44 protein-coding genes (1 of these 44 running past the window's edge) are annotated in these 57,671 nt (G+C 45.2%); 15 read left to right on the top strand and 29 right to left on the bottom strand.

What is annotated here, in order from left to right:
* Positions 1–1,008: the 3' portion of a hypothetical protein gene (locus ABDV94_RS10150; RefSeq protein ID WP_343747063.1), read on the top strand. It extends 756 nt beyond the left edge of the window; only the last 1,008 of its 1,764 coding nucleotides appear in the window; the start codon falls outside the window, past its left edge; it ends in the stop codon at positions 1,006–1,008.
* Between the two features lie 266 nt (positions 1,009–1,274).
* Here the strand turns inward: ABDV94_RS10150 and ABDV94_RS10145 are convergent, their stop codons facing one another.
* The 3 genes from ABDV94_RS10145 to ABDV94_RS10135 all read right to left on the bottom strand — a co-directional run bounded on the left by ABDV94_RS10145 (position 1,275) and on the right by ABDV94_RS10135 (position 4,055).
* Positions 1,275–2,000, bottom strand: coding sequence for a glycosyltransferase family 2 protein (locus ABDV94_RS10145; RefSeq protein ID WP_343747062.1), 726 nt, complete (start codon positions 1,998–2,000; stop codon positions 1,275–1,277).
* Positions 2,001–2,109: 109 nt separating this feature from the next.
* On the bottom strand, positions 2,110–2,988 hold the full coding sequence (locus ABDV94_RS10140) for a hypothetical protein (RefSeq protein WP_343747061.1): 879 nt from the start codon (positions 2,986–2,988) through the stop codon (positions 2,110–2,112).
* Positions 2,989–3,122: 134 nt separating this feature from the next.
* Positions 3,123–4,055, bottom strand: a complete 933-nt coding sequence (locus tag ABDV94_RS10135) for an NAD-dependent epimerase/dehydratase family protein (RefSeq protein ID WP_343747060.1) — start codon at positions 4,053–4,055, stop codon at positions 3,123–3,125.
* Between the two features lie 235 nt (positions 4,056–4,290).
* Here ABDV94_RS10135 and ABDV94_RS10130 point away from each other — a divergent pair, with 235 nt between their 5' ends.
* Together ABDV94_RS10130 and hppD are read left to right on the top strand one after the other, a co-directional pair.
* On the top strand, positions 4,291–5,445 hold the full coding sequence (locus ABDV94_RS10130; RefSeq protein WP_343747059.1) for a homogentisate 1,2-dioxygenase: 1,155 nt from the start codon (positions 4,291–4,293) through the stop codon (positions 5,443–5,445).
* A gap of 102 nt (positions 5,446–5,547) precedes the next feature.
* Entirely contained in the window at positions 5,548–6,711 is a 1,164-nt protein-coding gene (hppD, locus tag ABDV94_RS10125; protein ID WP_343747058.1) for a 4-hydroxyphenylpyruvate dioxygenase, read from the top strand.
* A 59-nt stretch (positions 6,712–6,770) separates the two neighbouring features.
* Here hppD and ABDV94_RS10120 read toward each other — a convergent pair whose 3' ends face one another.
* The 7 genes from ABDV94_RS10120 to ABDV94_RS10090 all read right to left on the bottom strand — a co-directional run bounded on the left by ABDV94_RS10120 (position 6,771) and on the right by ABDV94_RS10090 (position 15,546).
* Positions 6,771–8,207: a glycosyltransferase family 39 protein gene (locus ABDV94_RS10120; protein WP_343607059.1), complete on the bottom strand. Its 1,437-nt coding sequence runs from the start codon at positions 8,205–8,207 to the stop codon at positions 6,771–6,773.
* Between the two features lie 2 nt (positions 8,208–8,209).
* Positions 8,210–8,620 (bottom strand): hypothetical protein, encoded by a 411-nt coding sequence (locus ABDV94_RS10115; RefSeq protein WP_343607057.1) that lies wholly within the window; start codon positions 8,618–8,620, stop codon positions 8,210–8,212.
* A 402-nt stretch (positions 8,621–9,022) separates the two neighbouring features.
* Positions 9,023–10,249, bottom strand: a complete 1,227-nt coding sequence (locus ABDV94_RS10110) for a serine hydrolase (protein WP_343607055.1) — start codon at positions 10,247–10,249, stop codon at positions 9,023–9,025.
* A 2-nt stretch (positions 10,250–10,251) separates the two neighbouring features.
* Entirely contained in the window at positions 10,252–10,950 is a 699-nt protein-coding gene (gene lipB, locus ABDV94_RS10105) for a lipoyl(octanoyl) transferase LipB (protein ID WP_343607053.1), read from the bottom strand.
* Positions 10,951–11,028: 78 nt separating this feature from the next.
* Positions 11,029–12,660, bottom strand: a complete 1,632-nt coding sequence (locus ABDV94_RS10100; RefSeq protein WP_343607051.1) for an MBOAT family O-acyltransferase — start codon at positions 12,658–12,660, stop codon at positions 11,029–11,031.
* 54 nt (positions 12,661–12,714) lie between these two features.
* Positions 12,715–14,034 (bottom strand): GDSL-type esterase/lipase family protein, encoded by a 1,320-nt coding sequence (locus ABDV94_RS10095; RefSeq protein WP_343607049.1) that lies wholly within the window; start codon positions 14,032–14,034, stop codon positions 12,715–12,717.
* Between the two features lie 36 nt (positions 14,035–14,070).
* Entirely contained in the window at positions 14,071–15,546 is a 1,476-nt protein-coding gene (locus ABDV94_RS10090) for a hypothetical protein (protein WP_343607047.1), read from the bottom strand.
* A gap of 280 nt (positions 15,547–15,826) precedes the next feature.
* Here ABDV94_RS10090 and ABDV94_RS10085 point away from each other — a divergent pair, with 280 nt between their 5' ends.
* A complete protein-coding gene (locus ABDV94_RS10085; protein ID WP_343607046.1) occupies positions 15,827–17,782 on the top strand; it encodes a thioredoxin domain-containing protein in 1,956 nt (651 codons plus the stop codon).
* Between the two features lie 68 nt (positions 17,783–17,850).
* On the opposite strand, the gene msrA is transcribed toward ABDV94_RS10085, so the two are convergent.
* Positions 17,851–18,504, bottom strand: coding sequence for a peptide-methionine (S)-S-oxide reductase MsrA (gene msrA / locus ABDV94_RS10080; protein ID WP_343607045.1), 654 nt, complete (start codon positions 18,502–18,504; stop codon positions 17,851–17,853).
* A 297-nt stretch (positions 18,505–18,801) separates the two neighbouring features.
* Between msrA and ABDV94_RS10075 the strand changes: the two genes are divergently transcribed.
* The 4 genes from ABDV94_RS10075 to ABDV94_RS10060 all read left to right on the top strand — a co-directional run bounded on the left by ABDV94_RS10075 (position 18,802) and on the right by ABDV94_RS10060 (position 23,758).
* Positions 18,802–21,012, top strand: a complete 2,211-nt coding sequence (locus tag ABDV94_RS10075) for a peptidylprolyl isomerase (protein ID WP_343607043.1) — start codon at positions 18,802–18,804, stop codon at positions 21,010–21,012.
* Positions 21,013–21,235: 223 nt separating this feature from the next.
* Entirely contained in the window at positions 21,236–22,306 is a 1,071-nt protein-coding gene (locus ABDV94_RS10070; protein ID WP_343607042.1) for a glycoside hydrolase family 16 protein, read from the top strand.
* Between the two features lie 63 nt (positions 22,307–22,369).
* Positions 22,370–22,975, top strand: coding sequence for a hypothetical protein (locus ABDV94_RS10065; protein ID WP_343607040.1), 606 nt, complete (start codon positions 22,370–22,372; stop codon positions 22,973–22,975).
* Between the two features lie 117 nt (positions 22,976–23,092).
* On the top strand, positions 23,093–23,758 hold the full coding sequence (locus ABDV94_RS10060; RefSeq protein WP_343607039.1) for a hypothetical protein: 666 nt from the start codon (positions 23,093–23,095) through the stop codon (positions 23,756–23,758).
* 73 nt (positions 23,759–23,831) lie between these two features.
* On the opposite strand, the gene ABDV94_RS10055 is transcribed toward ABDV94_RS10060, so the two are convergent.
* The 3 genes from ABDV94_RS10055 to ABDV94_RS10045 form a co-directional block, all read right to left on the bottom strand.
* Positions 23,832–24,482 carry an NAD(P)H-binding protein gene (locus ABDV94_RS10055; protein WP_343607038.1) on the bottom strand — a complete coding sequence of 217 codons (651 nt, stop codon included), beginning with the start codon at positions 24,480–24,482 and terminating at the stop codon, positions 23,832–23,834.
* Positions 24,483–24,540: 58 nt separating this feature from the next.
* Positions 24,541–24,951, bottom strand: coding sequence for an Rrf2 family transcriptional regulator (locus tag ABDV94_RS10050; protein ID WP_343607036.1), 411 nt, complete (start codon positions 24,949–24,951; stop codon positions 24,541–24,543).
* 195 nt (positions 24,952–25,146) lie between these two features.
* On the bottom strand, positions 25,147–26,289 hold the full coding sequence (locus ABDV94_RS10045; RefSeq protein WP_343607034.1) for a peptidylprolyl isomerase: 1,143 nt from the start codon (positions 26,287–26,289) through the stop codon (positions 25,147–25,149).
* Between the two features lie 307 nt (positions 26,290–26,596).
* On the opposite strand from ABDV94_RS10045, the gene ABDV94_RS10040 reads away from it, so the two are divergent.
* Positions 26,597–27,997 carry a rhodanese-like domain-containing protein gene (locus ABDV94_RS10040; RefSeq protein ID WP_343607032.1) on the top strand — a complete coding sequence of 467 codons (1,401 nt, stop codon included), beginning with the start codon at positions 26,597–26,599 and terminating at the stop codon, positions 27,995–27,997.
* A gap of 196 nt (positions 27,998–28,193) precedes the next feature.
* Here the strand turns inward: ABDV94_RS10040 and ABDV94_RS10035 are convergent, their stop codons facing one another.
* Both ABDV94_RS10035 and ABDV94_RS10030 read right to left on the bottom strand, forming a co-directional pair.
* A complete protein-coding gene (locus ABDV94_RS10035; RefSeq protein WP_343607031.1) occupies positions 28,194–31,511 on the bottom strand; it encodes a WG repeat-containing protein in 3,318 nt (1,105 codons plus the stop codon).
* A gap of 16 nt (positions 31,512–31,527) precedes the next feature.
* The gene (locus ABDV94_RS10030) at positions 31,528–32,823 is read right to left on the bottom strand and encodes a hypothetical protein (RefSeq protein WP_343607029.1); all 1,296 of its coding nucleotides are present in this window, start codon (positions 32,821–32,823) and stop codon (positions 31,528–31,530) included.
* A 110-nt stretch (positions 32,824–32,933) separates the two neighbouring features.
* Between ABDV94_RS10030 and ABDV94_RS10025 the strand changes: the two genes are divergently transcribed.
* Complete coding sequence (locus ABDV94_RS10025; protein WP_343607027.1) at positions 32,934–34,469, top strand: glycine--tRNA ligase; 1,536 nt, start codon at positions 32,934–32,936, stop codon at positions 34,467–34,469.
* Positions 34,470–34,721: 252 nt separating this feature from the next.
* On the opposite strand, the gene ABDV94_RS10020 is transcribed toward ABDV94_RS10025, so the two are convergent.
* Positions 34,722–35,216, bottom strand: coding sequence for an LEA type 2 family protein (locus ABDV94_RS10020; protein WP_343607025.1), 495 nt, complete (start codon positions 35,214–35,216; stop codon positions 34,722–34,724).
* Positions 35,217–35,219: 3 nt separating this feature from the next.
* The gene (locus ABDV94_RS10015) at positions 35,220–36,608 is read right to left on the bottom strand and encodes a dipeptidase (protein ID WP_343607023.1); all 1,389 of its coding nucleotides are present in this window, start codon (positions 36,606–36,608) and stop codon (positions 35,220–35,222) included.
* A 159-nt stretch (positions 36,609–36,767) separates the two neighbouring features.
* Here ABDV94_RS10015 and ABDV94_RS10010 point away from each other — a divergent pair, with 159 nt between their 5' ends.
* Complete coding sequence (locus ABDV94_RS10010; protein ID WP_343607022.1) at positions 36,768–38,978, top strand: choice-of-anchor L domain-containing protein; 2,211 nt, start codon at positions 36,768–36,770, stop codon at positions 38,976–38,978.
* A 171-nt stretch (positions 38,979–39,149) separates the two neighbouring features.
* On the opposite strand, the gene gpmI is transcribed toward ABDV94_RS10010, so the two are convergent.
* The 3 genes from gpmI to ABDV94_RS09995 are packed head-to-tail and all read right to left on the bottom strand — an operon-like array spanning position 39,150 to position 43,475.
* Positions 39,150–40,676, bottom strand: coding sequence for a 2,3-bisphosphoglycerate-independent phosphoglycerate mutase (gene gpmI / locus ABDV94_RS10005; protein ID WP_343607021.1), 1,527 nt, complete (start codon positions 40,674–40,676; stop codon positions 39,150–39,152).
* A complete protein-coding gene (locus ABDV94_RS10000) occupies positions 40,666–41,568 on the bottom strand; it encodes a HAMP domain-containing sensor histidine kinase (RefSeq protein ID WP_343607020.1) in 903 nt (300 codons plus the stop codon). Before ABDV94_RS10000 ends, gpmI begins: the two co-directional genes overlap by 11 nt.
* Positions 41,569–41,573: 5 nt before the next feature.
* A complete protein-coding gene (locus ABDV94_RS09995; RefSeq protein WP_343607019.1) occupies positions 41,574–43,475 on the bottom strand; it encodes an amidophosphoribosyltransferase in 1,902 nt (633 codons plus the stop codon).
* Positions 43,476–43,647: 172 nt separating this feature from the next.
* Between ABDV94_RS09995 and ABDV94_RS09990 the strand changes: the two genes are divergently transcribed.
* Complete coding sequence (locus ABDV94_RS09990) at positions 43,648–47,550, top strand: PKD domain-containing protein (protein WP_343607018.1); 3,903 nt, start codon at positions 43,648–43,650, stop codon at positions 47,548–47,550.
* Here ABDV94_RS09990 and ABDV94_RS09985 read toward each other — a convergent pair.
* Both ABDV94_RS09985 and mtaB read right to left on the bottom strand, forming a co-directional pair.
* Positions 47,534–48,934 (bottom strand): hypothetical protein, encoded by a 1,401-nt coding sequence (locus ABDV94_RS09985; protein ID WP_343607016.1) that lies wholly within the window; start codon positions 48,932–48,934, stop codon positions 47,534–47,536. The two genes, ABDV94_RS09990 and ABDV94_RS09985, sit on opposite strands and share 17 nt — an antisense overlap.
* Before the next feature lie 3 nt (positions 48,935–48,937).
* On the bottom strand, positions 48,938–50,260 hold the full coding sequence (mtaB, locus tag ABDV94_RS09980) for a tRNA (N(6)-L-threonylcarbamoyladenosine(37)-C(2))-methylthiotransferase MtaB (protein WP_343607014.1): 1,323 nt from the start codon (positions 50,258–50,260) through the stop codon (positions 48,938–48,940).
* 244 nt (positions 50,261–50,504) lie between these two features.
* Between mtaB and cdd the strand changes: the two genes are divergently transcribed.
* Both cdd and meaB read left to right on the top strand, forming a co-directional pair.
* Positions 50,505–50,978 carry a cytidine deaminase gene (gene cdd, locus ABDV94_RS09975; protein WP_343607012.1) on the top strand — a complete coding sequence of 158 codons (474 nt, stop codon included), beginning with the start codon at positions 50,505–50,507 and terminating at the stop codon, positions 50,976–50,978.
* Between the two features lie 184 nt (positions 50,979–51,162).
* The gene (gene meaB, locus ABDV94_RS09970; RefSeq protein ID WP_343607010.1) at positions 51,163–52,200 is read left to right on the top strand and encodes a methylmalonyl Co-A mutase-associated GTPase MeaB; all 1,038 of its coding nucleotides are present in this window, start codon (positions 51,163–51,165) and stop codon (positions 52,198–52,200) included.
* 6 nt (positions 52,201–52,206) lie between these two features.
* On the opposite strand, the gene ABDV94_RS09965 is transcribed toward meaB, so the two are convergent.
* From ABDV94_RS09965 to ABDV94_RS09950, 4 genes are all read right to left on the bottom strand, one after another.
* On the bottom strand, positions 52,207–53,217 hold the full coding sequence (locus tag ABDV94_RS09965) for a T9SS type A sorting domain-containing protein (RefSeq protein WP_343607008.1): 1,011 nt from the start codon (positions 53,215–53,217) through the stop codon (positions 52,207–52,209).
* Positions 53,218–53,311: 94 nt separating this feature from the next.
* Entirely contained in the window at positions 53,312–53,962 is a 651-nt protein-coding gene (locus ABDV94_RS09960; protein WP_343607005.1) for a hypothetical protein, read from the bottom strand.
* 3 nt (positions 53,963–53,965) lie between these two features.
* Positions 53,966–54,667 (bottom strand): LytTR family DNA-binding domain-containing protein, encoded by a 702-nt coding sequence (locus ABDV94_RS09955; RefSeq protein ID WP_343607003.1) that lies wholly within the window; start codon positions 54,665–54,667, stop codon positions 53,966–53,968.
* Positions 54,651–55,706 (bottom strand): histidine kinase, encoded by a 1,056-nt coding sequence (locus ABDV94_RS09950; protein ID WP_343607001.1) that lies wholly within the window; start codon positions 55,704–55,706, stop codon positions 54,651–54,653. Before ABDV94_RS09950 ends, ABDV94_RS09955 begins: the two co-directional genes overlap by 17 nt.
* 96 nt (positions 55,707–55,802) lie before the next feature.
* Between ABDV94_RS09950 and ABDV94_RS09945 the strand changes: the two genes are divergently transcribed.
* Positions 55,803–56,018 (top strand): RNA-binding S4 domain-containing protein, encoded by a 216-nt coding sequence (locus ABDV94_RS09945; RefSeq protein WP_343606999.1) that lies wholly within the window; start codon positions 55,803–55,805, stop codon positions 56,016–56,018.
* 223 nt (positions 56,019–56,241) lie between these two features.
* Here the strand turns inward: ABDV94_RS09945 and ABDV94_RS09940 are convergent, their stop codons facing one another.
* Both ABDV94_RS09940 and ABDV94_RS09935 read right to left on the bottom strand, forming a co-directional pair.
* Entirely contained in the window at positions 56,242–56,775 is a 534-nt protein-coding gene (locus ABDV94_RS09940) for a hypothetical protein (RefSeq protein ID WP_343606998.1), read from the bottom strand.
* Positions 56,776–56,861: 86 nt separating this feature from the next.
* The gene (locus ABDV94_RS09935) at positions 56,862–57,386 is read right to left on the bottom strand and encodes a 3-hydroxyanthranilate 3,4-dioxygenase (RefSeq protein WP_343606996.1); all 525 of its coding nucleotides are present in this window, start codon (positions 57,384–57,386) and stop codon (positions 56,862–56,864) included.
* Positions 57,387–57,671: the final 285 nt, after the last annotated feature.

The following is a 57,671-nucleotide window of genomic DNA, read 5'->3' as shown; positions in this document are numbered from 1 at the left end:
AACGGGAAACTGGTTAAAGCATGTGTTGCGTTCCTGATTCCGGTCTCAGTGCTTCCGCTATTAACTTACTGGCAAACAGGGCATTTTCTCTATTGGTCATACCAGGGAGAAGGATTCATCTTCAATGGCTCACACTGGCTGGCAACGTGGATCAGCTACCGCTGTGGAATTTTGCTGCACACACCTTTGGTTCTTTTCGGAATGGTCGGGATATTCGCTTTCTGGCGAAGAGAAACCTTTCCAATTTCGATGCTGCTGATTGCTCTGGGATGCATCACCTTTGTTTTATCTTCCTGGTGGTGCTGGGATTACCAGTTGTTCTTCGGGCATCGTGGATTTACGGAGTACCAGGTGATCACTGCTTTTCTACTGATGTACTTTGTGCGTTTATTCCGGCGTTCGTGGGTGGTGTATGGCTTACTGGTGCTTCCTGTCGGCTACATGGCTATCCGTACGTATCAGAAGATTGCGAATAGTTACCCGGTTCAGAAATTTACGGCAGTGACCTATTGGAAAAGCCTGTTTGATTTTGATACGCAGACGAAGGAGAAATACGTAGTGTTGACGAATTGCCAGCCTTACGGGAAAATCCTCGCAACGTACGATTTGATGAAAGGAAAAGAGCGATACCGCAAAGTAGGAGTGGGGTCTGATCCGTGGACGGAGTTGGTGTTCGAAATTCCAACAGCCTACCAGCACTGCCGTTTTTACCTGGAGATTCACGCCAACAAAAAATTAATGCAGGCAACTACCGACTGGAAAGGTGTTTCGCTAATCTTCCAGGGAACCTCCCGATCCGGGGAAATCGTGCATTACGCAGGTTGTCCGTTCTACAATTATTACCGCGAAGGAACCGGAAAATGGGCAGGATTTGACATCGCAGAAGAATACAACCCGGCAGAAGACGGAACGGAGAAAATCACGGTTTTCATCTGGAACCCGGAAAATAAAGCCTTTGAAATAGATGATTTCCGCGCAACGATCAAAGCGATTACAAGTAAAAAGTAGGTTTGACCATGATTTTTGAAACACCTTGGAGTCCTTTTTTTCTTGGCGTTTCATAAAATTGGTTTTTCAACCACGGTACTTTGTACCAGAACAGAAGTGCTATTCTTCCCGCAAATGCGCAAATGTCTGGTGGCGCTTACCAGTCGCCACGATGTGTCATTGGCGAGTCGGGTAGAACATCATCTATTGTGAATTCGAGTGAAAACTTTTCAGAATTCTTATGGAAAAAATGCGGATTGTGATGTTTTCAGAAGGTCGGAATTGAATTAATTCCCAATTTTATACCGTACGATGCAGTAAATCACCTTCACACCGTCTTTCCAGGAAATTTTCTTCCCTTCTTCTTTGTTCCGGGCAATATAGGTGATCGGAACTTCGTGAATATTCAATGATTTGACTTTCGAGAGTTTCATCGTCACTTCCGGTTCGAAGCCAAAGCGTTTTTCCTTCAGGTTCAATGATTTCAACACGTCTGCGGGAACCATTTTATAGCAGGTCATCATATCCGTCAGCCGGTAGCCCGAAAACAGGTTGGAAAGGCGTGTAAGGAAGCCATTTCCCATAATGTGCCACAGAAAGTTTGTTTTCGAATGTTTGTCTTCCAGGAAACGTGAACCGTAAACAATCTGGTTCGGAGCTTCCAGGTAACGCGCTAAAAGCAGGTTGATTTCTTCCGGAACAAGTTCCAGATCCGCGTCCTGGATTACGATGATATTCCCGGAAGCCAGCTCGATTCCTTTGTGGATTGCAGCGCCTTTTCCCTGGTTTACAGGCTGTGAAAAGAACACCAGCGGTGAATCCGGGTTTTGTTGGATGTAATCACTTACGAGTTGAGAAGTCGTGTCCTTTGAATGATCATCAATGAGGATGATTTCCTTTTGTGTTCCACCCGTAAGGTTTATTTTTTCCAATAATCCGATGACACTCAAAATGGTCTTTTCCTCATTATAGGCCGGAACGATAATAGAAAGTTTATTGATTTCATTGGACATGAGGCGAAAGTAGCGAAATTCCGGAATATAGGAATGCCCTGTAAACAAAAATCCCCTGTCATTGAGCGGAGCCGAAATGCAGGGGATTTTTAATTTCTTTTATGTTGTTTCAGAGCTGTCCGTCTGAGTGGTACACTCCGTTTTTGTAAACTCGTACTTTCAGAAGAATTCCGTCGGTATCGTATACGTATACTTTTCCATCCCAGAGAGCACCGTTTTTGAATTCACCGTCCTGCCAGATTTCACCGCCGTTGTTATACACTTTGTTATAACCGTTCGGAGCCCATTTGACACCCTGTGTTTTCGGCGTTCCGGAAATAGCAGGCGCTTTTTCGTTAGACTGCCCCGGCTCTTTTACTTTGACCATCGGGTTCACCGGATCTTTCTGCTCGGATCGGGTTTGATTTCCGCTTCCGTCATAATAAGCGATTTCCTTGATGTCTCCGTTTTCGTAATAACGCACGGCTTTTCCGGTAATGACTCCGTTATTAGCGTCATACTCGTATTCCAGCTGTCCGTTCGGGTAATAGTAGCGGATTTTTCCGTTCTCTTTCCCGATTTCGTTATAGAATCCCTGGTAAGAAACCTGTCCGTTTTCGTATTTACGGATCAGTGAATCTTTATAAATATTTTTCTCGAAAATTCCTTTTTCTTTGATTTCTCCGTTCGGCCAGTAACGTGTAAACTGTCCTTTCGGGCGGTTGTTTTCATAAGTTCCTTTCAGTGAAGGGGTCACACCATCATTGTGATATTTTACCCAGACACCTTCTTTGCGGTCATCAATATATTTTCCCTCTTCCACTTTCCCGTTTGAAGGAATACCGGATTCGGGACGGTCTTTACCATAGTAAATCCACTTACCCTGTTTTCTTCCCTTCTCGTCAGTAACATTAATCTTGCCATCTTGATCCGTGAATGTGGATGCTTTAACAGCAGTTAGTAGAGACAGGAATAAAACAATGAGTCCGACTTGTTTATATTTCCACATGATTTGAATTAGTTTTGTAGCGCAATCTAAAGATAGAATTATTTTGTTACAGTTACCTAAATAGATCAAAAATTTCGCTGAAGTGCTCCTTTTTGTCGATTAACAATCAGGAGTTTACAGAAAATTGACCCAAATTAAAGGTTATTTAACATTTCCTTAGTCGTTTTGTCTAAATCGTAACGCTCTTCCCATCCCCAATCTACCCTCGCGCGGGTATCATCGATGGATGCCGGCCATGAATCCGCAATCGCCTGGCGGAAGTCTGGCTGGTAATCAATGGTGAATGAAGGAACTTCTTTTTGAATGCTTTCAAAGATCTGTTTCGGAGTAAAACTCAGTGCCGAAAGGTTGTAGCTGGAACGCACTTTGACCTGTTCTTTCGGAGCTTCCATCAGTTCAATGGTGGCGCGGATAGCATCATCCATAAACATCATCGGAAGGGCCGTGTCTTCTTTCAGGAAACAAGTGAAATGTTCACCTGCCTTTGCCTTGTAGTAGATATCGACCGCGTAGTCTGTGGTTCCTCCTCCCGGAAGGCTTTTGTAGGAGATCAATCCCGGGTAACGGATACTTCTGACGTCTACTCCGAACTTATTGAAGTAGTATTCGCACCAACGTTCTCCTGCCTGTTTCGAAATTCCGTAAACGGTGCTCGGTTCCATTACGGTATATTGAGGTGTGTCCTGGCGTGGGGTTGTAGGGCCGAAAACGGCAATAGACGAAGGCCAGAAGATTTTTGAAATATGACCTTCTTTTGCCAAATCCAGGATCGTGAATAGGCTTTCCATGTTCAGTTTCCAGGCAAAATCCGGGTTTTTCTCCGCAGTAGCCGAAAGCAGTGCCGCAAGCAGGTACACATCGGAGAATTGTTGTTCGATAACATAGTTTCGAACGGTTTCTTTATCAAGGGCATCCAGTCGAACGTAAGGTCCGTTGGCAAGCGTTTCAGGGCATTCTTCCTTCAAATCGGCTGCAACAACCTGCTGGGTGCCGAATTTCTCGCGAAGCGTCAATACCAGCTCGGTACCGATCTGTCCGCAGGAACCTAAAACAAGAATTTTTTTCATGGGGCGCAATTTGCGAGCAAAGATAATTTTTTTTCCTGCGAATAAAAGTTTCATTGGCTGTCCAAAAACTGACAAATCTCATTTTTTATAACATCTTTTGTCGGTATTTTTGCGTAACTTTCAGATACTATGTGGTTGGAATTGACACTAAAACTAACGTGGTTACTCATCCGCAAGCCGGAATGAGGTGCCTGTATTTTGTTTGTTGAATGTTAATAAAATAATTGAATAAAACATGCCCTTTTACTATAGCCTGGGGAAGTTTCCCCCTAAAAGACATACACAGTTCCGAAAAGAGTCGGGCGAATTGTACTACGAACAACTCTTCGGAACGGAAGGCTTTCACGGTTTTTCGTCCCTATTGTACCACGTGCACCGTCCAACGATGGTTAAATCGGTGAAGACTTTCAAGGATTTGACTCCTGTGCCGGCAGTGAATAAAAACATCACTTCCCGCATGTTGAAAGGATTCAACGTGGCTCCGAAAGATGATTTCCTGGAATCGCGTGAGATCGTGCTATTCAACAATGATTTGAACATTGCTCTTGCCGCTCCGAAGAAGTCTATGACGACGTATTTCTACAAGAATGCCGACGCGGATGAAGTGATCTTTATTCACGAAGGAAGCGGGAAACTGCGCACCATGATGGGAAATATTCCGTTTAGCTACGGAGATTACCTGGTGGTTCCGCGCGGAATGATTTACCAGATCGAGTTCGACACAGAGCAAAACCGTTTGTTCATCGTGGAATCATTCTCCCCGATTTACACTCCGAGAAACTACCGCAACAATTTCGGTCAGCTCTTGGAGCATTCTCCATACTGTGAACGCGATTTAAGAGGACCTTCCGAGCTTGAAACACACGATGAGCTGGGAGATTTCACCATTCTGATCAAAAAGGAAAACGTGCTGCACGAATTGCAATACGCTTCACATCCTTTTGATGTAGTGGGCTGGGACGGTTACAACTTCCCGTATGCCTTTTCGATTCACGAGTTCGAACCGATTACCGGGCGTGTACACCAACCGCCTCCCGTACACCAGACGTTTGAAGGACACAACTTCGTGATTTGCTCCTTCGTTCCGCGTTTGTATGATTACCACCCGCTGTCGATTCCAGCTCCGTACAACCACAGTAATATTGACTCGGATGAGTTGCTGTATTACGTGGATGGAGATTTTATGAGCAGAAACCACGTGGAGAAGGGATACATTTCCCTGCACCCGGGAGGAATTCCGCACGGACCTCATCCGGGAGCTTACGAGCGAAGCATCGGACAAAAAGAAACCAAAGAGTTAGCTGTGATGGTCGACACGTTCAAGCCTTTAAAATTAACGCAGGCAGCGATCGACATGGAAGATGAATCTTACGCAACGAGCTGGCTTTAGAATACACTTCCCCCTTTGAAGGGGGACAAAGGGGGATGGGAATGGACCACCTCTCTCAATCTCCCCTCAAGGGGAGAGGCAAAAACATTTAAATAAAAAGATATGAGTACCGAAATTAAAAACGTTGAATACGGATTAGAGAAAATTTTTGAAGGAGCACAAGACTTCCTTCCTTTGCTTGGAACAGACTACGTGGAGTTTTACGTGGGAAATGCGAAACAAGCAGCGCATTACTATAAAACGGCATTTGGTTTCCAGGATTTGGCATACGCCGGATTGGAGACAGGTGTGAAAGACCGCGCGTCTTACGTATTGAAGCAAGACAAAATTCGAATTGTATTGACAACGGCTCTGACCAGCGATTCACCGATCGGAGAACACGTGAAGAAACACGGCGACGGAGTGAAAGTGATTGCATTGTGGGTAGAAGATGCCAGAAAATCCTATGAAGAAACGACCAAAAGAGGAGCGAAATCGTTCTTCGAACCGATGGTTGAATCTGATGAGCATGGTGAAGTGGTTCGTTCCGGAATTTACGGAGCTTACGGTGAGACGGTTTTTGTATTCGTTGAGCGTAAAAACTACACCGGTATTTTCATGCCGGGTTATGTCGCACACAAGACTGATTACAATCCTGCTCCGGTTGGATTGAAGTTCATTGACCACATGGTTGGAAATACCGGTTGGAACAGAATGAATGAAGCGGTGAAATGGTTTGAAGACATCATGGGATTTGTGAATTTCCTGTCATTTGATGATAAGCAAATCACAACGGAATATTCCGCGTTGATGTCGAAGGTAATGTCGAACGGAAACGGAAGAATCAAATTCCCGATCAACGAGCCGGCAGAAGGTAAAAAACGTTCTCAAATTGAAGAATACATTGATTTTTACGAAGGTGAAGGAGTACAACACTTAGCGGTTGCTACAGACGATATCATCCAAACGGTAGCAGATATGCGTTCCCGTGGAGTGGAGTTCTTGTCAACGCCTCCGCAAGCGTATTACGATGCGATTCCGGAGCGTTTGAAAGACCACATGTCTAAATTCAAGGAAGATATCAACGAATTGCAGAAACTGGGAATTATGATCGATGCGGATGATGAAGGATATTTGTTACAGATTTTCACCAAGCCGGTGGAAGATCGTCCAACTGTATTCTTTGAGATTATCCAGCGAATGGGAGCACGTGGTTTTGGGGCAGGAAACTTCAAAGCACTGTTCGAATCCATCGAAAGAGAGCAAGAGAAGAGAGGAACTCTTTAAGAGACGAATAAATCTTGATATAAAAGAAGGCGCGCCATGCATGGCGCGCCTTCTTTGGTTTATTTTTTTTGTTCGAATTCGTAAATGTCAAAAATTTCCTCGATGTGCTGTTTGTTCGTTTCCCGGAATTCGGTTTGAAGCGTATTCAGAATGTTGTTGTCTGGCGCAGAAAAATTACTTGCGGCATCTACCAACACAATGCGTTTCCGGTTTTTGTAATCTACATTTTCCAGGCTGTTGATGCAATAAAGTGATCGTTTATTCAATTCCCTTTGTACCAATTCATTGTCCGGGTTCTGAAAAAGTGTCCGGTCGTAATAATAGATGAAGTTCAGGGAGAAATGAACCGGAGCTACCAATACCAGTGTGCTGTCGTTTTCAAGGCTTTTGACTAATTTAACTGTTTCCCGCACTTCGCGCTTATTCGATTTGTTTGGTTTTACAGAAACGATAAACAGCAAACAAATGAAGCCCGGAATCAGGAACCGGAGTTTTGGTTTTTGGAGGATGAAATCGGCAGAAAGTGCCACAACCAGGCAAAACCCGATCGCCGCGAACATCAGGTAACGATCCAGGAACATGGGAATCCGGAACGAAATCACGAACATGAAAATGAACGGAAGGTAGAACCAGCAAAGCACCAGGCGTGTCGCTATGCGGTGGGGATTTTGTTTCCGTTTTACCAGCAGTACAATCAGGCCGGCAACCAGAGCTGCGATCGTGAAGACGGCAGTTACCGGAGCGTTGCTGAGTGCCCGGAGCATTTCATAAAAAGCATCGATCCCGGTTGGGGGAGCAACCCAGGTTCCGCCCGCCGAACTCGAAAAACGTGACAGGATGATTGTCAGGTACGGTGAATAGGCCAACAGCATGATCCCCACAAAAAGCAGGAGGAAACGATTGTATTCTTTGAGTAGATTTCGCTGGAAAAGCACGAAGAAGCATTGAACAAACAGGACGAAGAATCCGAAGAAATGGGTATAGATCAACAAGGCATTTGCCAGGAAAAACCAGCAGAAGTTCCACTTGTTTTGGTCTTTCAAAAGGATAATCCGCAGATAGTAAAACATGGAAACGGCCGTCAGTAAACCCATCAGTGCATAGGCCCTTGCTTCGTGGGCGAACATCACCTGGTACGTGGAAAAAGTGAAGATGATACTGGCATAAACGGCGATCCGGAGGTTGAAAAACTGCTTCCCGATCCGGTAGATGAATAAAACCGTCAATGAGCTGAAGATCAATGAAGGGATGCGAACGGCAATCTCTGAGATTCCAAAGCATTTGATCCAGTAGTGCAGCACCAGGAAGTGCAGGGGCGGATTGTTCTCGTTACTGAAAATCTCGAACAGGTTGTCCAGTGATTGCTGGGAATGGTATACACTGAACGGTTCGTCTCCACCCAGGGAATTAGATCCAAGGAAAAAACCTTTCACAACCACATTCAGCAGGATGAAAAAGAGTGGAAGGTAGTAAGCAGCGTAGTTTTTTCGGTTCATGTTTAGCCGACCATAATTCCTTTTCCTCCCAGTTTCGGAATCTCAATGAAGTTCTTCTTATCAATGGTTTCCGGCAGGAAGATGAATTTTTTATCATACAGGACATCTTCAATCCAGAAAGAAACCCAGTATTCGTTTGTGAGTCCGAAAACTTCCTCCATGATCGGTTCAATTTTGGCAGCTTCATTCGGGAGGAGGACTTCCAGCGAGTGACGGAGCGTAGATGTTTTGACCTTCTCGCCGGTATTCACATCTTCTCCGTATCCTTTACTGGCAATGATGATTCCTTCCATGATATCGTCCCGCAGGTTCAATAAATAAACGTAGTGTTGGATTCCTCCTTCTTCGTTTGTTTCGGGTACGACCACCATTTTTACATTTTCAGCCAGGGGACTTTTGAGTTCTTCACGCATGATAATCCGGATTTTGGAACTGCAAAGGTAATCATTTGTGCTTCAACTCCGGCCAGACATCTATGAGATTCTATCGTACTAATCCCTGAAGATGATTACTGGCTTGTTTTGTTACGACTTACTGCGTGGTGTAAACCACATGGAGCAGATAGATAGCATGTGTACCGCGTTTCGACGGACTTAATTTGTTGTTTCGTTCTGCTCTCAGGGTATTTGAACCGCATGGAACACATAGATTTTGAAGTAGAAAGCCAAAACGGGTGTTTTACCACGAAGAGCACAAGGAACACGAAGATTTATGATTGATTAGTAAGCCACAACTTGTCACGAGACTTTGGGATAGACACACATAGAAGGGCTAACCCAAAACTATCAGATCATTTTCGTTTACAGAGAGGAGATTTATTTCCCTGCTGCGATTGATCTTCCCATGCGGATGTATTCAAACAAGTCTGCCGGGTGACCAATCTTTTCGCGGTTTTCTTCCGTGTTTCCCTGTTGGAGAATTTCCCGTTCCACGTCTGGGGTCCGCTTGTGCCCGGTTCTCACGATGATGAGTTGTTCATCCGGGATGGCGATGATGTATTGACCTTTGATGCCGCGGCAATAATAAACCGGGTGACCGTTGCTGGCATACGTCCAGATGTGGAGTCCGTAGCGGGTATTCGGAACGCCTTCCTCCGTTTTCATTTGGGGATTTCGAACCATTTCATCGAAATAATTACCTGGAATGACTTGTTTTTCGTTCCATTTTCCGTGATTGGCAAGAATTTTTCCGATTCGGGCAAAATCTCTCGTTGTGCTGTATAAACAGCAGAATGCTTTTTCGTCTCCGTTTTTCTTGTCGAGACTCCAGAATGCATCGGATTCGGCTCCCATCGGTTTCCAGAGTTTTTCGGAAGCATAGGTTGCCAGGTCTTTCCCGGTTGCTTTTTCCACGATGAAGCCGAGAAGCTGGGAGTTTCCGCTTTGGTAAATGAATTCCTTTCCCGGTTCCTGGATTGCGTGCTGGCGGGTCACCAAACCTCTCAAATCCCATCCGTAGTAGGATTCTGCATTTTCGGATAAGGGATTTTTACCACTCTCCGTCCAGTCCAAACCGGAAGCCATCATGAGCAAATGCCGGATGGTAATTTTTTCCTTGCCTTTTCCTGAAAATTCAGGAATGTACTTGCGTACCGGTTCGTCGAGGCTTTTGATGTGCCCTTCTTCCAGCGCAATCCCGATGAGAATACTCACGACTGTTTTTGCCGCAGAAAAGGAGTTGGAAACCGTTTCCGGATGGTGTTCGTCCCAGTAGTGCTCATAAACGACCTGGTTGTTTTTCACAACCAGAAACGAAGAGGTGCGCCAGGTGTCCATGTATTTCAAATCATCGCTGCTCAGCACTTCTCCTTTGACCAGGTTGAATTTCCACGGTTCTTTTTTCTCCGGTGCTTTTACCGTTGCGTTATAGAACTTATCCAGATCGTAGATTGTAGGAGATGTTTCTCCCTGGAGATAGGTATAGTAAATTCCTTTGTAGAGGTAGAAACGCCCACTGAGAACGACAAAGATGTTGAGGGATAGGAAAAGAATCAAAACAAACCAACCGATTCGCTTCAACCATTTGAGTAGGGTGCGTTTCATGACTATTGTGCGTAAGTAAATCCGAATTGAGAAGCCAGTTTTTCCTGCAGCAGGTCTTTCACTTCCTGCATGTCAACGGGTCTTCCGAGTTCCTGTTGCAAGGAAGTTACTGCTTTATCTTCAATTCCGCAAGGCACAATATGAGAAAAATAAGAAAGATTTGAATTGACGTTGAACCCGATTCCGTGCATGGTCACCCAGCGGGATGATTTCACGCCCATGGCACAGATTTTCCGTGCGGTCGGTTTATCCGTATCGATCCACACGCCGGTAAATCCTTCCGAACGCTCTCCTTTTACTCCGTAATGAGCCAAAACGCCGATCACGGCTTCTTCCAGGTAGCGCATGTATTTGTGGATATCGGTAAAAAAGTAATCGAGATCAAAGATCGGGTAGGCAACGAGCTGTCCCGGTCCGTGATAGGTAATATCGCCTCCCCGGTTGATCTTATAGAATTTCGCGTCGAATTCATCCAGTCCTTCCTGGTTCAGGAGCAGGTGTTCTTCCGTTCCGCTTTTTCCGAGGGTGTACACGTGTGGATGCTCGCAAAACAAGAGGTAATTTTTGGTTTCCTCTTCGCTGGTTCCATTCCGGCGCTCAATTTTCAGCGCAATGCTTTGAGCAAAGAGTTTTTCCTGGTAATCCCAGGCTTCCTGGTAATCAATCAGTCCCAGGTCTTGAAAATGTACTATAGGTAACATATCCATATTGCTTAATTGAAAATAGATGTCAGTTCGAGTTCGCGGAGCGAGTATCGAGAACCATCTATTTTCAATTTTTTAGAACTCCAAATATACGAAAGGCTGGAACGAATCGGAAGCGGCCTGGTACAGAATCACGATAAAAACAGCAATGATTAACATTTGAAGAACCATCGGTGTTTTCACGAAGCCGGAGACCATGAAATCTTTCCATTTTTGCGGCATCCAGTGGATGAAAAAGCCCAGGAGCATGATCAGCAATGCCGGGTAATACGTATTCGCGAGTGTTTGAAAGGTTTCCCACTGGAAATCGAAGTGATTGAATATGCGGTCGAGCATGTTGTTCGGTGCGCCTTCTGTCTTCAAGCGGAACCAGATGCGGGTAAAGGTGATGAAGTTGAATGTGAGCAGGATTTTCCAGAAATGCACAATCCACCAGGAGCTTTTCTCATACGGAGAGATCTTTTTCCAGTGATTGTAGATGACCAGTGCCAATCCGTTCATGGCTCCCCAAATCACGAAATTCTGGGAAGCACCGTGCCACAATCCCCCGAGAATCATGGTGATCAGCAGGTTCAAATCACGGTGCATAAAGGTTTTGACTTTCGGACTGATCAGGATCGCAATTCCGTATAAACTCATCAACCCGATGTATACGAAGATCAGTTCATACCAACCGGTAATGAAAATCAGGAAGATGAAAATAACGATGATGGCAATGTATGTTCCTGCCGTCCCTTTTTTATTTCCCCCGAGCGGAATGTAGAGGTAATCTCTCAGCCAGGACCCCAGGGATTTGTGCCATCTGCGCCAGAAATCGGCTACGCTGTTGGCTTTATATGGCGAGTTGAAGTTCGGCAAAAGTTCGAAGCCCATGAGTTTGGAAATCCCGATCGCAATGTCGGTATACCCGGAGAAATCGCCGTAAATCTGCAGGGAATAACCCCACATGGCAATCACGCTCCAGTAGCCCGGATAATCTCCCGGGTTGTCGACCACCGAATTGATGAAATGCGTTGCCACGAAATCGGCCAGGACGATTTTCTTGAACAATCCTTTCATGATCAGGAACACGGATTCCCCGAATTCTTTTTTAGTGAGCTGGTATTTCTGGTAAATCTGCGGAATGAAATCGCGTGCCCGTACGATCGGCCCCATGAGTACGTGCGGGAAGTAGGTTACATAGAACGCATAATCCCAGTAGTTTTTCACCGGCTGAATTTCCTTGCGGTAAATGTCAACCACGTAGCTGATCGACTGGAAGGTGAAGAAGCTTACCCCGGCAGGAAGCATGATGTGTGTTTCGAAAGTGTATTCCCCGAACAGGTCGTTTCCTAACAAAGCAAAGTAGTTCCAAACTTCATAGTCCGTATGGAACATCGTATTGAACGATTCGGTAAAAAAGATGGCGTATTTAAAGAATCCCAGGAAAAATAAGTTGAATATTGCGGAAAAAGCAATGATCCATTTTCGTCCGCTGGAACTCTCTACCCGGAAAATCCATTTCCCCAGTAAGAAGTTGACCGTTACAGAGAGCGCCAAAAGGGTAACAAAGAACCCGGATGTTTTGAAAAACAGGAACAAACTGGCCAATGTGATGAACATACTGCGCACCAGCTGGTTTTTGTGCAGAAAGCTAAAAAGCACCATGAATGCCAGGAAGAAAATCCAGAAGTCGAGGCGGTTGAAGGCCAGGTCATCTGCTGACATGTGTGTGAAGCTAAAAATTCGGTGCAACGATTCCATAAGGGGTATTAAAACAGTTTAATTGATGTATTTTCTTTTAGACATTTGTTCGAGCCATTTTTCAAACGCATCGATGAACAAGTCCGCTTTTAAATGATAGCCGGGAGCCGTAAAGTGAACCAGGTCGGCACGCATGAGTCCGTGCGCTTTCCAAATCCGGGAAGAACCGAGTTCGCCCATGATTCCGTATAAATCCCACACCGGACACTGGTATTTTTTGGCCAGTTCGATAATGACTTCCCGCTGACGGGCAATGTTTTTATTGAGGTATTTTTTCTTGTATCCGGCATCATTCGGAACCGTCAGCAAAATGGCACAATCCGGGTTTGCTGCCAGCACTTTTCCGATCATCGTTTCGAGGTTCCGCTTGTAAACTTCGGGATCGAAAGACGCGTATGGAACGTTGGCATCGTTTGTTCCGACGGAAAAAGCAAAGAAATCAGGTGGTGATTCCCGCAGTTGTTCCTCGAAGTTCTTGTTGGCGATATAAGTATACAAACCAGCGCCGTTAATCCCGATGGTCGTATAGGAAATTCCCGGAGCGGCATTGCTGAGCTGAACTCCGTAGAGTTGTAATTTGTACGGAACATCGATCAGTTTGGTGAACTGCAGGTTGAAAGTGTCGACCGGATCGGTGAAAACGGTTTCCGTGTATCCCAGCGTCTCGTTTCTGAATTTATTGACGATCAGAATCTCATCCTGTCCGAAATTCAGTTCGTATGGAAATACGCCTTTGTTGTGATACACGCGAAGCCGGGTGAAGCCAGGTTTTACGTCTGTTTTGTCGTAATTGAACGAAATTTCAACGATGGAATCAGCTGTTTCAACAACAGCACCCATTAGCCCGAATTCGATTCCTTCCGGTCGGTGAAAATTAACGCTCCGGTGGGCTGTCCAATGATTCCGGGAGTGAAATTCATAGTTCCACGGGTTGTTGGTGTGTGCCAGGTCGAATGGAAAAACAAGCCCGCGTTCACCCGGAATTCCCAGCCAGTGCGTTTGCAGGTAGGTACGGATATCGTGTGTGTATACGTCTGCCTGCAGGTGAGATCCCCCGATGTGGTAGAAGTTTAGCTTGCAATTTTTTTCGTTGATCATGTTCCGGAAATCCTGGAACAAATGTTCCCAGTTGGGACTTTGTGCCGAATAGAACCGGAAATCATTGCTTTCGAACCGGATAAACGGGTATTGGTGCTTCAGGTTGGTGTCGAGATGCTGAAAAAGGGGATATGTGTAGGTGTCGAGCGGTGTTTTTTGGCGTATGGTTTCCACTTGCGACTGACTGCTACAGGCAATGAGCAAACTAAATACTACTACAATATAAACACTAATCTTCATCCAATATTTGATTTGAGCAACGAGCATGCCGTCTTTTTACTGAGCTCCCTGTTTCCATTTAACATACTCGGCAGCGAGCGCATCGAAGAAGAGCTGCGAGGCAATGCTTGCTCCCTTGTTCGTGAAGTGGATGTAGTCGTTCCCGGCCAATCCTTTTTCAACCCAGCTCGGCATGGAATTTTCACCACCCATCGCGCTGAATAAATCCCAGTAGCAGGCACCGGCTTCTTTGGAAACACGTGTCATTTCCTGCACCAGGAACGGAAGCATTTTGTACGTCACACGTCCGCTGATACTTTGCATTGACATGTCACTTGGCCCGATTACCATCACAGATGCAGATGGCCGGAGTTTTTTCAGTGTGTGCAACTGACCTTTGAATTGTTTCACGTAGTGTCGCACAGAAGAGGAATCGTTCATGTACGGAACGCTGTTTCCGCCAAACTGCATGATCACCATTTCGACGTTGAGATCGGCATACATTTTAGAAGCGATGTTTTGGTCGATTTTCCCGAAGAATGTTCCGCTGGAACCGCGCATTCCGATGTTGTCGACGAATACTCCGTAGTCACTTTCGAGTGAAAAACCGATAATCGTAGGGCTCACGGATGCGGAAAACTCGTAGCGCAGTTTATTTGGCGTGGAAGGGAATTCCAATGATAAGACGTGGTATTTCCCGTCGTTTTCCAGGCTGTCTTCGTGGATGAGGTTTGTTCCGTTATACACTTTGATCTTACACGGTTTGAAACAGCTGGTGTAGAACATTTTTGCATGGTTGTATTCCCGTGCCCGTGAATAAGCTGTTTTGGTCGGTTCAATTTCCACGAATGCTTCTTTGATACTGGTTGTAGCGGCCATTTGTGCACTATCCATTTCCGGAGTAAAGCGTGCGGCGGTGTTCATGGAACCGTATTTGCGTGATTTCAGGCTTGCGCCTCCAAATGCGGTGTAGCGGGTGAAATTGGGAGAACAGGTTTGTTTGAAGGTAATGGTATTGTATTCGTTTTTGGCCGGAATTGTTCCCGGGCCGAATCCACCGAACTGTGTTTGCAGACGCTGGCGGATGTAGGATGTCATGCGGTCTCCTTCGATCTGAGAATCTCCGTAGTGGAGTACGCGTACTTTTTTTCCTTTGGAAACCCCTTCCAGTTTTTGGAAGAATTCATGCAGGTCGGCCAGTCCTTTTTCGGTGAATTGAATGGATGTTGCTGCTTCAGCAGACAATGTTCCACCTACAGGCGCTCCCATTTTTCCTTCTGATTCGAAGGTGTTTTTGATGGTGGTGTCGGCAGAAGCACCTTCAATATTCACGGTATCTACCTGAACGATTTTGGTAATGTCTTTTTTCTCAACCGGTTTGGGAGGAGTCAGTGCTTCATTGAAGGATAAAAACCGGACTTCCGTACCGAACAGGTCGATTGTACCGCCTTTCACCAAAAAGCTGATTCCTGTGAGCAGGGCCAGGATTCCGGCGAGATAAATGAGTACATGAACTGGCTGCAGTTGTTTCACTTTTCTTAAAATTGAGCTACAAAATTAATCCAAATTAGAAATAGACCAATTGATTGTTTATTATCCGCGTTGGTTGAGGGATTATTTGATGAGGAAGCATTGAGGGGTCGGCACGCTGTGTTCAGAGGCAAAAACGGGTTCTTGAAAAACAATTTTACAAATTTATAAAATGGTATAAAATCTCGGATTTCACTGTGATACAGAAAGATTCATCGCCACAACCCAACCCCGAATCCCACCCGAACACACGCCATTCTTCCATGTTTCGTACCTTTATATCATGGAACAATACACAAACGAACTCATCCACGAAAGCAGTCTCTACCTGCAACAACATGCACACAACCCGGTCAACTGGGTTCCCTGGTCGAAAGAAGCATTTGAACAGGCGGAAAAAGAAAACAAACTGGTACTGGTTTCGGTCGGTTATTCGGCTTGTCACTGGTGTCACGTGATGGAACACGAGTGTTTCGAAGATGAGGAAGTAGCGGCATTGATGAACAAACATTTCGTTTGTATCAAGGTCGACAGGGAAGAACGCCCCGATGTGGATCAGGTCTATATGACGGCCGTACAGCTCATGACACAGCGCGGCGGATGGCCCCTGAATTGTTTCACGATCCCGAACGGAAAGCCTATCTACGGAGGAACTTATTTTCCGAAGGAACAATGGATGCACGTACTCCGTTCGTTGGAACATACCTATCGAACCGAACCTCAAAAGGTGCTTGAATATGCCGATGAATTGAGTCACGGAGTGCAGCAATCGGATTGGATTTCTGTAGCCGAGCAGGTCAAACCGTTCCCGGAAGACAAACTCCCGGAATTGGTGCGTCGTTGGCAGCAACGCATGGATATGGTCGAGGGAGGGCCAACATCCGCTCCAAAATTTCCTTTACCAAGCAACCTGGAATTCCTGCTTCATTATGGCGTTCTGGCACAAAACGATGCCGTGACGGAATATGCCAATCTCACGCTGCGGAAAATGGCGCTTGGAGGAATCTATGACCAGGTTGGTGGCGGATTTTCGCGTTATTCAGTTGATTTGTTGTGGAAAATCCCGCATTTCGAAAAGATGCTATACGACAACGGACAATTGCTTGGTGTTTACGCACAGGCTTATCAACAGACGAATTTACCGGAATACAAACGGGTTCTGGATCAAACATTGGGCTGGCTTGAGCGGGAAATGCTGAGCGAAGAAGGAGGTTTATTTGCCGCCCAGGATGCCGATTCGGAAGGAGTAGAGGGAAAATACTACGTTTGGACACCATCCGAAATAGAAGCCGCACTGGGAGAAAATGCGTCCTGGTTCTGGTCGTTATACAATCCCGGGAACAAGGGATATTGGGAACACCAGCAATGGGTGTTACTCCGGAATGAAACCTGGGAAGAATTCGGAGCGAAGAACCCGGAAGTCACACCGGCGAAAATCCAGGATCAGCTGGATACCCTATTACATATTCGAAAAAAACGCATCGCACCAGGAACAGACACCAAATGCCTGACCGCCTGGAATGCACTTACGATAACGGGATTGGTAGAAGCGTTCAAAGCAACGGAAGATCACAGTTATTTGAAACTGGCCTTGCAACAGGCTCGCTGGATCCGGAATTACCAGGTCGAAGCCGATTTCCAGCTTTGGCATACGCGTCAAAACGGACGTTCGTTCATCGACGGATTTTTGGATGATTACGCTACGACGATTCAGGCGTTTCTGAATTTGTACCAGGTGACAGGAAACGACGAAGAGCTGAAATTTGCCGAGTCGCTTTGCGCGTATACCCTGAAACACTTTTTCGATCCGCAATCCGGGATGTTCTATTTTACCTCCGATAATCACGACCTGATTGCACGGAAAATGGAAATCAACGACAATGTGATTCCATCCACAAACAGCATCATGGCAAACAACTTGCTGACGCTTTCCTTGTTGTCGGATGAACTGGACTATGAAAACAAGTCGAAGCAGCTGCTTCAGAATGTGATTGAGGGAATGGAGCAATACGGCTCCGGCTATTCCAATTGGGCCTTGTTATTGCTGCGCTTTCAAAAAGAAGTCCGACTTTTGACGATTCCCCGGGCAGAAGAATGGAAGGTGTTCCGCAAGAAAAGTTCTCCGTTCCTGCTGGTGCGTTTTTCGGATGATTCCGATGCGACGGTTTGCGCAGCCGGCGTGTGTTCCATCCCGATGGTGCATGTCCGCGAAGTAGAAGACTATTTAGAGAATTTATAATTGAAAATGTAAAATTGAAAAGACCGTAGTTGATAATCAATGTGTTTCGTAATTCGTAATTGTTCAACTTAAGGTTTTTTCTCTTCCGGTTTCAATAATTCCGGTACTTTCACTTTGAACTGTTCCAGTCTTGGCTGGGAAACAGCTTTCACATAACCGTTATTCGGGTTTTTACATTCGAAATCCTGGTGGTATGCTTCAGCTTTATAAAAAGCAGTGAATCGCGTTACTTCCGTGGTGATAGAAGGAAATGTTTTCTCATCCAGGAGTTGTTTGATGTATGCTTTCGCATGGTCGCGTTCGTAATCATTCTGGTAAAAAATCGCCGAACGATACTGTGTTCCCATATCCGGCCCCTGGCGATTCATGGTTGTCGGATCATGCGATTCGAAGAACACTTTCAGCAAATCGTCATATGAAACAACACTCGAATCGTAATAGATTTTAACGGTTTCCGCATGACCGGTCGTTCCGGTACACACTTCCTCGTAAGTCGGGTTTACAACATGCCCGCCCGAATAACCGCTTTCCACTTCAGCGACACCTTTTACCGATTCATAAATGGCTTCCACACACCAGAAACAACCGCTTCCGAAATAAGCTACCTGGTATTTCGACAATTGAGCCGGAGTTTGGGTTTTCTTTTCCGATACCGGATTTTTCTGAGCACAGGCACTCAATGAGAAGGCGGCAAGGATGCAAAGGGAAAGGATGTGTTTCATGACGCAATTTTTTACTGAATTACGGATAAATCTCCTTTCCGGATTCTTTTTCGGTCGATTTTAACTTTTTTTGAATAGATCCTTACAATAGTTCAATACGAAGATTGAATTGCTTTCAACTTTTGAACTCACTGAACTTTTCAACCGACCGGATCATTCGATCTTACAATTCGTCCTGACCTGTTTTTGAACAATCAATCAGACAAATAATTGATGCTTAATTGACAAAAAAAAGGGGAAAGGTTTAAAAAGTCGGCTCAACTGATTATATTCGCACCCTTAAAAAGAATTTATAGAATGGCAATCATTGGTAAAATCAGAGATCAGCGTTACCTCTTGGTAGGTATTACTGGTTTAGCTCTCTTAGTTTTTATTCTTACTGGATTATTTGATAAACTGGGGTCTTCCGTTGAAAGAGGAACCTTGGGGACAATTGACGGGGATGGAGTTGATACCGCAATTTACAATGCGAAATTGACTCAGTTCGAAATGTCAGACAGACAGCAGTTTCAGCAGCAGCAACGTGAGTACACAGACCGCGATGCAGAACAATCTGCAGACAAAGCATGGTCCGCAACAGTTGATGAAATCATCCTGAATCGTGAGTATGAAGCGTTAGGACTGGCAGTTTCTGAAAAAGAATTTACGGCTTTCCTATACGGGGAAGAAGGATTCACCATGTTGCCGGAAATTCAGCAGGCATTTACAGATCCGAATACCGGACAGTTCAATGCTGCGCAGTTGGATAAATACATCCAGGATCAGGAGAAATCAACAGATCCGAACGCGATCGAAGGATGGAAAAAGACCAAACAGGCAATCCGCAATCAGCGTATGCAGGAAAAATACTTCCAGTACCTGGGGCAGGGAGCTTACGTAACCAAATTGGAAGCGAAAAACGAATATCTGGCTAAAAACGAGTCCAAATCGATTTCATTTGTAATGGGTGCTTACCGCGATATTTCAGAAACTCAGATGAAAATTTCTGACAAAGAAGTACGCGCATTCTACGACAAGAACAAAGACAGACCGAAATACCAGGTAATGGCAGGACGCGATGTGAAATACTTCGATATTACCATCCAGCCTTCTAAAAAAGATTCTGCTGAATTCAACAAAGAATTGACAGCGATCAAGAAAAACTTCGCAGCTTCTACAAACGATTCTGTATTCATTTTGCAGAACTCCGAATTGCCGCGTATGTATGCTTCAGGTCACATGTTTACTTTCCGTCCGGAAGGTGATCCGAAAGCACGCCAGGGATTGACTTACCCTGCTGCAATGGACAGCGTATTCAAAAAAGCGTCCATCGGGCAGTTGGTAGGACCATACAATGACAACGGGCACACACGTATTGCAAAAGTATTGGACTTCAATACAACAGTATGTAAAGTGCGTCACATCCTGATTGCAGCGCAAAAAGGAGACGATAAGAAAATTGCTTCTGCGAAAAAACTAGCTGACAGTTTGGTGAAAGTGGTAAACAAAACCAACTTCGAAGAATTCGTGAAAAAATACTCTGAAGATCCGGGATCGAAAGACAAAGGTGGAGTTTACGAAGACTTCATGGATTACGAAATGGTGACACCGTTCTCTAAATTCTCTACGGACAAGCCGGTAGGAACAATCGGAGTGGTTCAAACAGACTTCGGATTCCACATCATTGAAGTATTGGATAGAAAGAACGACGTAAGATTCCCTGTATTGGCAGTGGTTGAAAAAACATTGGTAGCTTCTTCCGATACAAAAACAGACTGGAAAGATGAAGCATACAGCACTTTGTCAGAAATCGACAGAGAGCTTGCTAAAAAATCAGACATCACAGACAAAATCATTTTGTTCGATACGATTGCGCGCAGAAACGGATATTACTCCCGTCCGGTACGTATGTTCGACGAGGCTCCGAAAGTTCAGGGATTCACAACGAAAATGGCTGCACAGGCCATCCTGGAAATGGCATACAGAGAAGATGCACAGGTTGGAGATTTGTGTTCTTCACCGATCCAGGATGATAACCGCATGATCATTGCAATTGTATCTTCTATCCGTGAAAAAGGAGCTCCTGCATTGGTAGACGTATACGAGCGTATGAGAACAGATGCATTGAACGAGAAGAAAGCAAATGCTATTCTGAAGAAAATCGGGTCTGTTACCAATCTGGAGTCTTTGGCTAAAAAGTTGAAAACAGATGTCAAACAGGCTGAATTGACGTTCGCTTCACCAAGTATTCAGGGTGGAGGTTACGAGCCGGAAGTAGTAGGAGCATTGTTCTCCGGAAAACTGAAAGACAAAGCTTCTTCCAAAGCAACAGTTGGTCAGTCCGGAGTATACGTGATTCGTTTGAACAAAACAGTGAAGGCACCGGCTGCTGCAAACTACGATGCAGAGAAAATGCAGTTGTTGAGCCAGGTGAAGTCTTCCATGGCAAACTCTGCAAGACAAGCGTTGCAAAAGAAATTGAATGTAATGGATAACCGTGCTCTGCTGGAGATTGGAATTATCCGCTAAAAGATTCATCTATAAGGAAAGAAAGGGAGTGATTTTTGTCACTCCTTTTTTTGTGTTTTCACCGGAGCAGCTATAAAGATCAGAGGCTGTTTTACGGGTAGAAAAAGTTCAAATTCAGTGCTTGGACAATGGAACCTTTTTACTTTTTGAACGGATTGAGCCATTATCCATCAAAAAACATCCAAATTGCCTATATTCAAGGGCGAAATAGAAAAAAACGTTTATGAGATTCCTTCTGATTCCCGTTGTTGCCGCTTTATGCTTTTCACCTGCAGCCTTTGCTCAAAAGAAGGGCAAGGAGGTCAAAACGAAAAAGATTGATGGTGGAATTTACGGTCCGGTTTTGTCGAAAATGGTCTTGCCGGAGTGTAATCACAACGCCTGGGTACTGGACTTCGAGGATGCGTTTGACGGGAAGGAGTTGAACTATTCCAACTGGAAGATCCCATACCAGGGACTCATGGCAGGCTTTGACTTTGCCAGCGGAGGTTCCAAGCAGTGGTATGCAAACAGCGGAAAAGCACCTGAAATTCCTGTTTCGAATAACATCCGGTTGGAAAACGGAATGTTAAAACTGATTGCCGTGAAAGAACCGAAACCGATCGTGGGTTCTTACGTCACAGACTGGTCAACCAACCCGCCGAAGCGCGATACCGGTAGTTTCGACTATTCTTCCGGGTGGATCGAATCGGAAAAGCAGTTTGGGTACGGGTATTACGAAGCACGTTGTAAATTGCCGAAAGCAAAAGGAATGTGGCCGGCGTTCTGGATGTTCTCCGGGAAAGACGGCTTTGCATTCGAAATCGATATTTTTGAATTCTGGAATGAAAACAGCTGCATGGGATTGTATGACCCCAAACGTCTTTCCAAAAATCCGCACTGGAATATCCATTCCAACAAAGCCTTGTTTCCAAACGATGCCACGTGTCCGACGGATTGGTGCAAACCTTGCCAGGGACAAAGCTGGACTACTTCCGAACTGGACGAAGACTACCACGTATACGGATTGGAGTGGGATTACTACAAAATGACCTGGTACATCGACGGGGAAAAAGTACGTACAACCTATCATTTCATGACCAAAAAAGGAGAACCGGTTACGTGCAAATCCGATGCAAAAAATCCGGGCGACTTGCTGGAGGCCTATTTCTGGCCGGATACCGAAACCATGGATGTGCGTTTCAACCTGGGGGTGCAATACGGTAATGGAGGCGAACCGGAAAAAGACGCAGCCTTCCCGATGGTTTTCGAAATCGATTATTTCCGGTTTTATAAGCAGAAAACGAAGAAGTAAAATATATTTTAAACTGTTAAACTGAATCTTTGCCAGACTGATCAACTGGTATATTTCTGTAAAATGAAAACAACCCGACTAATCATTTGCTTCGGAATCTCTTTGTTTTGGATTTCAGATGTCGCAGCTCAAACTAAAGACTCTCTTTCAAAACCGTATACTCAGTTTTGCTCACGAAATGAGTTGGGAGTGTTGTTTGGAGTCGGAACAGTCAGAACGCCGTATGATGATTTTGTTTCGAACAACGAGAACATTTTGGAGCTTTCCAGCTCCAATGGAATCCGTTACGGACGATTGTTTGCGGGAGTGGGAGTTGGTATCCGGAAATGGGACAAACATTTTTTGTTGCCGCTCTTCTTTACATTATCTGCGAACCTGTGGGAAGGAAAAAACAGTTTGTTTCTTCAGGTGGACTTGGGACATCAGTTCGGAACCCGGGCAGCCAATCGTTTTGGAGACAAAGAAACCGGAAGTTTTTTTGTTGCCTATGGCCTGGGGTATGATTGGTCTGTTACAGAAAATTTGAAATTATACCTGAAAGCAAGTGTGTGTCATCAAAGCATGAAGGCTTCCGGAACGTATACCGGTTTGGGACCGAGTACAAGTGTAGAAACTTATAACCCGAAATACTTGTTTTTCAGGCTTAGTGTGGGGGTGAGGATTCATTGAATGAACCTTGATAAAACCATCTTTAAAAATCTGTTCGGGGAGGTCTTTTTACGCTGAACGGAACATAAGAATCCAACCTTTCTGTTTTTCGGAATCTTCCTATTAAACCATCGATCAATGAAACCGATAGCAATACTCCTTTCGTTCGTGTTTAGTTGGGAATCTTCACCAATTTGTGCCCAACAACGGATTCCTATTTTTGAACTGCATGCTTCGGCAAATCACCCTTTTGGGAAAACCAGGACGTTTTACGGAGGAGGTTTTGGGGGGAACGTAGTGTTCAGGGATATGCGGACCATCAGTTTTAAGACCGGATTCGAGGCCAATTTTTTTCACACCTGGAATAAAAGCAGGCATGTTGGTCAAATGGCGAGTTCAAGTAATGTGCATTATCACTTTTGGAATCTTTCCATTCCGCTCATGATCCGTTTGAATGTGGGGAAGAGAACCCGGTTCTTTGCAGAAGCGGGAGGATATTTGGGTTTTCCCTTGACCGGAACTCTTACCTCCAGGTATACTTCTTACGGAATGTCACCTCAAAACCCCGGTTATACGGAACTCAGAACAGAAAAGTTCAATGGATATTTTTCCCTGTCTCCCGCTATCAGTTTGGGAGGAATTTTTCCGGTATCCCGGCGGGTGGATCTTATCCTGAAATCCGAGTTAGCACTTCAAAAAAATGTTGGTGTCTATGAGAGTCCGGCTACAGACTTTAATGCACGATTTTACTATTTCCGGCTGTGTTTGGGAATGCGGATCAATCTGAATAATGAGATGGAGTAGAGATTGGTTGCCGTTAACTAAGAAACGGGAAGACTCAACCAGCCTCCCCGTTCAAGAAATTCATTGCGAAATATTAATAAGCCGCTGTGAAACGTTGTTTGATGTGTTTGTTTTGTTCCAACTCATCAACCAATGCTACAGCTACGTCTTCCACAGAAAGTACGCTTCTTCCGTTTTCATCGAATACCGGGTTTTCCAAAGCTGTGCGGTAAGTTCCTTTTCTCACACCTGCAGTTCCCTGGTGCATTTCAATTGCCGGACTGAAGAATGTCCAGTCAAGGGTGTTGTTTCCTTTGATTTCGTTCAGGTAATCGCGTGCAGCTTGCGCTCCCGGTTTGATTTCTGCCGGAAATTCAGGAGAATCCACTAATTGTGCGTCTCCAACGAACAAACTTCCTGCTCCTCCTACTACGATGAAGCGTTTTACTCCGGATAATTCTACTGCTTTTTCAATGTTTCTGGATCCCGCAAGGAAATCGTTGTAAATGTTTGGGTTTGTCCAACCTGCATTGAAGGTACTGATCACTGCATCACTTCCTTTGATTGCTTCTGCAAGCTTTTCAGGATTTGTTGCATCAGCACTTACAGCCGTCACGTGTTCGTTTTTTGCTACTTTTTCGCTATTTCTGGCAATGGCTGTTACTGAGTAGCCTCTTTCTGCCAATTCATTCACCACTTTCGATCCTACGAATCCGGTTGCTCCGATTACTGTTACTTTTTTCATGATTGTCGATTTAAATTAATTGTAATAAAAAATGTTACATATTGAGTTAAAAAATTTTTCAAGCAAATAAAAGGGCAAAATCCGCCAGGGACTTCTGTTTCAGGAACCGGGTAATCAATAGATCCGTTTCACCGAACAGTAGCTGCAGATTCTGATTGATATCTCTTCCGACATCGCATTTCGGATTGGGATTCTGATTCTTTTTTCCCAGGATTTCGCCGTTTTTCACCACGTCGTAAATCTCCGAAATGGCAATCTCCGAAGCGCTTTTAGCCAGTCTGCATCCTCCGTCTTTTCCCATTTTACTTTCAATGAACCCCGCTTCTTTGAGTACGATTAGTTCCTTACGCACGATCACCGGGTTGATGTTGATGCTTGCCGCAATGAGATCGGAGCTCAGCCATTCGCCCGGATAATGAGCCAGTAAAGTCATAATATGTATTGCCGTAGCAAAGCGCGTATTGTTCATTTGCGACAAAGGTAAGGTAAAAAGTTAATTGTAACAAAAAATATTACAGTTAAAATAATCTAATTTCTCCATTCCCTCAGAATACGGATAGACATCCATCTATTTGACCAGTCCCGGCAAGGGATTCGGGAGAATCTCCAAAACAAAAAAGCCACCGGCATTCACCGATGGCTTCTCAACGTTTCGTTGAAGGGGTTATTTATCGACACCGTTCTGAGCAGGAGCTGCAGCCGGCATGATATTCAATAATTCAATATCAAAAACCAGGTCAGAGTACGGAGGAATTGCTCCGGGTCTTCCAGCAGCACCGTACGCCTTGAAGTAAGGAATCACGAAAAGTCCTCGTCCGCCTTTGCTCAGGATCGAAATAGCTTCGTCATACCCGGCAATCATTTGTCCGATATCGTGCGTAAAGTCCAAAGGCTGGTTGCGGTCACGGGAAGAATCGAATTTCGTTCCGTTCAGGAAAGTCCCTACATAATGCGTTGAAACCTGGTCTCCTTTTTTAGCCTTTGTTCCGTTCCCTTCCTGCTGAATCACGTAAACCAGTCCGGAAGCGGTTTGCTGTGCTGTCGGGTACTTTTTACGGATTTCTTCCAGTAAGTAAACGCGGTATTCGTCTTCCGTCATTTTAGAAACCTTTGCAATGCGCTCTTTTTCGATTGCATCCAAACGAGCCTGTTCTGCTTTTTTCACTTCTTCTTCCGCTTTTACTTTTGCGTAAGCCGCCTTGAAAACTTCCGTTGCATTCCAGTTTTTATACGCTTTTCCGTTACGGATGATCTGCACTTTGGTCATCACATCGTTTTGCTCGATCTTATTCACGACATCCTGACCAACGATTACGTGTCCGAAAACCGTGTGTTTTCCGTTCAGCCATGGCGTTTCCTTGTGTGTAATGAAAAACTGGCTTCCGTTTGTTCCCGGTCCGCTGTTTGCCATGGAAAGAATTCCAGGCCCGCTGTGTGTCAGGTCAGGTCGTGTTTCATCATAAAATTTGTAGCCCGGGCCGCCCATTCCGTTTCCTTGCGGGTCACCTCCCTGGATCATGAAATCCTTAATAACACGGTGAAATTTCAATCCGTCGTAGAATGGTTTTGTAAATTTGATGGAGTCGAAAATGGTGAAGTTTCCTTCAGCCAAACCAACAAAGTTTGCCACAGTCATCGGTGTTTTCTCGTCTTCCAGCTTCACAATGATAGTTCCTTTCGTTGTGGTGAAAGCGGCATACAATCCGGGCTGGGCGTCCTTCGGTAATTCTACTTTTTGCGCAAAAACCGAAGCGGTCATCATACATAAAAGCACCAGGGCAGAAATGTATTTAAATCCTTTTTTCATAGAAACATATTTGGGTTTAAAAATAGTGCAATTTTGCAAACTGCATGGGAAAAATCAAAAATCAGTCCAAAAGTTCACAAATGCTGTTGGTTCGGCTATTCTGTATGCGTCAATTCGAGTGCGTAGTGTATCGAGAATAAGCATACAGGACGTATCCGGCTGGTTATACCCCGATAGATTCCCTTAACTTTTCAAGATTCATTGCAACGTTTCTGAATTTCGAATCCATCATTTTGAATTTCTTATGAGTAAAGTCATTTTTTGCGTCGAAAAAATCCCGAAATTTGTAGTGTAAAAAGACACACACATGCGCATAGAACAATTATACACCAAATGTTTAGCCGAAGCGGCATATTTCATTGAAAGCGAAGGAGAAATCGCTGTTATTGACCCTTTGAGGGAAGTACAGCCTTATTTGGATCTGGCCAAAGAATGGAACGGAACCATCAAATACATTTTTGAAACACATTTTCATGCGGATTTCGTTTCCGGACACGTAGACCTTGCTAAAAGCACAGGTGCTCAGATCGTGTACGGGCCGACGGCAAAAACACATTTCGATGCAATCATTGCAACCGATAACCAGGAATTCAAAGTCGGGAAAGTAACGATTAAAGTACTGCATACTCCGGGACATACTCCCGAATCGGTGACGTATCTGCTTTTGGATGAAAACGGGAAAGAAACGGCGATTTTTACCGGAGACACCCTGTTTTTGGGAGATGTCGGAAGACCCGATCTGGCAATCAAAGGCGATTTGACGCAGGAAGACCTGGCAGGAATGCTGTTTGATTCCTTGCGAAACCGAATCATGACACTTCCGGATGCTGTGACGGTTTACCCGGGACACGGTGCAGGAAGTTCCTGTGGAAAGAACATGAGCTCTGAAACAGTGGGAACGCTGGGAGAACAAAAACAGACCAATTACGCTTTGCGTGCAGATATGAGCCGCGAAGAATTCATTCAGGAAGTGACGGACGGAATTTTACCTCCGCCTCAATACTTCCCGAAGAATGCGATGATGAACAAAAACGGATATGCATCGATTGAGGATGTGATTTCCAAAGGAAATACGGCTTTGTCTGTAGAGGAGGTAAAACGCCTGATCACGGACGGAGTGCTGGTTCTGGATGTTCGTACACAAGACGAATACATCAAAGGAGCCATTCCGAACAGTTTGTTTATCGGATTAAACGGAACTTTTGCTATGTGGGTAGGGGCGCTGATTGAAAATATCAATCAACCGATTATCCTGGTTGTTCCGGAAGGAAAAGAAGAAGAAACGGTGACGCGTTTGGCACGTGTTGGCTATGATAACTGTGTCGGTTACCTCGATGGCGGAATGGCATCATGGATTGCTGCGGGTGAACCGGTAGAAACAATCGAATCGGTGACTGCGGAAAGCATTGCAGATAGAATCGAGTCGCTTCCGGTAGTAGATGTCCGCAAGCCGGGAGAATATGATGCAGAGCATTTGGAGCATGCAGAGCACGTTCCGCTGGATTTCATGCTGGAAGATTTGGGGAACCTGAACCCGAATAATCCGTACTATGTGCATTGTGCAGGTGGCTACCGGAGCGTGATCGCGATTTCCCTGTTGAAGCAAAAAGGATTTAAGAACCTGATTGATATCGCGGGAGGATTCGGAGCAATCAAAAAAGCAGGAATTCCGACAACGGATTTTGTGTGTAGCTCTAAAAAGGGATAGATGCTTAATGCGTTTAATATGAGTTGATTAAATATTGTGTTGTGATGTTTTTCTTGAACCCCAATCGTAATATGGCGATATGGCAAATTTGCGTTTGAATCGGGGAGTGAAGCAGCGTGCGACCGTCCATTTCTGAGAATACAGATTAACGAAATAAAATCAACACCCTGGTTTCGTCCTTCGGAATCAGGGTTTTTTAGTACCCGAGCTTTCCTCCCGGAATCTTGTAATAACTGATTTCCCCACCGAAAATGCATTGCACCAGCTGATTGGAGATAAACTTGAATTGTTCGTACGCAAGCGGAATCAATTCTTCGCCCTTCGATGAGATCAGAGTGACCAAAGGCTTTCGGGGAGCAGCGTAAATAGTCGGTGAGAGCGCCTTGATTTCTCCGAAACCAGGGAAAGAAACCGGCCGGAAATGTGTGTTGATCAGAGTCCATCCCCTTGGATCATTCACGACCGCCAGTCCGTTTTGAAACGGTCTGGCATGCGCATAGGTCGATGCACTTTCACTGCTCAGCTGCTCATCAATATAAAAGTAGCGGCGATTATTTCTCTGGGCCAGTAAAGCACCTTCAGTAATAGATCCGCCAACATGCGAAAATCCGTCCAACTGTTTACCGCTCTCGAGGTTTTTAATCGAATACAAATCTTGTTTTCCCTGGAACGAGAATACCTGTCTGCCATGATAATTCAGGTACTTGATCTTTTCCGCAGAAAGACGGATTTGCTTCCAGTTTGAATCAAATACAAGCCAGCCTGCAGAATCTGTTTTGATGGCGAGGTAGTGATCTTCAAACGACCGGATTTTCACAATCGGGTCGAATTGATAGAGAAAAGTTCCGTCTGCTTTGTAAATACGGGTTGTTTTACCTCCGAAAATGAAACCTCCGTTCACAAAATGATCCGGTATACCCAGCTTCAGTTTTTTCACTTTCTTACCGCTGGGTTGATACACCGTCAGCGTGTTTCCGTTCGAATGAACAAAATTCCCGGAAACCGAATCCACCAGGATTTTCCCGCCTTCCCAGGAAAACACCTGTTTCAGATTCAGATCAAGCAGTTTTTTGGCGCCACCTTTTTCCAGCTGAATGAACGGCCCCGTTCGCTTCACGGATTTGTACACCGCATCCGGAACGGAGTCTTGTAAGATGGAAGCGATTCCAAGTGTTACTCCTTCGTGGAAGATGAAATGCTCATCGGTGAGGAATTCATCTATTTTCAGGGTCGTTTCACCAACATAGTTTCCTCCCTGATCCAGCACAATCCACTGTTTTTTCTGTTTGTAGGCACTATATCCGTTATCAAATAATTTCCATTGCGAACGCAGGGAATCAACCGCCTGGTAGTGGTTGTTGATGATGCGTTGCATGCGGCCGTTGGAAACAAGCGTGAGCGATTTTACCGATTTCACAAAGGCCTGTACCTCCGCTATCGGGCGTAGCATGGTATCGAGCAGGTGAAACCCGGCCTGATTTTTCCGGCAGACGAAAAACGTGTCTTTACCCTTGATGATCCGGTCGATATTGTCATAAACAAAAGGAACCAGGACCGAATCGGGAGAGAGCACACCCCATTTCCCCTTTTTCTTGCAAATTCCGTGATTTCCCACAAATGCAAAGGCAAATTCAAGTGGTTCCGGGTGCAGTTTTTCTCCGTCCGGGAGCAGGTAATTCCACTCTGCATTTTCATATTGAATGGAGTAGCGGCTGTTCAGGTGCACCTTTTCGCCAAAGTTCCGGAGCTGGGTTTTGAAAAAATGTTTGGTATTGAAAGGAACTACTTCTTTCAGATTCGGGGTCAAAAACGGATCGATAACTTTTGCTTCTCCTTTTTCGCAAAACCGGAGAATTTTTGCCTGACCGATTTCCACGAAATCCACATCTTTGATTGTTCCGGAATCACTCAGGATGATAAAACCTTTGGAAGTAGCGCCGCGCATGAAAGACCGGTTCAGGAAATCCAGTGTGTCGATGTCCAGGATGTTGTTTTTCCCGATCACTTTTCCCTTGTCGAGGTAAATGGCCTGTTTCGGTCGCATTTCATACGAGATGTTCCGGCTTTTCCCGAAAGAAGTCATGGAGTTCACGTTGAAGGTGTAAGGCCCGAAAGCATATTTCAGTTGTTTGAAACGGGGAGCAATCAGCACGGAATCGGAAGGACTCTTCAATCCCCAGGTATACGTCATTTTACTGGGTTTTCCGGGGACTTCGACCAGTGTGCTATCGACAAACCAACCGAGTGAGAGCAATCTCGGATCGATGTAAAAAGACTCTCTTGAAACCGGAACTTTATATTCCTGGGTACGGATCACTACCGGATTTTCGCTGTAAAGTTCATTCAACACCTGGTGTTTGTCATTGATTTTAACCGCCATAATGACTTTGTCTCCGAACGCTTTGATCAGGTTGTTCGAAAGGATGATCCGGTTAAAAGCGCAGGGAACAAGCGTCTTTTTAGTTTTCAGGGAGTATAGTCCGTTGGATTTGTTCAAATGGGTGTAAATGAAGTCTCCGTCTTTGTTGAAATACGTATACACACCCATGATGAGTTCATTTCCGTTTTTGTCAATCAGACCGAGGTTCCCGTTTGGCAGCTTGACTTCAAACAGATCACCATACCGCCAGATCGAAGCATATTTGTACGAAAACAGCGGTTTCTGCGTTTTGATGCTGACCAGGTTCGAAAGATTATCGAAGCGCTTTACGAGGTAATAATTGGTGTCGAGGTAGCTGATTGATTGAAAGTTTCCGCCAAAAATCCGTTGTCGTGTTTGTGCATGATAAATCACCACATCGCGCTCCGAAGTCACAATCAGTTTGTCGTAAAAGGCTTCAACACTGATGATGTTTTGCTGAAAGGGCCAGGGGCCGTTGCTGTCCCTGTAGAGAAGTACCCGGATGGTATCCCGGATTTCCAGTACGCCGTCGTTCTGATACAGGAACATACCGGGATCTTTTCCCATAGAATTTCCAGCAGGATCGAGCACTTCAAACACACTATCTCTGGTGTTCAGATAGAGGTAATCGTATGCCTGGTCGATGATGTGCGTATTGTTGTCGAGCGGAAGCAATTTGTTTGACTGAACACAGAACAATTGACTGCTCTGTGTTTTGCGGTCGGTGAGCTGAATCCAGTTGGAGCTGATCACTGTTGGTACTTCCAGTAAACTATCGCGGATGGTGCGCAGCTCCGGAAGCACTTGTATGAGCGTCCACCGGTCTTGTTGTTTCACGGAATACACCCCGAAACCAAAGTTTTGGATATCGGTGTAAACGGCTGGAGTGAGTTCTTTTCCCCGGAGATCCAAAATTCCGTAGAGCGCATTTTTCTGGTAAAAGGTAGTTCCCGACTGATCGAACGTTTCGATGTATTCGTAAGGTGTTTCTGTAATGAGCCTTCCGTTGGTGTCAATGAGAGACCACTGCCCGTTTTTCACGAGCGGAAGTGCCTGCGTATGCGAGATGAGCGCCTGGGCTAGGCAGAAAACAAGGAGGAATAAACGTTTCATGCGCCGGGAACACGATTCACACACAAAGCGGAAGGAGTCGCGACATGTCTCTCGGTTCTCTCAGAATGCCTCTTCTTCCGGACATCTGGAAAGTGAATTCGCGTTGTCCCTGCTGGTGTATGGCTTTGTTCAGATCTTGGTTTTTGACCGAATAGACTTCCTTGTCTTTGGTGATTGCCACGATGGTACTCGGGTTTTCCAGGCTGACGCGTACTTTTGAATGCTCTTCGATCGGTACGATGATGCCGTCTTTCGGGATCACGTAGAAGAAACAGGTGTATTCGTCGTCTTCCCGGTTTTCAACGTCCAGTTTCACAAAAATATCTTCGGTTGGTTTTTCATACATGCAGTCCCAGTTGTAGGTTCCGAATTTCGGGATCTCGATGCTGCGGATCAGCTGTCCCTGTTGCGCCAGATTCTGGTACTCCAGTGCCAGTTTCAGTTTATCTTCTACGGTTGTTTTTGCAAGATCATTACTGCTGCTTTTCGATGCGAAAGTGATCGGTTTTGCCTGCACGGTTTTGGTGTTTTTACCTTCTTTCAGGCTGAGAACGTAGTGATCACGGTTTCTCTGAATGATGCGGGCATCCACTTTTTTTAGGGTGAAAGAAGCGAGTTCTTTTGCGCCGATCTGAGATTTATCCACTTCCCAGGCAATGATTTCATCCGGGTTGAGTTCCGGGAACGAATCCTTTGAAATAACCGGAGTGACATCCAGGGTGTAAGTGCTCATTTTTTTAGCCGGACTTCCGGAACCGGAAACAGCTTTCGGATTTTCAGTTGCCGTGGCCGTTGTTTGGTAATCCCATTTCCCGGTTTGGTCGTCCAGTGAGTAGAAATTGAATGTTTTCCGGTAGTTGTAAGATGCCAGGTCAATTCCCGCGTTTTTACCGGGAGCCAGTTCAACGGTTTTCCCGTTTTGTACGGCGCTGATGGTAAACATTCCACCAGATTCGAACGCACGGGTTACACCCAGTGAATCGTATGTCATCGGAATTCCGGAGAACAAAATATCCGTCAATGAATGGTATTCCTGCCACTGGATGTCTACTTTTCCTGTGATTGCTTTTCCGTTTTCGTCCACGAAGGCATTTCCCGGAAAGGAGATTTTTCCGCCGTTGGGCAGGTCGATCACACTTTTTTCGGTTGCAGAAACAGTAAAAGTCCGGATCGGAATTTCCATGCCCTCAATAGGTTTGATGACAGATTTTTCCTCAGAAACAACCGGTTTGTTCCCCGTTTTTTCAGGCTGTGAAGTCGAACAGGCTGTGATAAATCCGAGAAGCAGATAAAGAGTAAACGATTTTTTCATGGTGATCTTTTTTTCTCTAATTCCGAAACTTTCGAAAAGTAACACAAAGATGGGGATTAATTATCTCAGATTGAATACTTCGTTTATCGTATTTCAGTTAAATTTGCGCCATGGAACAGAAAGAAGATTTACTGAAGGAAGTTATTTCTCACGCGAAGGAATACGGTTTTGTTTTTCCTTCATCTGAGATTTATGATGGTTTGGCGGCAACTTACGACTACGGTCAGCTGGGTTCCGAGTTGAAAAACAATATCAAGCAGTATTGGTGGAAATCCATGGTTCAGATGAATGAAAACATCGTGGGGATCGATGCTGCCATTTTCATGCACCCTACAACCTGGAAGGCTTCCGGCCACGTAGACGCTTTCAATGATCCGTTGATTGACAACAAAGATTCGAAAAAAAGATACCGGGCGGATGTCCTGATCGAAGAACATATCGAGAAGATTCGCCAGAAAATCAATAAGGAAGTTGAGAAAGCAGCAAAGAAATTTGCAGATGCTTTTGACGAAGCTCAGTTTCGTGCTACCAACCCGAATGTACTGCGCAACGAAGACAAGATCAAAGAGATCGAAGACCGTATGCGTGTGACGTTGGAGAACAACGATCTGGACGGAGTGAAAAAACTGATCGAGGATCTGGAGATCGTTTGTCCGATCAGTGGTTCCAGAAACTGGACAGAAGTGCGTCAGTTTAACCTGATGTTCTCTACTGAATTGGGTTCTGTAGCTGGAGATGCCGCAACGATTTACCTGCGTCCGGAAACGGCACAGGGTATTTTCGTGAACTTTCTGAACGTTCAGAAAAGTGGTCGTATGAAGATTCCGTTTGGAATTGCCCAGATCGGTAAAGCATTCAGAAATGAGATCGTTGCCCGTCAGTTCATTTTCCGCATGCGCGAGTTTGAACAGATGGAAATGCAATTTTTCGTGCGTCCGGGAGAAGAAATGACCTGGTACAACCATTGGAAAGAAACGCGTTTGAAATGGCACAAGGCTTTAGGTTTGGGAGACCAATACTACCGCGAGCACGACCACATCAAACTGGCTCACTATGCGAATGCAGCGTGTGACATCGAATTCGATTTCCCGATGGGATTCAAGGAATTGGAAGGAATTCACTCACGGACAGACTTCGACCTGAAACAACACGAACAATACTCCGGGAAGAAATTGCAGTATTTCGATCCGGAACTGAACCAAAGCTACGTTCCGTATGTGGTAGAAACTTCGGTTGGTTTGGATCGTATGTTCCTGGCGGTGATGAGTGCATCGCTCAAGAATGAGAAACTGGAAGACGGTTCCGAACGTGCGGTATTGAGTTTGCCGGCACAATTGGCTCCATATAAAGTGGCGGTTATGCCGTTGACCAAAAAGGATGGTTTGCCGGAAAAAGCATTGGAGATTTTCAATGAACTGAAACTGGATTACAACTGCCAGTATGATGAAAAAGACTCTCCGGGGAGACGCTACCGCAGGCAAGATGCTATCGGAACACCTTACTGTGTGATGGTGGATCATCAAACTTTGGAAGACAATACGGTTACGATCCGCGACCGCGATACGATGAAACAAGACCGCGTTGCGATCAGCGAACTGAACCAGATTATCAGCCAGAAAGTAAGCTGGAGAAACCTGTTGAAATAAGAATAGATTTTATAAAAGCCCTGGCATTTCGACTCCGCTCAATGACCAGGGCTTTTTTGTGCAGTATCGTGTCTGAAAAAACGTCTTCAGGCCAGTAGAATCAGGCTTTTTACACATCCCGATAGCTGTCGAGATTAGAAGAAATTTGTAAAATTGTGAGGACTTGCCAAAAACAGGACCCTATTTCCAGCCACAAAAAAAAGACCGGTTTGAACTTCAAGCCAGCCTTTCCAATAATTGTTTTTCAGGAACTTAATTCCGGGTTGCTCCCTTCATGATTCCTTCCAGCAAACCATCAAATTTGATATCTCCGGAAGACAAGCTGTGTGTTTCGTGTACTTCGAAATTTTTCCCGAAGCCCCAAACGGAACCGCGGACATTTCCATCCAGTCGCAGGTCGAATTTGTCTGCGTTCAGCAATTTCGGCAAACGGAACAAAGCTCCGTCGCTCAAACTTAGCTGGAGCGGAACAGTGTACACATTCTCAGATTTTCTGCGAACCTTGATTTTCTTATCCAGGTCGATCACTCCAAGCTCCAGGTTGTTGATGGAAACGGTTAGTTTCCCTTTTTTTACCTTGAAGCCATACCCATTTTCATTGTTGACCGTTGCATCAAAGCTCACATTCAACGTCTTTCCTTCCAGTTTCCCGAATTTGAAATTGGAATACCCCGAAACTTCCGGCTCTACAAACTTACAGCTTGAAACCGCCAAAAGAAGGGCGCATATAAAAAGAATCTTCTTCATAAATTAATTCATTGCTTCGTTGAAATAATGAAAGAAATACGGAATCGTTTCAATTCCCTTGTAAAAATTAAACAATCCGTAGTGCTCGTTCGGAGAGTGAATCGCATCTGAATCCAGTCCGAATCCCATCATAACCGTTTTCAAGCCCAATTCCTGCTCAAACAACGCAATGATCGGAATACTTCCGCCGCTTCTTACCGGAATAGGTGTTTTTCCGAATGTTTCTTCGTACGCTTTCGCGGCGCTTTTGTATGCGATGGAATCAATCGGTGTTACAACAGGTTCACCACCGTGGTGTGGATTCACCACTACTTTGACTCCGGCAGGTGCAATCGATTCAAAATGGTTTTTGAACAGCTCTGTAATCTTTTCAGGAGACTGGTTCGGAACCAAACGCATTGAAATTTTAGCATGAGCTTTGGAAGCGATTACCGTTTTTGCCCCTTCTCCGATGTAGCCACCCCAGATTCCATTGACATCCAAAGTAGGACGGATCGAACCGCGTTCCGGAGTAGTATATCCTGTTTCTCCGTACACGGCATCAATATCCAGTGCTTTTTTATACTTGTCCTCATCGTAAGGAGCTTTTGCCATTTCAGCGCGCTCTTCCAGGCTGAGTTCAACCACGTCAGCATAAAATCCGGGAATGGTAATGTGATTGTTTTCGTCGTGAAGGGAAGCAATCATTTTGGTCAGGATATTGATCGGATTTGCTACGCAACCTCCGTATAGACCTGAGTGCAGATCGCGGTTAGGGCCTGTAACTTCTACTTCCACATAACTCAGTCCTCTCAAACCGGTCGTAATGGAAGGGGTATCGTTTGCCAGCATTCCGGTGTCCGAAACGAGGATAATATCTGCTTTGAGGCGCTCTTTGTTTTCTTTGACGAAAATTCCCAGGTGTTCGGAACCTACTTCTTCTTCCCCTTCGATCATGAATTTCACATTACAAGGAAGTTCGCCGCTTTTCATCATGGCTTCGAATGCTTTCACATGCATGAAAAACTGACCTTTATCGTCACACGCACCACGGGCAAAAATAGCGCCTTCAGGATGAATCTCCGTTTTCTTCACAACCGGTTCAAACGGAGGAGAAGTCCACAAATCGATCGGATCGGCAGGCTGCACGTCGTAGTGTCCGTAAACGAGTACCGTAGGTGCACTTGCATGGATGATTTTTTCTCCGTAAACGATAGGGTGTCCTGCTGTTTTGCAGATCTCCACACGCTCTGCTCCGGCATCCGTTAGAAATGCGGCTACTTTTTCAGCACCTCGAATAACTTCCTGTGCATAAGCACTATCGGCAGAAATGGTCGGAATCTTCAATAACTCGATGAGCTCCTGCAGAAAACGGTCTTTCGCTTCTTGTATATAGTTTTGGGTTTTTTGCATAAAAAATGAATTGATTTAGCAAAAGTGGTTAAATCATCGCGTTTTTTATCGAATAATTGTGATTAAAATTTAACAATTAAACAAAATTTAATAATATTGAGACACAAAATGCAACCTTTAACAGTTTCAGTTAGTCTAAAGGTCACAATAACTTAGATTATGAAAAAAATTACTACGATACTTGGAGTTATTATGGCGTTGTGCTGTTTTACGGCAACCGGTCAGGTGACAACTCAAAACACCATGACTCCCCAGCAATTGGTTCAAAGTGTTCTGGTGGGACAAGGAGTTGTTGTTTCAAACGTAAAGTATAACAATAGCCTGGTAAATGCCCAGACAGTCCAGGGAAATGCCCTTTCCTTTACCTCTTCAACCTTTCCTTTTGCGAACGGTGTTTATATGCGAACAAACGGAGGCCCGGGAACAGTAACCTACGATCAGGATTTGGGAGCGATCGCAACAAATACCGTAACAAACGGCTGTATCATTGAGTTTGATTTCATCCCTTCGGGAGATACGATTTCATTCCGATACATGTTCGCTTCAGCAGAATATCCTTCGTATGCTTGTTCCGATTACAATGACGTTTTTGGATTTTTCATTTCCGGTCCCGGATTTTCCGGCCCGTATCAGAATGGTGCAGATAATATCGCATTGGTTCCGGGAGGAAGTGTTCCGGTTGCGATTAATACGGTAAACTCAGGAACTGCAGGAATCTACGGTGCGCCAAGTTACTGTAATGCGCAGGATCCGAACTGGCAGAGTAATGCCGTGTATTACACGACAACTTACGGAAACACGACCGGATATCCTTACAACGCAGGAACAGTCGTGATGACGGCAAATGCAAGCGTTCAGTGCGGGCAGACATACCACATCAAACTGGCGATTTCCAACGTAGGTGACCAGATCCTGGATTCCGGGGTATACCTCGAAGGATCTTCTTTCTCATCTGAAGCTGTAAACATCGCGGTTGCAACCGTAACAGGAGATACAACGGTGATTGAAAACTGTACGGATGCACAATTTATCTTTTCCCGTCCTCAAACACAATTGGGAGATACATTGGTTGTGAATTACGGAATCAGCGGAACAGCAACGATGGGAGTTGATTACAACAACCTACCGAACCCGGTTACTTTTTTACCTGGACAAGATACGATTATCATTACACTGACTCCTTTCGGAGACGGAATTACTGAGTCTCCTGAGACGGTTATTATCACGGCAACGACAATCACTCCTTGTGGCGATACGATCGTTACATCGGGAACATTGTATATCATCGACGGACCGACACTTCCGATTAACGAATCGAATCCGACAGTTTATTGTGCGAATGATTCGGTCATGGTCACGGCTGCGGCCAGCGGAGGCTTTCCGCCTTATACCTATACGTGGTCTTATGGCGGACAAACCGGAGGAACAGCCTATGTCCCGGTACTGCAAAACGGATCGTTTGATTTCTATGTCACGGCAACCGACCAGTGTGGAAACACGGGAACGGATACGGTGACTGTAACGATGAACCAGACATTGGCAATTGACACGATGATGACGTTTATGGCATCTGCCTGTACTCCGGATGGAGCCGTGAGTGGAATTGGGCAGGGAATTACCGGTCAGCCTCATTACCATTGGGAAGGCCCGAATACCGGCGGACCAATCAGTATTGATGCGTCCGTGATGCAAAACCTGGGACCGGGGTGGTATGTGTTTACGATTACAGATAACGTATGTTCCGTAACGGATTCCGTTTACCTGGACAGCGAACCGGGGCCAATTGCAGATATGTCATTGAGTGCCATTTCCGGATGTAATCCGTTGAATGTGACATTTACCAACAACAGCCAGAATGCAACGAATTACGAATGGTATTTCGGAAACGGAAATACAGCGTTTGTAAACGATTTGAGCTCACAGTCGCAGACATATACCGCGTCAGCTGACATTGCACTGATTGTCATCAACGGGCCGTGTAGAGATACTGCATTTGCTTCTGTATTGATCGTTGAATGTGGTTGTACGGATCCGCTAGCAACAAACTACGATCCGACTGCTGTTCAAAATGACGGATCTTGTCTCTACCCGGAACCTACGGTCATTGTACCGAATATCTTTACTCCGAATGGTGACAACAACAACGATGTATTCAAATTGACGACTACCAATGCTACGGATGTCAATATCCGAATCAATAACCGTTGGGGGAACGTCGTTTATGAAGGTTCAGGTCTTGATCCTTTCTGGGATGGAAAAATCAATGGAACCCTTGCGGCGGATGGTGTTTACTTCCTGCAATACACTGTAAAAGGACTGATGGGAAAAGAAATCACAGGACAAGGATTCATCCAGTTGATCAGAGATTAATAACAGAGAAAACAACAGATAACAAAAGGCGTTCACTGATGTGGACGCCTTTTGTTTTTGATATCGTTCGAGAGAATATTCTGTTGTTAAAAATACGAATAGACATGCATCTATTTTCCCAGTGGTAGCAAGGGATTCAGGACTTCAAACTCACCCCGAAACCTTCCAAAATCAATTGCTCAGCGCAACCAAACTTTTTCCTTGCATTTCCAATGGTGCAGCAATGCGCATGCGATCCAAAATTGTTGGAGCAACATCCGCCAGGATTCCGTTGTTTAATTTCAGGTGCTGCTGGCTGGTTACCAAAATAACCGGAACCGGGTTCAGTGAGTGCGCTGTATTCGGAGAGCCGTCCGGGTTGAATGCGACATCCGCATTTCCGTGATCGGCAATGATGATCAGCTCGTAGTTCAGTTTTTTGGACAATTCAACGATTTCGCCCAGACAGGAATCAACCGTTTGAACCGCTTTCACAATGGCATCGTAAACGCCCGTGTGCCCGACCATATCCGGATTTGCAAAATTCAGACAGAAGAAATCCGGTTCATCTGCTTTCAATTCTTCCAGGATGCGTTCTTTTACTTCCGGAGCACTCATTTCGGGCTGTAGATCATACGTGGCAACCTTCGGTGATTTTACCAGGATGCGCGATTCTCCTTTGAATTCCTGTTCCCGTCCTCCGCTAAAGAAAAACGTAACGTGCGGGTATTTTTCCGTTTCGGCAATGCGTACCTGCGTACGATCCATTTTACTCAAGACTTCTCCCAGCGTATTTTGCAGGTTGTCTTTTTCGAAAATCACATGCACGTTTTTGAATTTGGCATCGTAACGCGTCATGGTGTAATAATCAATATTTAGCGGATGCATCCCGTATTCAGGGAAGGCCTGCTGTGTCAATACCTGGCTGATTTCTCTCGGACGGTCGGTACGGAAATTGAAACAGATAACCGTGTCCCCGTCCTGGATGCGCCCTTCTCCGGTGCTGATCACCAGTGGTTGAATAAATTCGTCTGTAATATCCTCCTCATAGCTGGTTTCGATGGATCTTGCAGCATTGGAAAAATGGGTTCCGATCCCTTTCACCATTGCATCGTAGGCAACCTGCACGCGCTCCCAGCGGTTGTCGCGATCCATTGCGTAATAACGTCCTACGATCGTGGCAATTTTCCCGGTAGAAACCTGCATGTGCTCTTCCAGCTTTTGAATGAAGCCCAGTCCGCTTTTCGGATCGCAGTCTCTTCCGTCTGTGAAGGCATGTACCCATACGTTCGACAAACCGTAACTCTTTGCCATATCCAGCAAAGCGTGTAAGTGATCCTGCGAACTGTGTACGCCTCCATCGGAAACCAACCCGATGAGATGTACTTTGGAGTGTTTATTTTTTGCTTTTTCGAAACAATCAACCAAAACCGGGTTCTTGAAAAAAGCTCCTTCGCGAATGGATTTATTGATACGGGTCAGTTCCTGGTAAACCACGCGTCCTGCACCGATGTTCAAATGCCCCACTTCGGAATTTCCCATTTGTCCGTCCGGAAGTCCTACAGCTTCACCGCTGGCAATCAGGGTACTGTTCGGGTACTGTTCGATCAGGGAATCCATCACCGGAGTTTTGGCATTGAAAACGGCATCAGCCTGGGAGTGATCACCGATTCCCCAGCCATCCAAAATGATTAAACCAACTTTTTGATTACTTGTCATAAGGCATTTGTATTTCGAAGCACGCACCCGGCCCGTCCACTTTCATCAGACTCAGGTTTCCACCCAGGGTTCGAGCCGATTCACGGGCAATGAACAAGCCCAGTCCGGTTCCCTTGGTAGTACGCGTTTCTTCGTTTTCTAAACGATTGAATTTTTTAAAGAGCAAATCTTGAAGATCAGGCGGAATCCCTTTTCCGTAGTCCCTTACCTGGATCGAAACATAGAATTCATCTTTTGCAACAGTGATATCGACACCTTGGTCGGTATAGCCGTATTTGTATGCATTTTCGATGAGGTTGTTCAGGATATACGTCAGGATCTGCGGATCTGTTTCCAGGTAAATGTCTTCAAATTCATGCATGTGAAGCGTCACCGGAAAGCGCTTTTCCTGGATGGAAATCAGGTTGGCTAAAAACGTTTTCAACGAAACCGAAGTAATGAGCCGCGGCATAGCCTGCTGTTCCAGACGGGATGCTGTTAAAATCTGTTCCACAAGATTTTCGAGCCTGTTTGATTCATCCAGTGCTTTTTGGATCAGTTCCTGCTGTTTTTCTTCATTCAGTTTGTGTTTCTGAATGGTCTGCAGGTAGAGTTTTGTGGCTGCAAGCGGTGTTTTCAGCTCGTGTGTAACGGAAAGCATGAAATTGTTCTGCTGGCGCGCTACCTGGATTTCTTTTTTGATGGAACGTTTGATCTTCCACAAACCAAAAAGGAGCAATATCAGGAAAACAGTTCCTTCACCGATAATCATCACGATGCGCTTGGCAATACTGTTATCGGCGTGGTGAGCCGAACGGGTTAAATCAATAAGGTGATAGCCCCACCAAAGGAATTGAATCAGTACATAAGCACCCAGCAAGTATACAAAAACAGTTGTGGGTTTTTTAAGCATTCCGTTTAATAAGCTCGTTCGTTTTTGCCTTCAATATAGTTAATAAAAGCTTTATTCACGACTTTATTTCCTCCCGGAGTAGGGTAGTCTCCCGTGAAATACCAGTCTCCGGTGTTCCCCGGACAAGCTTTGTGCAGGTCTTCTACCGTTTGATAAACGATTTTCACTTCCGCTTTGATATTTTCAGGAGTCAGCATTTTGGCAATCTGATCCGAAATTTCCTGTGGAGTGAACGGAGCATAAATTTCTTTTACATAGTTCACGATCTGCTCTTTCGGCAATTTTTCCTGTTCTTTTGATTTTTGATAGCACTCATCGATGATGTGCTGGCGCCCGCTTTCTTTCAATAACGTGATAGCGGCATCAAAAGCAATGAAATCACCCATTTTCGCCATGTCAATTCCGTAACAGTCCGGGTAGCGGATTTGCGGAGCGGAAGAAACGACCACAATGCGTACTGGATCCAAACGATCCAGGATGCGGAGGATCGACTGTTTCAGAGTCGTGCCGCGTACAATACTGTCGTCAATCACCACCAGGTTGTCTTTTCCTCTGACTACGGAACCATAGGTAATATCGTAAACCTGTGCCACCATATCGTCGCGGGCATCGTCTTGTGTAATGAACGTACGTGCTTTCGCATCTTTGATTGCAATCTTTTCGATGCGTGCTCTGCGTGTAAGAATTTCTTTCAGTTGTTCCGGAGTGTGTTGACCCCCCAGAGATAGAATCTGCTCGTATTTCTGTTCGTTCAAGTAATCTTCCAGTCCCTTGATCATTCCATAGAAACTGCTTTCTGCGGTATTTGGGATGAAGGAGAATACTGAATTATCCAGGTCGTGATCGATCATTTTCAACACGTTCGGAACCACGAAGCGACCGAGGTTCTTGCGTTCCTGGTAAATATCGTAATCGTTTCCTCTGGAGAAATAGATGCGTTCGAACGAACATTTTTTCGCTGCTTTCGGAGCGTTGATTTCCACTTCGGAAACCTGTCCGTTCTTTTTGATGATCAAAGCGTGACCCGGAGTCAGCTCCTTGATATCGTCGTATTTCAGGTTGAAGGCTGTCTGGATTACCGGTCTTTCCGATGCAACCACACAGACTTCTTCGTCTTCAAAATAAAATGCCGGGCGGATTCCGTTCGGATCTCTCAAAACAAACGCATCCCCGTGACCGAACAAACCTGCCATCGCATAACCGCCATCCCACACTTCAGAAGCGCGTTTCAGGATTTGTTCGATGTTGATGTTTTCGGCAATTTTCTGGTAAATATCGTGGCTGCTGTAACCCAATGCCTGGTATTTCTGAACCATTTCGTCGTTTTCCACATCCAGGAAATGCCCGATTTTTTCCAGTACCGTTACCGTATCTGATTTCTCTTTCGGGTGCTGCCCGATTTCCAGCAATACGTCGAACAATTCGTCAACGTTTGTAAGGTTAAAGTTTCCTGCCACAACGAGGTTACGCGTAATCCAGTTGTTTTGTCTCAGGAACGGATGACAGCTCTCAATTGAATTCCTACCGAAGGTTCCGTAGCGCAGGTGACCGAGGAATAACTCACCGGTAAAGCCTGCATGTTTCTTCAGATAGTCTACATCTTTCAATAATTCGGGATTTTCTTCCCCGATTTCATAAAAGCGTTTGTTGATATGGTCGAAGATATCCTGGATCGGTTTCGGATCGATGCTCCTGTAGCGTGAAATGTACCGCTCACCAGGTTCCATGTCTAATTTAATGTTCGCAACTCCCGCCCCGTCTTGTCCGCGGTTGTGTTGTTTTTCCATTAAAAGGTGGAGCTTGTTTAAACCATAAAAAGCCGTTCCATATTTTTCTACGTAATAGTGTAAGGGCTTTTTTAATCGAATGAGTGCGATTCCGCATTCATGTTTAATTGCATCGCTCATGGGCATCAAAAATCTTGGTGCAAATTTACGGATTCTAAATCGATTCAGGTAAGAAATGTTTCACCAAAAAACAACTTTTTATTGATATCTTAGTCTTAGTATTTAGAGCGCTGATTCTTCCTGTTTTAGCGGCTTGTTTTTTAGATAGATGTCTTTTTTGTAATTTAGATTTATGTCTCGTTTGATGTTGGTATTCCTGCTATTGATTTCGTGTGCTGTTTCGGCGCAGGAATCTGCAGTGACCCTGCGTCCGAACAGGGGGCAATGGGATTCCCGGATCGATTACATGATTGGACTTCAAAGTGGTAACATGTACCTGGAGCAAACCGGCTTCACCTATTTTTTCTATCGTTTTGACGGTCATAACCACGATGGGGAAGCACACGAACAGCCGGCTGAAGCTGTTTCCGGTTATTGCGTCAAATCCGTCTTTGTGGATGCGCAGCCTTCTCCGGGTGTCAAAGAATCCAAACAGCAACCGTATTACCGGAATTATTTTTTAGGCTCGGATCAGCGTAAATGGAAACCGGAAGTACACGATGTGAATGAAGTCCGGTATGAAAATAAATACCCGAATATTGATTTGGTTGTGACTACATCGAGCAACCAGGCAAAATATTCCTGGATTGTTTTGCCGGGAGGAAACCCGGATGCCGTGAAGTGGAAATACGATGGAGCAACCAAAACGGAACTGCTTCGATCCGGCGAATTGCGTGTAAATCACGGATTGGGATTTTTCACGGAAGGAAAACCGGTTGCCTGGAAAATGCGCAACGGCAGAAGAATTCCGCTTACGGTACAATATCAGGTAGAGGACGGTTTGTTTTCATTCGAATTGAGCGGAAATTTTACCGCTTCAGATACCGTTGTCATCGACCCTTCATTGACTTTCTCGACTTTCACGGGGTCACTTTCAGATAACTGGGGATTCACAGCGGCTCCCGATCCTTCCGGGAATTTATATGCCGGAGGAATTGTTTTTGGAGGAAGCTACCCAACCACAACCGGGGCGGTCAGTACGGCATTTAACGGTGGAACGGCAAGCGATGGCGCACCTGTAACAAGTCCGTTGCACAATGGATTTGACGTGTCACTTTCCAAATTCAACAGTACCGGAACAGCATTTATTTTCTCAACATACCTCGGAGGTTCCGGGAATGAGACCCCGCACTCCATCGTTTCGGATGCCCAAGGGAACATGTACCTGCTCGGAGTGACTTCTTCGGCAAATTTCCCTGCACTGGCAACTTGTTTCGACAATACATTTGGCGGAGGCCCTACCGTAAGTCCCGATAACCTGAAATTTACCGGCTCGGATATTTATGTTGTTGAGCTGAATCCTACGGGAACCAGTCTTTTGGCTGCAACATTTGTGGGAGGTTCCGGAAACGACGGAATCAGTTTCGGAACCTTGCAATACAACTACGGAGACAATTTCCGGGGAGAAATCATCGTGGATCAAAACTTTGTTTATTTCTCCAGTGTCACGCAGTCGGCAGATTTCCCGATTGTTTTGGGAAGCCAGACTTCGTTGAGTGGAACACAGGATGCAGTGGTCGTAAAAATGACCAAAAACCTGTCGGCTATTGTGTGGTCAACCTATTATGGAGGCACTTCGGACGAAACCGGGAACGGAATCCAGCTTTCAGGGAATGGAAGCCTGTATGTTGCCGGAGGAACGAATTCCAGTAACCTGAACCTGGGAACCGCCGGTTGGGATCAGAGCTACAATTCGGGAAGAGACGGCTTTTTGGTTCGTTTCGATGCTACAACCGGAACTTTGTTGAATGGAACTTACATCGGAACGGCAGATTATGACCAAAGCTATTTTGTGCAGGTCGACAACGATAATGATGTATATGTGCTCGGGCAGACGGCCGGCGACTGGACGATTACTTCCGGATGCTACGGAAATGCAAGCGCCGGACAGTTTATCATGAAATTTAACCCGGCACTGACTACCCAGCAGTGGGTGACGACCGTCGGTGCTGGTTCCGGAAACATTGAAATTTCACCCACTGCATTCCTGGTTTCGAACTGTAAAGACATTTATGTTTCGGGCTGGGGTGGATCGGTAAACTCTCAGAACAGTCAGGCAATAACGAGTTCTTCCAATAATTTCCCGGTCACATCCGACGCATTCCAGCCTACTACCAACGGAAGTAATTTCTGGGTAGCAGTGCTGTCTCAAAATGCGGCCACGCTGAAATACGCTACGTATATCGGAGGTTCTACTTCATCATATAATCACGTGGATGGCGGAACGAGCCGTTTTGATAAGAATGGAAATATCTATCATGCTGTTTGTGGTGCCTGCGGAGGAAACAATTTCGGATTTACGACCACACCGGGAGTAATCGGGCCGGAAAACCTAAGCGTGAACTGTAACTTGGCGGCATTCAAATTCGAACTGAGTACCATTGATGCGGCAGTTGCGGCACCCGATCCGCTGGTTTGTATTCCAGACCCGATCGTCTTCAATAACAACAGTGCAAACGGAAACAACTTCGAATGGCATTTCGGTGACGGGGCTACTTCCACATTGGTCAACCCGTCGCACGCTTACACCAGCCCGGGACAATATACCGTTACCCTGATCGTGAAAGATACGACACAGTGCTATGCGCCCGATTCCATCCAGTTTATTGTGAATATCGGAGATTTTAACGGCGGTGTAGTAAATCCGGTTGTGCATACCTGTTCCAATGTTCCGGCACAGCTCGAAGCATACGGAGGATCGGTTTATCACTGGGAACCGGCACAATTCCTCAACAATGCGAATATCGCAAACCCGGTGGCAACAGTGACTCAAAACACCACTTTTACCTGTATCATTTCAGACAGCTGTGGAGTAGATACGGTTTCCGTTCAGGTCATTACCATGGCCGGAACACTGGAACTTTCAAACGATACGGCAATTTGCGTCGGAACTTCGCTGAACCTGTTTGCCAATGGAGTTTCACAAGTTACCTGGAGTCCGCCGACTTATTTGGATGATCCTTCGAGTTTGACACCGGTTTCTACGCCTTTGCAGTCCATCACTTATTCGGTAAACGGAACTACTTCCGATGGATGTCAGCTGTCGGGAACCGTGCACATTCATGTCGATACCACGATGCCGCAACCCGTGATGCCGGACACGCTGACCTATTGCAGCGGCGGTTCGGGACAAGTCAGTGTTTCGGGAGCAACATCGTATCAATGGTCGCCGCCGGTAGATATCACGCCTACAAGCGGTCAGCTGGTAACAATCAGCACACCGAATAATCAATACTATTACTGCGATTTCACCAACGCCTGCGGAACGGTTCGCGACAGTATTTTCGTGATGAATAACGTTCCGAATATCCAGGCTGGAAACGACACGATTATTTGTCCGGGACAAACGGCTCCGATTCATGCTTCTGGTGGCGTTTCTTATGTTTGGTCTCCGGCTCCGTATGGAATTCTCCGTCCGGACCGATCGGAGGTATTGGTGAAACCACTTGTTCCGACAAAATACACCGTCACTGCAACCGATCAGTATGGTTGCGTCGATACGGCTTCCGTATGGGTTGATTTGTTTCCGTCGCCGTTTGTGCAGACAAGCCCGGATGTGTATGCCATTATTGGAGAAACCATCCAGCTGAATGCTATTTCCAATACAGCTGTTTCGTATGTGTGGACTCCTGCGGAATACTTGTCTTGTAACGTGTGTCAAAACCCGGTAACACAGCCGGATAAACCGATGACATTTACCGTGACGGCTTATGATGCCAATGGTTGTACTGCTACCGATCAGGTGCACATTTTCTACGATGCGATTATCTTCGTTCCGAATACCTTCACGCCGAATCACAACGGGACGAATGAAACGTTCTTCGCTTTGGGAGTAAATATCAAAGATTTTCACCTGGATATTTTCAACCGTTGGGGAGAATTGATTTATTCAGGGGATGCCTTATCCCAGATGTGGGATGGAACCTATGCCGGAATGCCTTCTCCGGATGGCGTATATACGTGGAAAATCGAGTACGGTGAAATGACTTCAGCGGAAAGACATCAAATCGTGGGACACGTTAATTTGCTTCGTTAGAAAGTTTCTGAGACACTCTCAGGTTACATTCCCGAAAGTGATCCAAAAGAATCCGGTCTCCTTTTGCCTTTTTCAATCCCTCGATGTCTCCCAAATCAATCAGTTTATATTCTGATGTTTCATTGATGCCGTCGCGAAACACTTCGTTTACGGGAATTTGGTATTCTTTCCGGTAATAATTCACGATTGGTTCGTAGACCCATGAGCAGCTCAGTGTATGAGCCACCTGATTCCTGATCTCAGCTTTGATTCGGAGCATTCCCGTTTTGACGTGCTGGTCGCCCTTCCAGGTGATACTTTTATCACTGAATTCGTAGAAATCAAACAAGTTATTCAGAAGAAACAACCAGGAAATGGTTAGAACTGCAGTGTGCGCTATTTTTATCCGGATTCGATCCGCCTGGAGCAACAAAACGAGCAGGATTAACGGGTAGAGATAAAGCGTTGAACGCCCAATCGGGTAGAGTGCATCGAAAAGTGCGTGTTCCAGGAATAATGCCAGGACAATGGACGTAAGAACAATCAGTGAAATGGTGCCGGCATTGAATAACTGCCTTTTTCTGAAAGCAGCAATGATGGCGGCAAGTAAGGATGCATAAAGCAAATAACGCAGGAAAGCAATGTCCTTGAATTTAGTTTCCAGCAGGTGCACACCCGAATAAAAGATATTGTCAATCGTGAGGCTTAGTCGCCCGGAGCCATAATACAATTCACCTTTTTCTTTGAGAAAAAACAATTGGTTCAATGAAAATAGCAACGTGACTGCGGAGAGAGCGGCAATGATTCCCAACCAGGCAATCCGGTTTTTCGGTCGGGTTAAAAGCAAGTTTAGTAAAACCAATGCCTGAGCAACCAGGAAATAGTTCAGTGTATTCAGGTTGGCACTGAGTGCCAGGATCGAGAAAACAGTTGCAAGAATGTGGTGGATGCAGTTGTTTTTCTGCCGTGTTTCAAACACTTTGAAAAGATAGAACAGAGAAGCAGTAATACAGGCAAGGGAAATACCATAACCTCTGCACAAAGAGAAAAAATCCAGTAGAAAGGGATTGCCGCAGAGTAAGAACAGCAAGGTAATTTGTGTGAATGAAGCGGATAGGAATGTTTTAGCGATTTGATGCAAATAGAACCAGAATACAAGAAAGGAAAGCATGTTCGGAAGGCGCAACACCCATTCTTTTGCTCCGAAAAGATGCGTGAGAAAAGCACTCAGATGTGTATTCAGCCAATGATGATTGGCCGTGCTTTTGAGCATGTTATCTCCCTGGATGATCTTGTAAGTCAGGGCTTCATCGTGTGTGATACCGAGCGAAAATCCGCGAAAGACAAGGTAGCTGAAAACAAGAAGGAACGTGAGGTAGTAGGTTATGTGAACGTTTTTGGTCATGCCTTAAACGAATTCACATTTCAGCACTCCGTCGCGATCAATTTCTGTGAGTTGTACCTGCTGCATTTGATTTACCAAATCGGGATTGTAAGGCGTTTTCACTTTCACGTAGTTTTCAGTGAAGCCATACATGATTCCTTCGTCCTCTTCGGCTTCAAACAGCACGGTTCGTTTTGAACCCACCTGTGATTCGTAAAAAGCACGTTTCTTTTTGTCTGATAAAATATGCAGTTGCTTGCTGCGTTGTGCCCGCACCTGGTTCGGAACCGGATCACCCAATTTCACCGCAGTGGTGTTTGCGCGTTCGGAATAAGTAAATACATGCAAGTATGAAACGTCCAAATCCTTCAGGAAATCAACAGTCTCCATGAATTCTTCATCGGTTTCTCCCGGAAATCCGACAATTACGTCTACACCGATAGCACAGTCCGGGCGCAATTTTTTGATATGCTCCACACGCTCTACGTACAATTCACGTAAGTATTTTCTGCGCATGGCTTTCAGCAGGCGGTTGCTTCCGGATTGCAGCGGGATATGGAAATGTGGTACGAAACGCTTGGAATTTTCGAGGGTGAACTGAATGATCTCATCGCTTAAGAGGTTCGGTTCAATAGACGAAATGCGGTAACGGTCAATACCGTTCACATTGTCGAGTGCTTTTACCAGTTCAAAGAAGTTTTCATCGCCTCCCTGCCCGAAATCACCGATGTTTACCCCGGTTAGAACGACTTCTTTGATCGGTGTTTCGGCAATTTTTTGTGCTTCCAGAACGGTTTCCGCGATTCCGGCATTTCTGCTTTTTCCTCTTGCCAATGGAATGGTACAGAAGGTACAGAAATAGTCACATCCGTCCTGAACTTTCAGGAACGACCGCGTACGGTCTCCCATCGAGTGCGAAGGAATGAAGCTTTTGGTTTGTTTGATGTTTTCAAACTTTACGACTGCTTCAGTGGCTTCATTTTCCTGTTGTTTTTCCTGATCCAACGCATCGAGGTGTTCCACGATGTTGAATTTCTCATTGGCTCCGAGAACCAGGGAAACCCCTGGAATTTGTGCAATTTCTGTTGGTTTCAACTGTGCATAACACCCGATAATCGCAACGTACACTTCCGGGTTGATTTTTTTTGCCTTGCGAACGAGCTGCTTACATTTTTTGTCGGCATTTTCGGTCACAGAGCACGTGTTAATCACCAGGATGTCGGGTGTTTCTTCGAATTCAACCTTGGCAAATCCGGCGTTTTCAAAAAGTCTGGAAATAGTGGATGTTTCTGAGAAGTTCAGTTTGCATCCAAGGGTGTAAAAAGCGACTTTTTTAAACTGTTGCATTTTTTTTGCAGAATTGAGGGCACAAAGATAGACAATTTCAGGTGTTCAAAAAAATACGGGTGTAAGTATTAACCCGAATTAACTTTCTGCAACGCAATGAAAGTTAATTGACGATCAGCAGAAAGGGGGATGTCAGGGTTAATCCTGAAGCCGTTTTTAGCAAATCAAAGATCCGTGTGAGACAATTTTGCCGAATGCATAATTGAAGTGCGGATTAACTATATTTGTTAGTCTATAGCACAGCATGAAAAAGCAATTGACGATTAATTACGAATGGCTGGGTGACTGGAAAGAACTTCCTGAATCCGAACATATTCTGGTAGAAAAGGCACGTGAAGCGGTACAGGACGCGTATGCACCCTATAGTCATTTCAAGGTCGGAGCGGCGGTTTTGCTGGAAGACGGAACGATTATCAAGGGGAATAACCAGGAAAATATTGCTTATCCGAGTGGATTGTGTGCCGAAAGAGTGGCTTTGTTTTATGCCAATGCAACTTATCCGCAGACCAGTGTCAAAACGATTGTGGTGTTGGCAGATGGAGATTTGATTGCTCCGGATGAATGTGTTTCACCTTGTGGTTCGTGCAGACAGGTTATTGCAGAATCGGAGGCACGCCAGAAAGCGGACATCCGCATCATTTTGGTATCGCAGGACGGGAAAACCTGGATTTTCAACAGCATTAAAGATATTTTAGTATTTCCTTTCGGAGTGAAGTGAAATCTGGCCTAAAGACAGGGCCGATGATTTTCATATTGAATGGAAGTTTTTGTTGTTCAAAAGTTCAGATTTTAAGGAGCACTTGAAACTCTTTGAACCTTTTCAACACTTTGAACAAATCGGGTTTTAATAGGAACAAAAACGTTAGATTAACGCGTATTCAAGGTAAATTGTATAGTACACCATGAACGAAAAACGGCTGGAAGAATGGCTTTCCTCGCGAAAGAAGGTCAGGGAAAACAGAACCCCTGATGTGTTGTTTGATGCAATCCGCAAAGGAGATCGCACGGCATTGAGTGGTGCCATTACCTTGCTGGAAAGCACGCGGGAGGAAGACCAGGAAACGGCCCGGGAATTGATCCGCCGCTGTCTGCCTTTTTCCGGAAAGGCCATCCGTATTGGAATTACGGGGGTTCCCGGAGTGGGGAAAAGTTCGTTTATTGAAAAATTCGGAAAAACGATCCTGGAATCACGTGGAAAAGTAGCGGTTCTGGCAATCGACCCGAGCAGCGAACGCACAGGCGGAAGTATCCTGGGAGATAAAACCCGGATGGAGACGCTGTCTCAGAATGACCGGGTGTTTATTCGACCTTCTGCTGCCGGAAGTACTCTGGGAGGCGTTGCCCGCAAAACGCGTGAAACAATTATTTTGTGTGAAGCCGCCGGATTTGATGTGATTTTGATCGAAACGGTCGGGGTAGGGCAATCTGAAATCATGGTGCATTCGATGGTGGATTTCTTCCTGCTGTTATTGCTTGCAGGTGCCGGCGACGAATTGCAGGGAATCAAACGCGGGATCATGGAAATGGCGGATGGTTTGGCAGTCACCAAATCTGACGGAGACAATGTGAACAAGGCAAAACTGGCTTCGCGGGAATTGAAGAACGCAATTCACTTGTTTCCTCCTACTTCCAACGGATGGATTCCGGAAGTCAAAACCTGTAGTTCGCTGGAAGAAACCGGGATTGATGCGGTGTGGGAAATGATCGAACGTTTTGAGCGTCACACCCGGCTGAACGGAAGTTTTGAGGCGAAACGAAAACATCAGGATTTGAACTGGATGCACGAAACCCTCAAAGACTTATTGCTTCAAGGGTTGTGGTTTCAGGATAAAATAAGAGAGTTCATCGGTGCCAAGGAAGCGGAAGTGGAGAATGGAAATATATCCGCATTTCAAGCTGCCGAAGAAATCTACCGTCTCTATAGAAACATAAACCAATAGTGCATCTTACTTAACAATCATTCTGTCGGACTTTTCAAAAGTCCCGTTGTTATTCTCCACCGTTATCCTGTACATATAAATTCCTGCAGATAGCGTTCCGCGGTCGAAAGAAAGCGTGTGTTTTCCACTTCCCAGTGAGCTCGATACCGGTTTGGAAACGAAACGCCCGTTCAGATCCATAATCTGGAGAGTGACTTTCGAATCCGAACGAAGCGTTATTGCAAAATATCCCTGGTCTTCAATTGGGTTTGGATATACCGTTGAAAGATCAAAATCCGGAGTTGTCAAATCAGCGACACCCAAAACAGGTCCGTTTACACGAATTTCATGGGTAAGGACGTATCCGCCGGAAACAGAACCTGTGACGGTGCACATTTCAGAGTTGGTACTGTCGTCACTGAATACATTGTCGCTTGCATTGTATGTGTAACCGCTCATTCCTTTGGTGTATCCGTAGGCTGTAGCGGAGTTTACCAATTCTACGGCGCTTCCGCTTCCTTCAGGGAAGGAAATCTGTGTTACCAGAAGGGAAGTTCCTGCCGAATTGTAAATGTGAACGTGAATATGCGTTGCCCGGCTGGTGTACCATCCCGGGAAAATAGAAACAAAATTCACTTCACCGTTTGCGTTAGTTGTTTGTCTGCCGCGCAGGAAGTGATAGCTGGTGTAATCTGTCTGCTGCATCGTTGTACCGCCGTATTCGGAGTAATTTCCGTCTTTGTCGCAATGCCAGATATCTACAATCGCACCTTCCAAAGCGGCGCAGTCGTTGTTGGTGTTCAGGATTTTAATATTAATCGTGAACGCAACCCCGGTTCTGTCACCGACAATGTTTGTCTGTACCAATGTGCCTGGATTGATTGTCGGGAAAGGTCCCGCTGTTTCTGATGGCGAAACGATGCAGTTAGCCTTTTCATTGTCGTCATCCTGCCCAGGTTTATTCCCCAAAACATTCGGAGCAATTGCTGCCATTCCGAGCAGACTTACTCCACTGATTAAAAACTTTTTACGATCCATAACAGTTGTTTCATTTTACGGTACGAAATCAAATGTATAGAAGTCTTTTTTGGGATACTAATTTTTGCGGTGAATAGCCGATTTTGTGAGGCGTTTAGAAGGAAAAGAATAAAATGACGGCATTTTCGGAAAGTGCCTCAAATTCCAGGTTCGGATCGTGAACAGCAAGCAGGCTGTCATTAGTCTCCATTAAGCGGTTTTGAACCTCAAATGCTCCGTTGACAATGGTCACGAATGTGTTGCTGTTCGGACTGCTGAATGTTCTGTCTTGTCGGCCATCAAAAACTCCGATCGATAAACTGCAAACGGAAGATTCACAACAAGCCATCAGTTCATTCCGTTTTTCCAGTTGGTAGGAATGTAATCCGTTTTCCAGGCCGGTATTTTTCAGCTGGAAGGTATAAAACCGGGTTGTTTCATTGGGAAAATCGTTGGTGAGGTGTACCTGTTCACCCGGAGCTGCGATAAAGAGTTCCAGTGGACAAACGCTCCTGGAAGCCGAATCCGTACGAACATACAGTTCTCCTTCAATCGGTAGAATCAGCAGAAAGTCTGTTTCACTGAATACCTCCAGCCGCTTTGTTCCGCTGAGGTAATGTTCCGAAAACTGAGCCAGGATTCCGACCGGGTTGCGTGATTCGTGGAGGTAATTTCCTTCATTGAAGGTTAGGTATGAGTTTCTCTGCTCTCCGTTGATTGCTCCGCGAAGATCACTTCTGAAAAGCTGGTAAAATACCTCCGGCATAAGCTATTGATTGTTTAGTGCGTTCAAAAAAGCTTCTTTGTACTGAATACTCACCGGAAGTTCTTTTTCACCGATCACCACTTTGTTTTTCTGATAGCTGTTGATTTTGTCGAGTGCGATCACATACGAACGGTGAATCCGCATGAAGCGTGCTGCCGGAAGTTCCTGCGTGAATGCTTTCAGTGTATTTCGGAATGTAATGGAATCCCGGTTTGCCAGGTTGATCGTGATATTGTCGTCCAGGCTTTCGATGTACAGGATATTGTCCAGCTTGATCTTTTTATTGGAATAGTTCACCTTCACCACAATTTCTTCCTGGATGATTTTCTGCAGGGATTCGAGTTCGATGATGCGGATGGCTTTTTCCACTGCCTGGTTGAACCGGTCTGCGGAATAAGGTTTGAGAATGTAATCTACCGCAGAGAGGTTAAAACCTTCTATGGCGAATTGCTCGAAAGCCGTTGAGAAGATTATCTTGACATTTTTCGGGCATTTTTTTGCAAATTCCAGTCCGTTCATCCCCGACATTTCAATGTCGAGTAGCAAAATATCGACCGGGTTTTCGGAGAGGAAATCCAATGCTTTATGGGCGCTGCTGAAGCCTTCCAGGAATTGTAAATGGGGAATTTCGGAACAAAACCGTTCAATTAACCTAATCGAAGGAGTTTCGTCGTCAATAGCAATTAACCTATAATGTTTGGCCATTTTTAAGCTCAATTTCTAAATATACCTGAAACTCCTGTTCGTTTTCCCGGATCTTCAGCTGATGTTTTCCCGGGAACAGCAGATTCAGCCTTTCCGTCGTTTTAGTCAGCCCCAGTTTTTGAGCCAGAAGCAGGTTTTCTCCTGCATGATTATTTTTTCTGTTAAAGGTTGTAAGTTTCAGGATATTTCCTTCCGAAAGAATGCGAATCCGGATCGGGGAATCTTTGTCTGGGTGAATTCCGTACTTGAAGACGTTTTCAATGAGCGGCATCATCAAAAAGGGCGAAATTTGGATTCCGGGATCGGCTTCCGGGATGTCAATTTCCCAATCGGCATCGTTTTCAAAGCGAAGTTTCTGGAGGCCAATGTATTGCTTGCAGAAACGCAGGTCATCGTCCAGTTTTACCAGCAGTGAGCCGTCTGTTTTCAATAAATACCTCAGAATTTCGGAAAGTTCCAGGATGTATTTGGGCGTTTTTTGCGGTTCCAGGATGGAAATAGAGTAGATGTTGTTCAAGCTATTGAAGAGGAAGTGTGGTTGCAGTTGATATTTGAGGTTCTGGAGTTCAGCCTGGTATTTGTCGAGCTCAATCTGCTTCGCTTTTTTATTCAGTCCCAGGGAAACAGAAAAAAGCAGGGCAAGTAGAAACGGAACGATCAGGTTGATATACGGATAAAAATCAAAAGGAGGCGGACGGTGGAAGGAATCGTCTCCGTGAAACCCTCCAGGATTCATCGGTCCGGGCCTGCGATCCGGGAATAACAGGAAATCCAGCAGGATAATCAGTGCCAGGCTGAGGCAGATCCAGAAAGCATACAAGATGTATTGCTTTTCGAAGAAGTATTTGGGCAGGATGAGGTAATAATTTGCGTAGAAAAAGCCAATGACCAGCAGGTAACCTGTGAATACTCTCCGGAAGGGCGGAGCATTGAAAATGTCCAGGCTATAGTCGAAATCCGGTGAAGAAATGACCGGAATACTGAGAAAAAGCAAAATGAGTAAAAGGTGTACCAGAAGTACTTTCCAGGAGAGTTTCATGGATCATAATTTGCGATCAAGGTACGAAAATCATCGATGTGGCGCTATTGGGCTGTTCAAAGATTGTTTGACGGGTTTAAAGCGTACATTTGCATTATGGAAGAGATTGAATTCACGATCAATGGCGAGTTCATTGAATTAATCGGATTGTTGAAAGCGACAGGGATTGCTCAAACGGGTGGTCACGCGAAAATGATTGTTGAAGATGAGGAAGTTTACCGCAACGGAGAATTGGAAATCCGCAAGCGGGCAAAGCTGGTTTCGGGTGATGTGATTGAAGTGGGAGGAGAAGTTCGGATTGTATTGAAATAGGTTTTGGAGCATTTTATGCGCTGTATGACCTGATTTTGGTGGTGGTTCGCCATTTTGCAAATTGGCGAATTTGCGTTCGGAATGCTTTGATGGAGAGGTTGCGGGAAAGGCAATTAACGTAACAGCATTTGACCTCACCCGGACGTAATATTGCGGAATTACGTCCACCCTCAAACACAATTTCCAAAAACAAAAATCCCCCGACTCAGCCGGGGGATCGATATCAAAATAATTCCTGTAATTCTTTTCTTAAATACTCCACGGTAATTTCCGTCGGGAGTTTGCCTACTTCGGCAACGATTTCGAAAATCTTTCCTGCCAAATCCGTTGAAAGTGCGGTTGCATCCATTTGATTTCCTGCCAGGTTGATAATCTTGATCGTTTCCTCTTTCGAGTTGCGTACCATGTCCCACGCCTGAGGCGAGATAAACATCTGCTGGGAAACATTGTGATCGTATTCCTCACGAATGGCCTGCAACAAATCGGTTTGAAGTTTTCGTGCCGGAAGTCCCGGGTTGTGCAGGCGCATCACCAAACTTCCCGGATGAATACGTTCCATCAACAATGCAGCCCGTTGGTAAGCTTCCACACGCATCGGAAGAAAATGCTTCTGGCGTTCTTTCTTTAATTCGATTTGAGCGGCTCTGATTTCACGGTCTCCTGTTTTTTTCAGAAACAGGTAAGCCATCAGCAATACGCCTCCGGCAGAGATTAGGGAGATAAGTATTGGAAAAATAATTCCGATAAAAAGTTGCATAAATCTGGTTTTTCTGGATAACTCGTTTTTTGGTAAAAGTAACAATTAACTGAAAGAATCAGCAGTCGAAAACAGCTTGCAAAATGCTAGATGAATTTCGGGTCAGCTTCCATCACATGGCCGCATACGGTGCAGGTTCTCATGTCTTCGGAAGTGTAAAATTCTTTGAAGCGCGGCAGAAAATCTTTTTCGATATTATCCAGTTTGAAACGGTATTGTTTCAATTCGTGGTTGCATTTTTCACAAAACCAGAACAATCCATCCTGCATCTCCGTGTTTTTGCGCACGCGTTCGATTACCAGTCCAACGGTGTTTGGTCCGCGGCGTGGGTTGTGTGGAATGCGGGCAGGAAGCAGGAATAGCTCACCTTCCTTAATCACAATGTCTTTTGCCTTTCCTTCGTGCTGAATTCCAACGGTAATATCACCCTCAACCTGGTAGAAAAGCTCCTCGCTCTCGTTGTAATGATAATCCTTTCGGGCATTCGGGCCTCCAACGATCATGACAATGAAGTCACCCGCTTCTTTGTAGAGGTTTTTATTTCCCACCGGCGGTTTCAATAAATCCCGGTTTTCCTCGATCCATTGATGTAAATTAAAGGGCATTAACATAGTCTGTGTTTTTATCAAAAGTACCAAATGCAAGCACTAATTGCAAGAGCAGTTATAAAAAAGAACCCCGACGGTAAACGTCGGGGTCTCTTCGTAAATGTATTGTAAAAACAGCTTACTGAATCACGATACGGAATACTTTTTCAGCATTCTCACCGGAAAGTTTGAAGAAGTAGGTACCTCTTTCCACTTCCTTCAGATTTACTGTGTTTGTACCCAGTGAAATACTGTTTTTGTTTGTTTGAACGATACGTCCGTTTACATCCAATACAACCAGGTCGAAGT

It is taken from the genome of Fluviicola sp. (genome assembly GCF_039596355.1).
Taxonomy (GTDB): domain Bacteria; phylum Bacteroidota; class Bacteroidia; order Flavobacteriales_D; family Crocinitomicaceae; genus Fluviicola.
This window is presented reverse-complemented; position numbering and strand designations above follow the sequence as displayed.

Bases quoted from the DNA above. Each gene is read 5' to 3' on its own strand.
- ABDV94_RS09950 (WP_343607001.1), bottom strand. From the start codon at position 55,706: ATGAAACTCTCCTGGAAAGTACTTCTGGTACACCTTTTACTCATTTTG.
- ABDV94_RS09940 (WP_343606998.1), bottom strand. From the start codon at position 56,775: ATGCAACTTTTTATCGGAATTATTTTTCCAATACTTATCTCCCTAATC.
- ABDV94_RS10055 (WP_343607038.1), bottom strand. From the start codon at position 24,482: ATGAAAAAAGTAACAGTAATCGGAGCAACCGGATTCGTAGGATCGAAA.
- ABDV94_RS10120 (WP_343607059.1), bottom strand. From the start codon at position 8,207: ATGAACCGAAAAAACTACGCTGCTTACTACCTTCCACTCTTTTTCATC.
- lipB (WP_343607053.1), bottom strand. From the start codon at position 10,950: ATGTTACCTATAGTACATTTTCAAGACCTGGGACTGATTGATTACCAG.
- ABDV94_RS10050 (WP_343607036.1), bottom strand. From the start codon at position 24,951: ATGAACAATACGCGCTTTGCTACGGCAATACATATTATGACTTTACTG.
- ABDV94_RS09960 (WP_343607005.1), bottom strand. From the start codon at position 53,962: ATGCCGGAGGTATTTTACCAGCTTTTCAGAAGTGATCTTCGCGGAGCA.
- ABDV94_RS09990 (WP_343607018.1), top strand. From the start codon at position 43,648: ATGTCTCGTTTGATGTTGGTATTCCTGCTATTGATTTCGTGTGCTGTT.
- ABDV94_RS09985 (WP_343607016.1), bottom strand. From the start codon at position 48,934: ATGACCAAAAACGTTCACATAACCTACTACCTCACGTTCCTTCTTGTT.
- ABDV94_RS09945 (WP_343606999.1), top strand. From the start codon at position 55,803: ATGGAAGAGATTGAATTCACGATCAATGGCGAGTTCATTGAATTAATC.
- ABDV94_RS10000 (WP_343607020.1), bottom strand. From the start codon at position 41,568: ATGCTTAAAAAACCCACAACTGTTTTTGTATACTTGCTGGGTGCTTAT.
- meaB (WP_343607010.1), top strand. From the start codon at position 51,163: ATGAACGAAAAACGGCTGGAAGAATGGCTTTCCTCGCGAAAGAAGGTC.
- ABDV94_RS10100 (WP_343607051.1), bottom strand. From the start codon at position 12,660: ATGTCAGCAGATGACCTGGCCTTCAACCGCCTCGACTTCTGGATTTTC.
- ABDV94_RS10015 (WP_343607023.1), bottom strand. From the start codon at position 36,608: ATGCAAAAAACCCAAAACTATATACAAGAAGCGAAAGACCGTTTTCTG.
- ABDV94_RS10110 (WP_343607055.1), bottom strand. From the start codon at position 10,249: ATGAAACGCACCCTACTCAAATGGTTGAAGCGAATCGGTTGGTTTGTT.
- ABDV94_RS10070 (WP_343607042.1), top strand. From the start codon at position 21,236: ATGAGATTCCTTCTGATTCCCGTTGTTGCCGCTTTATGCTTTTCACCT.
- hppD (WP_343747058.1), top strand. From the start codon at position 5,548: ATGAGTACCGAAATTAAAAACGTTGAATACGGATTAGAGAAAATTTTT.
- ABDV94_RS10135 (WP_343747060.1), bottom strand. From the start codon at position 4,055: ATGAAAAAAATTCTTGTTTTAGGTTCCTGCGGACAGATCGGTACCGAG.
- ABDV94_RS10035 (WP_343607031.1), bottom strand. From the start codon at position 31,511: ATGAAACGTTTATTCCTCCTTGTTTTCTGCCTAGCCCAGGCGCTCATC.
- msrA (WP_343607045.1), bottom strand. From the start codon at position 18,504: ATGAAACACATCCTTTCCCTTTGCATCCTTGCCGCCTTCTCATTGAGT.
- ABDV94_RS10065 (WP_343607040.1), top strand. From the start codon at position 22,370: ATGAAAACAACCCGACTAATCATTTGCTTCGGAATCTCTTTGTTTTGG.
- ABDV94_RS10075 (WP_343607043.1), top strand. From the start codon at position 18,802: ATGGCAATCATTGGTAAAATCAGAGATCAGCGTTACCTCTTGGTAGGT.
- ABDV94_RS09955 (WP_343607003.1), bottom strand. From the start codon at position 54,667: ATGGCCAAACATTATAGGTTAATTGCTATTGACGACGAAACTCCTTCG.
- ABDV94_RS10030 (WP_343607029.1), bottom strand. From the start codon at position 32,823: ATGAAAAAATCGTTTACTCTTTATCTGCTTCTCGGATTTATCACAGCC.
- ABDV94_RS10085 (WP_343607046.1), top strand. From the start codon at position 15,827: ATGGAACAATACACAAACGAACTCATCCACGAAAGCAGTCTCTACCTG.
- ABDV94_RS10115 (WP_343607057.1), bottom strand. From the start codon at position 8,620: ATGCGTGAAGAACTCAAAAGTCCCCTGGCTGAAAATGTAAAAATGGTG.
- ABDV94_RS10020 (WP_343607025.1), bottom strand. From the start codon at position 35,216: ATGAAGAAGATTCTTTTTATATGCGCCCTTCTTTTGGCGGTTTCAAGC.
- ABDV94_RS09935 (WP_343606996.1), bottom strand. From the start codon at position 57,386: ATGTTAATGCCCTTTAATTTACATCAATGGATCGAGGAAAACCGGGAT.
- ABDV94_RS10025 (WP_343607027.1), top strand. From the start codon at position 32,934: ATGGAACAGAAAGAAGATTTACTGAAGGAAGTTATTTCTCACGCGAAG.
- ABDV94_RS10045 (WP_343607034.1), bottom strand. From the start codon at position 26,289: ATGAAAAAAGGATTTAAATACATTTCTGCCCTGGTGCTTTTATGTATG.
- ABDV94_RS10040 (WP_343607032.1), top strand. From the start codon at position 26,597: ATGCGCATAGAACAATTATACACCAAATGTTTAGCCGAAGCGGCATAT.
- ABDV94_RS09965 (WP_343607008.1), bottom strand. From the start codon at position 53,217: ATGGATCGTAAAAAGTTTTTAATCAGTGGAGTAAGTCTGCTCGGAATG.
- ABDV94_RS09995 (WP_343607019.1), bottom strand. From the start codon at position 43,475: ATGAGCGATGCAATTAAACATGAATGCGGAATCGCACTCATTCGATTA.
- cdd (WP_343607012.1), top strand. From the start codon at position 50,505: ATGAAAAAGCAATTGACGATTAATTACGAATGGCTGGGTGACTGGAAA.
- ABDV94_RS10095 (WP_343607049.1), bottom strand. From the start codon at position 14,034: ATGAAGATTAGTGTTTATATTGTAGTAGTATTTAGTTTGCTCATTGCC.
- ABDV94_RS10010 (WP_343607022.1), top strand. From the start codon at position 36,768: ATGAAAAAAATTACTACGATACTTGGAGTTATTATGGCGTTGTGCTGT.
- ABDV94_RS10140 (WP_343747061.1), bottom strand. From the start codon at position 2,988: ATGTGGAAATATAAACAAGTCGGACTCATTGTTTTATTCCTGTCTCTA.
- mtaB (WP_343607014.1), bottom strand. From the start codon at position 50,260: ATGCAACAGTTTAAAAAAGTCGCTTTTTACACCCTTGGATGCAAACTG.
- ABDV94_RS10060 (WP_343607039.1), top strand. From the start codon at position 23,093: ATGAAACCGATAGCAATACTCCTTTCGTTCGTGTTTAGTTGGGAATCT.
- ABDV94_RS10145 (WP_343747062.1), bottom strand. From the start codon at position 2,000: ATGTCCAATGAAATCAATAAACTTTCTATTATCGTTCCGGCCTATAAT.
- gpmI (WP_343607021.1), bottom strand. From the start codon at position 40,676: ATGACAAGTAATCAAAAAGTTGGTTTAATCATTTTGGATGGCTGGGGA.
- ABDV94_RS10130 (WP_343747059.1), top strand. From the start codon at position 4,291: ATGCCCTTTTACTATAGCCTGGGGAAGTTTCCCCCTAAAAGACATACA.